General features: G+C 43.0%; 44 protein-coding genes and 5 pseudogenes. 22 read left to right on the top strand and 27 right to left on the bottom strand.

Features of this window, described 5'->3' with window-relative positions; genetic code table 11:
* Positions 1-95 precede the first annotated feature (95 nt).
* From V7K97_RS19985 to V7K97_RS19965, 5 genes and pseudogenes are all read left to right on the top strand, one after another.
* Positions 96-746 (top strand): annotated as a pseudogene (locus V7K97_RS19985) (class II glutamine amidotransferase); the annotation flags it as partial.
* Between the two features lie 522 nt (positions 747-1,268).
* Positions 1,269-2,459, top strand: coding sequence for a sulfate ABC transporter substrate-binding protein (locus tag V7K97_RS19980; RefSeq protein ID WP_334802738.1), 1,191 nt, complete (start codon positions 1,269-1,271; stop codon positions 2,457-2,459).
* Between the two features lie 142 nt (positions 2,460-2,601).
* Positions 2,602-3,459, top strand: a complete 858-nt coding sequence (gene cysT, locus V7K97_RS19975; RefSeq protein ID WP_442936886.1) for a sulfate ABC transporter permease subunit CysT — start codon at positions 2,602-2,604, stop codon at positions 3,457-3,459.
* On the top strand, positions 3,446-4,321 hold the full coding sequence (cysW, locus tag V7K97_RS19970; RefSeq protein WP_334802737.1) for a sulfate ABC transporter permease subunit CysW: 876 nt from the start codon (positions 3,446-3,448) through the stop codon (positions 4,319-4,321). Before cysT ends, cysW begins: the two co-directional genes overlap by 14 nt.
* A 208-nt stretch (positions 4,322-4,529) precedes the next feature.
* Complete coding sequence (locus tag V7K97_RS19965; RefSeq protein WP_334802736.1) at positions 4,530-4,796, top strand: NIL domain-containing protein; 267 nt, start codon at positions 4,530-4,532, stop codon at positions 4,794-4,796.
* A gap of 360 nt (positions 4,797-5,156) precedes the next feature.
* Here the strand turns inward: V7K97_RS19965 and V7K97_RS19960 are convergent, their stop codons facing one another.
* Positions 5,157-5,336 carry a hypothetical protein gene (locus tag V7K97_RS19960; RefSeq protein ID WP_334802735.1) on the bottom strand — a complete coding sequence of 60 codons (180 nt, stop codon included), beginning with the start codon at positions 5,334-5,336 and terminating at the stop codon, positions 5,157-5,159.
* Positions 5,337-5,773: 437 nt separating this feature from the next.
* On the opposite strand from V7K97_RS19960, the gene V7K97_RS19955 reads away from it, so the two are divergent.
* Entirely contained in the window at positions 5,774-6,439 is a 666-nt protein-coding gene (locus V7K97_RS19955; protein ID WP_334802734.1) for an NIL domain-containing protein, read from the top strand.
* A 22-nt stretch (positions 6,440-6,461) separates the two neighbouring features.
* Positions 6,462-6,800, top strand: a complete 339-nt coding sequence (locus V7K97_RS19950; RefSeq protein WP_334802733.1) for an NIL domain-containing protein — start codon at positions 6,462-6,464, stop codon at positions 6,798-6,800.
* Between the two features lie 6 nt (positions 6,801-6,806).
* Here the strand turns inward: V7K97_RS19950 and V7K97_RS19945 are convergent, their stop codons facing one another.
* On the bottom strand, positions 6,807-7,397 hold the full coding sequence (locus tag V7K97_RS19945) for a Crp/Fnr family transcriptional regulator (RefSeq protein WP_334802732.1): 591 nt from the start codon (positions 7,395-7,397) through the stop codon (positions 6,807-6,809).
* A gap of 294 nt (positions 7,398-7,691) precedes the next feature.
* Positions 7,692-8,420, bottom strand: a complete 729-nt coding sequence (cysE, locus tag V7K97_RS19940) for a serine O-acetyltransferase (RefSeq protein WP_334802731.1) — start codon at positions 8,418-8,420, stop codon at positions 7,692-7,694.
* Positions 8,421-8,633: 213 nt separating this feature from the next.
* Here cysE and V7K97_RS19935 point away from each other — a divergent pair, with 213 nt between their 5' ends.
* The 3 genes from V7K97_RS19935 to V7K97_RS19925 all read left to right on the top strand — a co-directional run bounded on the left by V7K97_RS19935 (position 8,634) and on the right by V7K97_RS19925 (position 11,680).
* Complete coding sequence (locus V7K97_RS19935) at positions 8,634-9,116, top strand: RrF2 family transcriptional regulator (RefSeq protein WP_334802740.1); 483 nt, start codon at positions 8,634-8,636, stop codon at positions 9,114-9,116.
* An 18-nt stretch (positions 9,117-9,134) separates the two neighbouring features.
* Positions 9,135-10,097, top strand: coding sequence for a cysteine synthase A (gene cysK, locus V7K97_RS19930; protein WP_334802730.1), 963 nt, complete (start codon positions 9,135-9,137; stop codon positions 10,095-10,097).
* 1,001 nt (positions 10,098-11,098) lie between these two features.
* Positions 11,099-11,680 (top strand): hypothetical protein, encoded by a 582-nt coding sequence (locus V7K97_RS19925; protein WP_334802729.1) that lies wholly within the window; start codon positions 11,099-11,101, stop codon positions 11,678-11,680.
* Positions 11,681-11,931: 251 nt separating this feature from the next.
* Here the strand turns inward: V7K97_RS19925 and V7K97_RS19920 are convergent, their stop codons facing one another.
* The 3 genes and pseudogenes from V7K97_RS19920 to V7K97_RS19905 all read right to left on the bottom strand — a co-directional run bounded on the left by V7K97_RS19920 (position 11,932) and on the right by V7K97_RS19905 (position 15,284).
* On the bottom strand, positions 11,932-13,551 hold the full coding sequence (locus V7K97_RS19920; protein WP_334802728.1) for an ArnT family glycosyltransferase: 1,620 nt from the start codon (positions 13,549-13,551) through the stop codon (positions 11,932-11,934).
* Between the two features lie 566 nt (positions 13,552-14,117).
* Positions 14,118-14,507, bottom strand: a pseudogene (locus V7K97_RS19910) (phosphatase PAP2 family protein); the annotation flags it as partial.
* Positions 14,508-14,528: 21 nt separating this feature from the next.
* Positions 14,529-15,284, bottom strand: coding sequence for a COG4705 family protein (locus V7K97_RS19905; RefSeq protein ID WP_334802727.1), 756 nt, complete (start codon positions 15,282-15,284; stop codon positions 14,529-14,531).
* Between the two features lie 247 nt (positions 15,285-15,531).
* On the opposite strand from V7K97_RS19905, the gene V7K97_RS19900 reads away from it, so the two are divergent.
* Positions 15,532-16,017 carry a PepSY domain-containing protein gene (locus V7K97_RS19900; protein ID WP_334802726.1) on the top strand — a complete coding sequence of 162 codons (486 nt, stop codon included), beginning with the start codon at positions 15,532-15,534 and terminating at the stop codon, positions 16,015-16,017.
* 23 nt (positions 16,018-16,040) lie between these two features.
* Here V7K97_RS19900 and V7K97_RS19895 read toward each other — a convergent pair whose 3' ends face one another.
* From V7K97_RS19895 to V7K97_RS19875, 5 genes are all read right to left on the bottom strand, one after another.
* The gene (locus V7K97_RS19895; RefSeq protein ID WP_334802725.1) at positions 16,041-17,273 is read right to left on the bottom strand and encodes a sensor histidine kinase; all 1,233 of its coding nucleotides are present in this window, start codon (positions 17,271-17,273) and stop codon (positions 16,041-16,043) included.
* A gap of 258 nt (positions 17,274-17,531) precedes the next feature.
* Complete coding sequence (locus V7K97_RS19890; protein ID WP_334802739.1) at positions 17,532-18,206, bottom strand: response regulator transcription factor; 675 nt, start codon at positions 18,204-18,206, stop codon at positions 17,532-17,534.
* Between the two features lie 215 nt (positions 18,207-18,421).
* Positions 18,422-19,564: a 7,8-didemethyl-8-hydroxy-5-deazariboflavin synthase subunit CofH gene (gene cofH, locus V7K97_RS19885; protein ID WP_334802724.1), complete on the bottom strand. Its 1,143-nt coding sequence runs from the start codon at positions 19,562-19,564 to the stop codon at positions 18,422-18,424.
* 55 nt (positions 19,565-19,619) lie between these two features.
* Positions 19,620-21,221: a glycosyltransferase family 39 protein gene (locus tag V7K97_RS19880; protein WP_334802723.1), complete on the bottom strand. Its 1,602-nt coding sequence runs from the start codon at positions 21,219-21,221 to the stop codon at positions 19,620-19,622.
* A gap of 203 nt (positions 21,222-21,424) precedes the next feature.
* Positions 21,425-21,562, bottom strand: a complete 138-nt coding sequence (locus V7K97_RS19875; RefSeq protein WP_334802722.1) for a hypothetical protein — start codon at positions 21,560-21,562, stop codon at positions 21,425-21,427.
* Between the two features lie 307 nt (positions 21,563-21,869).
* On the opposite strand from V7K97_RS19875, the gene V7K97_RS19870 reads away from it, so the two are divergent.
* The 7 genes and pseudogenes from V7K97_RS19870 (at position 21,870) to V7K97_RS19840 (ending at position 28,518) form a co-directional block, all read left to right on the top strand.
* Positions 21,870-22,061, top strand: a complete 192-nt coding sequence (locus V7K97_RS19870) for a CbtB-domain containing protein (RefSeq protein WP_334802721.1) — start codon at positions 21,870-21,872, stop codon at positions 22,059-22,061.
* A gap of 38 nt (positions 22,062-22,099) precedes the next feature.
* Positions 22,100-23,317, top strand: coding sequence for a hypothetical protein (locus V7K97_RS19865; RefSeq protein ID WP_334802720.1), 1,218 nt, complete (start codon positions 22,100-22,102; stop codon positions 23,315-23,317).
* Between the two features lie 660 nt (positions 23,318-23,977).
* Positions 23,978-24,358 (top strand): annotated as a pseudogene (locus V7K97_RS19860) (RNA-guided endonuclease TnpB family protein); the annotation flags it as partial.
* 279 nt (positions 24,359-24,637) lie between these two features.
* Entirely contained in the window at positions 24,638-25,663 is a 1,026-nt protein-coding gene (locus V7K97_RS19855; RefSeq protein WP_334802719.1) for a multicopper oxidase domain-containing protein, read from the top strand.
* Between the two features lie 170 nt (positions 25,664-25,833).
* Positions 25,834-26,859, top strand: a complete 1,026-nt coding sequence (locus V7K97_RS19850; protein ID WP_334802718.1) for a ComEA family DNA-binding protein — start codon at positions 25,834-25,836, stop codon at positions 26,857-26,859.
* A 142-nt stretch (positions 26,860-27,001) separates the two neighbouring features.
* Positions 27,002-27,436: a ferritin-like domain-containing protein gene (locus V7K97_RS19845; RefSeq protein WP_100901802.1), complete on the top strand. Its 435-nt coding sequence runs from the start codon at positions 27,002-27,004 to the stop codon at positions 27,434-27,436.
* A gap of 113 nt (positions 27,437-27,549) precedes the next feature.
* Complete coding sequence (locus tag V7K97_RS19840) at positions 27,550-28,518, top strand: FTR1 family iron permease (RefSeq protein ID WP_334802717.1); 969 nt, start codon at positions 27,550-27,552, stop codon at positions 28,516-28,518.
* 40 nt (positions 28,519-28,558) lie between these two features.
* Here V7K97_RS19840 and V7K97_RS19835 read toward each other — a convergent pair whose 3' ends face one another.
* Together V7K97_RS19835 and polA are read right to left on the bottom strand one after the other, a co-directional pair.
* On the bottom strand, positions 28,559-29,518 hold the full coding sequence (locus V7K97_RS19835) for an ABC transporter substrate-binding protein (protein ID WP_334802716.1): 960 nt from the start codon (positions 29,516-29,518) through the stop codon (positions 28,559-28,561).
* 282 nt (positions 29,519-29,800) lie between these two features.
* Positions 29,801-32,746, bottom strand: a complete 2,946-nt coding sequence (gene polA / locus V7K97_RS19830; RefSeq protein ID WP_334802715.1) for a DNA polymerase I — start codon at positions 32,744-32,746, stop codon at positions 29,801-29,803.
* A 474-nt stretch (positions 32,747-33,220) separates the two neighbouring features.
* Between polA and V7K97_RS19825 the strand changes: the two genes are divergently transcribed.
* The gene (locus tag V7K97_RS19825) at positions 33,221-34,072 is read left to right on the top strand and encodes a Cof-type HAD-IIB family hydrolase (protein ID WP_334802714.1); all 852 of its coding nucleotides are present in this window, start codon (positions 33,221-33,223) and stop codon (positions 34,070-34,072) included.
* A gap of 306 nt (positions 34,073-34,378) precedes the next feature.
* Here V7K97_RS19825 and V7K97_RS19820 read toward each other — a convergent pair whose 3' ends face one another.
* Entirely contained in the window at positions 34,379-35,113 is a 735-nt protein-coding gene (locus V7K97_RS19820; RefSeq protein ID WP_334802713.1) for a DALR anticodon-binding domain-containing protein, read from the bottom strand.
* 524 nt (positions 35,114-35,637) lie between these two features.
* Between V7K97_RS19820 and V7K97_RS19815 the strand changes: the two genes are divergently transcribed.
* A complete protein-coding gene (locus V7K97_RS19815; RefSeq protein WP_012412419.1) occupies positions 35,638-36,357 on the top strand; it encodes a Crp/Fnr family transcriptional regulator in 720 nt (239 codons plus the stop codon).
* A 79-nt stretch (positions 36,358-36,436) separates the two neighbouring features.
* On the opposite strand, the gene V7K97_RS19810 is transcribed toward V7K97_RS19815, so the two are convergent.
* The 13 genes and pseudogenes from V7K97_RS19810 to V7K97_RS19750 form a co-directional block, all read right to left on the bottom strand.
* Positions 36,437-37,483: a PstS family phosphate ABC transporter substrate-binding protein gene (locus V7K97_RS19810; protein WP_334802712.1), complete on the bottom strand. Its 1,047-nt coding sequence runs from the start codon at positions 37,481-37,483 to the stop codon at positions 36,437-36,439.
* 89 nt (positions 37,484-37,572) lie between these two features.
* Positions 37,573-37,788 (bottom strand): annotated as a pseudogene (locus V7K97_RS19805) (zinc ribbon domain-containing protein); the annotation flags it as partial.
* Between the two features lie 13 nt (positions 37,789-37,801).
* The gene (locus V7K97_RS19800) at positions 37,802-38,779 is read right to left on the bottom strand and encodes a hypothetical protein (protein ID WP_334802711.1); all 978 of its coding nucleotides are present in this window, start codon (positions 38,777-38,779) and stop codon (positions 37,802-37,804) included.
* Positions 38,780-39,062: 283 nt separating this feature from the next.
* On the bottom strand, positions 39,063-41,102 hold the full coding sequence (locus V7K97_RS19795; protein ID WP_334802710.1) for a phospholipase C: 2,040 nt from the start codon (positions 41,100-41,102) through the stop codon (positions 39,063-39,065).
* Between the two features lie 181 nt (positions 41,103-41,283).
* Positions 41,284-41,904 carry a PEP-CTERM sorting domain-containing protein gene (locus tag V7K97_RS19790; protein ID WP_334802709.1) on the bottom strand — a complete coding sequence of 207 codons (621 nt, stop codon included), beginning with the start codon at positions 41,902-41,904 and terminating at the stop codon, positions 41,284-41,286.
* Between the two features lie 35 nt (positions 41,905-41,939).
* Entirely contained in the window at positions 41,940-42,125 is a 186-nt protein-coding gene (locus tag V7K97_RS19785) for a hypothetical protein (protein WP_334802708.1), read from the bottom strand.
* A gap of 258 nt (positions 42,126-42,383) precedes the next feature.
* A pseudogene (locus tag V7K97_RS19780) lies at positions 42,384-42,476 on the bottom strand (transposase); the annotation flags it as partial.
* Entirely contained in the window at positions 42,463-42,696 is a 234-nt protein-coding gene (locus V7K97_RS19775) for a type II toxin-antitoxin system RelE/ParE family toxin (RefSeq protein ID WP_334802707.1), read from the bottom strand. The gene V7K97_RS19775 and the pseudogene V7K97_RS19780, both read right to left, overlap by 14 nt.
* A 3-nt stretch (positions 42,697-42,699) precedes the next feature.
* Positions 42,700-42,984 carry a type II toxin-antitoxin system ParD family antitoxin gene (locus V7K97_RS19770; protein ID WP_334802706.1) on the bottom strand — a complete coding sequence of 95 codons (285 nt, stop codon included), beginning with the start codon at positions 42,982-42,984 and terminating at the stop codon, positions 42,700-42,702.
* Between the two features lie 96 nt (positions 42,985-43,080).
* Entirely contained in the window at positions 43,081-44,475 is a 1,395-nt protein-coding gene (locus tag V7K97_RS19765) for an ABC transporter substrate-binding protein (RefSeq protein WP_334802705.1), read from the bottom strand.
* A 60-nt stretch (positions 44,476-44,535) separates the two neighbouring features.
* The gene (locus V7K97_RS19760) at positions 44,536-45,585 is read right to left on the bottom strand and encodes a substrate-binding domain-containing protein (RefSeq protein WP_334802704.1); all 1,050 of its coding nucleotides are present in this window, start codon (positions 45,583-45,585) and stop codon (positions 44,536-44,538) included.
* 32 nt (positions 45,586-45,617) lie between these two features.
* A complete protein-coding gene (locus tag V7K97_RS19755; RefSeq protein ID WP_334802703.1) occupies positions 45,618-47,018 on the bottom strand; it encodes a serine/threonine-protein kinase in 1,401 nt (466 codons plus the stop codon).
* A gap of 158 nt (positions 47,019-47,176) precedes the next feature.
* Positions 47,177-48,190 carry a LysR family transcriptional regulator gene (locus V7K97_RS19750; RefSeq protein ID WP_334802702.1) on the bottom strand — a complete coding sequence of 338 codons (1,014 nt, stop codon included), beginning with the start codon at positions 48,188-48,190 and terminating at the stop codon, positions 47,177-47,179.
* Positions 48,191-48,402: 212 nt separating this feature from the next.
* Between V7K97_RS19750 and V7K97_RS19745 the strand changes: the two genes are divergently transcribed.
* Positions 48,403-49,119, top strand: coding sequence for an NnrU family protein (locus tag V7K97_RS19745; protein WP_334802701.1), 717 nt, complete (start codon positions 48,403-48,405; stop codon positions 49,117-49,119).
* Positions 49,120-49,629: 510 nt separating this feature from the next.
* Positions 49,630-50,016 (top strand): thioredoxin family protein, encoded by a 387-nt coding sequence (locus V7K97_RS19740; RefSeq protein ID WP_334802700.1) that lies wholly within the window; start codon positions 49,630-49,632, stop codon positions 50,014-50,016.
* Positions 50,017-50,193 lie beyond the last annotated feature (177 nt).

Genomic DNA, 50,193 nt, shown 5'->3' with positions numbered 1-50,193 from the left:
CAAGCCAAGAACATCGGGAGCCGTGTGCGGTGAAAGTCGCACGCACGGATCTAACTGAGAGGTGCGGGAGATAATACTCCCCATCGACTCAACCAAAGGGATGTCGAATGTTTTTAGATGCCCAACCTTCTGTTGCTTCTCCGGTAGCGGAGTTTGTGCGGAGTTATCCCATCCACTCAACCCATGTCATAGCCCATATCCGCAAAGCTACTCAGGGTGAAATTGCCCTACACAACTGTCATCCTTTCCGCAGAGAATTGTGGGGTCAATATTGGGTGTTTGCCCACAACGGTAATTTGCCAGATTTTGAACCAGAAAATTTGGGCTTTTATCAAGCCGTTGGTGACACCGACAGCGAAAAAGCATTCTGTACGATCCTAGAAACATTGCGATCGCGCTTTCCTGGGAGTAAGCCTGAAATCGAGGAATTGTACCCTGTACTGCAAGAAATTACTGCTGTAATTGCAAAATTGGGTATATTTAATTACTTATTATCAGATGGAGTACACTTTTTTGCTTATTGCTCAACTAAACTCAGCTACATTGTCCGCCAAGCGCCCTTTGCGGCAGCCCATTTAATTGACCAAGATATGACCGTAGATTTTCGGGAAGTGACTACAGAACGCGATCGCGTCGCTGTCATTGCTACCACACCACTCACTGACAACGAAGTTTGGACACACATTCAACCGGGAGAATTACTAGTTTTTCAGGATGGGTTGCCCCGGAAATATGCGTTCAGTTAAGAATTAAGTATTTGCCCGATTTTTCCCATTTAGATAATTTCTAGATGGGTTTTATTTTTCATGCTTTTCATGTATCTAAAAAACCTCTCTAAATCAATACGGTTCAGTTAAGGCTAGTACTCTTTGTCAAAGTCATTGTAAAAATATGTAAAATATCTCACTACTGCTTCAGTTGATAAATTTTGTTCGCACTTATGCATTAGTAAGAAATAATTGAGGGTTTAGGCTTTAGAGATTAGGGAACAGAGAATATGCAGTAAGTATTTTCCCTCCGCCCCTGGAGCCTCTTATGCCTAGCTTTCAGTTACCTAGCAAGTTGCTTGATATACTAAGTAGCTCAATTCAAGATTTGAAATAAAAGTATTTGTAATTCCTCACAAAACTGCTAAAATCACCATGTTCTTGATAAAGAACATGGGGTATTTTGGTGTTTGTAACTAGATACATATAGTCATCCAGTATGATAAATACTATATAACTGTATTCCCATCAATTATTTGTAGATTTAGTGGAGGAAATGGAATGAGTTTGTGGCAACGCCCACTGAAAAGATTACAAGCGATGTCTGACGACAAGCTGCTTCTCTGCGAGACGCTCCGCGAACGCATCTACGCGTTCAATAGAACGTATCGGTTCAGACTAAATTCGCTCAAAGGCTTTGTATCACTCTTTTTGGTAGGTACCGTATTGAGTGTGGCGCTTGCCGCCTGCTCTGGTGGAACTGGGAGTAATTCTTCCACGGAAACCCCTGCTGCTAGTCCCGTTGCTGCAAAAAAAGATAATATTGAACTAACTCTTGTGTCGTTTGCAGTTACCAAAGCGGCTCACGAAGCCATCATTCCTAAGTTTGTCGAACAGTGGAAGAAAGATCATAATCAAACTGTTGTTTTCAAGCAAAGCTATGGCGGATCTGGTTCCCAAACTCGCGCCGTTATTGATGGTTTGGAAGCAGATGTTGTTCACTTAGCCCTAGCTGGAGACACCTCAAAGATTGAGAAGGCTGGATTGATTCAACCAGGATGGGAGAAAGAAGTTCCCAACAATGGTATTGTTTCTAAATCGGTGGCAGCATTAGTCACACGTCCAGGAAATCCGAAAAACATCAAGACCTGGGAAGATTTATCTAAAGACGGTATAAAACTAATTACCGCCGATCCGAAAACATCAGGAGTTGCTCGCTGGAATTTCTTAGCTCTTTGGAATTCGGTGATTAAAACTGGTGGAGATGATGCTAAAGCCACTGAGTTTGTTAGCAAAGTGTACAAAAATGTACCCTTGCTGACCAAAGATGCCCGTGAAGCTACTGATGCCTTTTTCAAGCAGGGTCAAGGTGATGCCCTGATTAACTATGAAAATGAGATTATCTTGGCAGAACAAAAGGGTGAAAAGTTGACTGCGATCATCCCTGATGTCAATATCTCCATCGACAATCCCATCGCAGTGGTAGACAAAAACGTTGATAAGCACGGTAATCGTGAAGTTGCCGAAGGTTTTGTCAAGTATCTATATACTCCAGAAGCACAGCAGGAGTTTGCCAAATTCGGATTCCGACCGGTGGATGAGACTTTGACCCTAAGTAAAGAAGTTGCAGATAAATTTCCCAAGGTGAAAACTTTGGGTACAGTTGCAGACTTCGGTGGTTGGGATGGAATCAATAAGAAGTTCTTCGCAGATGGAGCGATTTTTGACCAGATTCAAGCCAAGAAAAAGTAATTCGTCAAAATAATTCGTAATTGAAGGACAGACCAACTAACTTGTTTACGGCAAGCTGCGCGAATAGTTGCGAGGTAATAATTATGAATTACGAATACTGACAAAAAAATTTTTTTGAATTTTGAATTCGGAGCGAGGCGACGTGACTGTATCTCCTTCTGTGGAAGTTGAACGCAAAACACCATTCTGGAAAAAATTAGGGCGGGTTCCTTGGACTTGGCGAATCACCATTGCATACTTGACGGTGATGTTGTTTATCCCCATCGCTGCCATGTTCTTGAAAGCAAGTACAGAAACTCCGGCGAAATTTTGGGCGATCGCAACTAGTGATATCGCATTATCCACTTACAACGTCACTTTTTTTACAGCAATCTTTGCTGCCTTACTCAATGGCGTATTTGGGACTCTGATTGCTTGGGTTCTGGTTCGCTACGACTTTCCCTTAAAACGCTTGATTGATGCCACAGTAGATTTACCCTTTGCACTACCAACTTCCGTAGCAGGGCTAACCCTGGCAACAGTTTACAGCGATAATGGCTGGATCGGTTCCCTACTAGCACCACTGGGAATTAAAGTATCTTTTACCCGCACCGGAGTAGCGGTGGCAATGATATTTATCTCACTACCTTTTATTGTGAGAACTGTGCAACCCGTACTTCAGGAAATGGAACATGAAATTGAAGAAGCCTCTTGGTGTCTGGGTGCTTCTCAATGGCAGACTTTTTGGAAAGTAATTTTGCCGCCTTTATTCCCCACGATTTTGACTGGTGTTGCCTTGGGTTTCTCCCGTGCAGTTGGCGAGTATGGTTCGACTGTAATTATCTCTTCCAATACGCCCTATAAAGATTTGATCGCACCTGTGCTGATTTTCCAACGGTTAGAACAGTATGACTATTCTGGTGCAACAGTAATTGGCATAGTTTTACTATCCATTTCGTTGGTATTGCTATTGGCAATTAATTTCTTACAAGGATGGGCAAGGCGATATGACACTAGATAAGCCAAGTTTTAACTCATCTGTATCTGTATCAGATGCAAGCAAGCCGAAAGAGCAGAAGAGTTGGGTACCAATAGTTTTAATTGGGATAGCGATCGCCTATTTAGCCCTAGTTCAATACATCCCGGCAATTAACGTTTTTGTGCAAGCCTTCAGCAAAGGAGTTGGGCCATTTCTGTCCAACCTAACGCGTCCAGCTTTTCTCCATGCAGCTTGGCTGACACTGTTGTTGGCTTTGATTTCCCTACCTGTGAATACAGTATTTGGACTATGTGCAGCTTGGGCGATCGCTCGTCACAAGTTCCCTGGACGCGCCGTAGTTTTGAGCATTATTGACTTGCCCTTTTCGATTTCGCCCGTAGTCGCCGGATTGATGATTGTGCTACTTTACGGGCGCAATGGGTGGTTTGGCCCTTGGCTACAGGCACATGATATCAAAATTGTCTTTGCCTTCCCCGGTATGGTGCTGGCTACAGCGTTTGTGAGTATGCCCTTTGTGGCGCGGGAAGTGATTCCTGTTTTAGAAGAGTTTGGTAAGGATCAAGAAGAAGCTGCTAGAACTCTAGGTGCGAAAGATTGGCAGATATTTTGGCGCGTCACCCTACCTAGTATCCGTTGGGGCTTACTTTACGGTTTAATTTTGACCAATGCCAGAGCAATGGGTGAATTCGGAGCAGTTTCGGTAGTATCTGGCAACATTGCTGACCAAACCCAGAGTTTACCACTGTTTGTAGAAGAGGCTTACAAACAATACGAAACTGAAGCTGCTTTTTCTGCGGCTGTACTGTTAGGGTTGCTAGCAGTAGTAACCTTAGTACTAAAGGAGATTCTGGAACGGAAAACCCGCATTAAAGATGTTGAATAAGTAAGTAGGCACAATAAAACCAAACTGTGTGAAGAAAAGTAAACAAGGCTCAAACTCTTTTTCCCCCTGCTCCCTGCCTTATCCCAACGATAATTATTTACGCCGACCTACTTAATTAGATATGGGGCATTGGTTATTTATTTCTCCCTCATCTCCCTCATCTCCCCCACTCCCCACTCCCCACTCCCTTCTACTGCTAGTAACAATTATGACTAGTGATAATACGCTAAACCACAAACGAATTCGACTCAGAATTCCCAAAGACTATCATCAGGAACCTGTCATTTCTCGCCTGGTGTCTGACTATGGATTGACTGTGAATATCACGGCAGCGATTTTGGGAGCCAATGCTGTCGGTGATGGTTGGTTTGATCTGGAATTACAAGGAACAGATGCACAAATTCAGAGCGGGTTAACCTATCTCCATGACTTGGAGTTGGAAGTCTGGGATGAAACTAAAGCAACTGATTGGTAAGGGACTTCCAACAAATAAATTACCCAATATTGTGGGGTGGGCAACATGAGCGCCTTAGCTTAGGGGCGGGCGAGACACCTGCGGTTTAAAAGTAATTTATCTAACCTTATTAGGCGCAGAGAACACAGAGTAAAGAAGGATTCTTTGACCAAAATTTTTACCCGCCTTCAAAGGGCTAGTCCTGGAATCAAACCGGATTCGTATAGTAAGCACTTCAGTAGTTAAGATCAGGACTAAAGTCCTTACTACGAACTTATTTATTCAGCAAAGTTACCTTAATTTAAACAACGCTAATTCACTACCTCTATCTAATAAAAAATTATTGGATAGAGGTAATTGTAAATTTAGCTAAACTCATTACTAACGTTGATAGTGACCGCGAATCCATACCTTGTGGTGATGTACTCTCTGCCAATGTCCAGGAATCCACCTTTGATGATGATGCCCACCAAGATCGATGACTAATGCTGATGCCTGTTTTGGCATAGCAGTAATAAATAGTGGTAAAGCAACTAATACACCTGCAAGCATCCGTTTCATAACTACTTTTCCTTTGTTCAACTATCTGGGATTAAGTCAGTTAAATTCTTTGTGAGTTCATTTTCAGTAATTTAACTGATTTATAAATTTAGACTGCTGGTTTTTCCAAAAGGTTTAATTTAGTTGATGTCAAGTTTGTGTTGCTGATATGTCAAATTTATGTATTACAGCTTTAACCTCAAGTTAGTTTACGTAAAGTGAGGATAATTTACGTGAATTTACCAATTGTGTTTTTGCGGTCTTTGTGCGAATCTCCTTTAGATAACAATTAAATGCATTAAATCGATAGATTTACCGTATTTTAATAAAAGCTAAAAATATGAAAATCTCTATGAGGCTGAAATCCAACCAGGCACGGCATCAGCAAGATTTTCTGCCTAACCCAAAGATTGCGTAGGCGCAGCCCACTGTAGGTATCGCTATTGGGAATTAATCTGATGTCTCAGAGTAAATCTGTAGAACCTGCTTCAGTCCACAGTCGAATTCTCGTGCCTCAGAGTTATCAGAGGCAACCTGTAATTTCCCGACTGATATCTCGTTATGGTTTAACCGTCAATATCAAAGCTGCATCCCTGACATCAGACAGTGACAGCGATGGCTGGTTTGATTTGGAACTTTCAGGAAATCCCCAAAAACTGACAAATAGCCTATCTTACTTGCAGGGATTGGGAGTGAATTTACTGGAATTAGCGATCGCTAACCAGATTCAATCCAAGCACCACCCTCTAACTTTCCCTAATCCAGCTAGCAAACTGGGTCCCCAAGACTCTGCATGGCTGACAAATCAATGGCAAGAACAATTCCAGCAGTGGATTTCTCTCGGTCAAACCAATCGATTGCGCTTGCAACTGTGCATCTTAAAATCCTATTACCAAGAACCGGTGATTTCCGAGTTAGTTTCTGGTTATGGGTTAACAGTCAATATCACCAGTGCTAGACTTCAACCCGATACGGAAGATGACGGCTGGTTTGACTTGGATTTGTGGGGGAGAACAAAGCAACTCTACTCCAGCCTGAGTTATTTAGAAAAACTGGGGCTACCAATTTGGCTGGATTTGTCTGGCGTTTATAGCGATGTCTACGACGGGCTACGCCTACGCTAATTAATAAAATTGTTCCTACCCAATGGCAGCACTAAATAACCAAAAAAACAATTCCCAAACCAGATTATCACTGCTTTCTTCAGTCTCTGAAAAAAGCCAAGTCACTCAGATTCGTGTGCGGATACATATTCCCAAATGCTATCTACAAGCGCCTGTGATTTCGCAGTTAATTTCTGCTTACGGTTTGGTAGTTAATATTACTAAGGCTATGCTACAACCAAATACAGATGGCGAAGGATGCTTTGACATTGAACTGTGGGGAACAGTGTCACAAATTTCTAGCGGTTTAGCTTACCTAGAATCGCTGAATCTGAGAATTGTGGGCAAGCCGAATGCTGACGGCGATAGCTGGTTTTACTGAAATCATCTAAATTTCGTAGTACCAAATTTCTTCTTCTCGCAGCACAATTCGATGCAGGGAAAGACGATTAATCAAACCCTCTTGCTCAAACTGCCCAAGAACACGAGTGATGGTTACACGAGTTGAACCGACCATTTCCGCCAAGTCTTCATGAGTCAGACGCATATCGATTAAACGTCCTTTCTCAACTTCCGAACCAAACTTTTTGGATAACCATGCCAACAGCTTGATGAGCATAGTATCCACTTTTTTATGGCTACGAATCACCATCAATTCTTGAGCCTGTTGGATATGGGCAAGTAGAGTTTCTGTTAGTTGAGTCCACTCCTCTAGAGGTAAGACTGTCGCCTCCACTTTAGTTAGGCATTCCATCTGATAAGGTTCTAATTTTGACAAAGCCTTCCCAACGACATCTCCAGGTCCCCACAATCCTAGGGCGACGGTTGTACCATCTTCCAGATAGGTAAAAGTCCTAACAAAACCCTTTTCAATCTTCCAAAGTCCGTTTTTATGCTCTGGCAGAAATGACCTACGGGCAAAAATTTGATTAGTATTGTTACTGTTTAAGCTGGGTAAGCTTGTGTACAAAGACACCATATTTTATAAGGCTCTTATCCGATAAATTAACCGTAGTATTATATTTATATCAGTTTCTAAGAGCATCTGAATATTTTAAATAGAGGAGTTAGGAGTTAGGGGTTAGGAGTGGGGAGTTAGGAGTTAGGAGTTAGGAGTTAGGAGTTATTATTTCTCCCCTGCCAATGCCCAATACTTCTCTTCTTAGGCTGCGCCAACGGCAACTCTTGGAGACGCTACGCGTAGCAAGATCCCCGGAGGGTTACGCTCAGTACAAGTGCCCCATGCCCCATGCCCCATGCCCCATGCCCAAAATTAAATTCCCGCACCATCCAGAAAATCTTCAATCATCCCATCAGAATTTTTGCTCTTAGGTTTGTTGGTTCGTTCGTCGCCAAGCTCAGTTGGAGACAAACTTGATTGCTCTTGCAACTGCTCGAACTGTTTCTCTAGAGCTTTGACGCGTTCAAATAACGCGCGGATGACTTCAGCTTCTACGTCGCGTACTTTATCATGATCTAGAACGTTGGTAGACAAGTTGTTCTGACGAGTCACGCGCCCTGGAATCCCAACTACAGTAGTGTTACTAGGTACATCTCGCAGCACTACAGAACCGGCTCCAATACGGACGCGATCGCCAATTTGAATATTTCCCAATACCTTTGCACCCGCTCCCACAACTACATGAGAGCCTAAAGTGGGATGGCGTTTGCCGCTTTCTTTCCCAGTGCCACCAAGGGTGACACCTTGATAAATCAGGGCATAATCGCCCACGATCGCAGTTTCACCAATCACTACTCCCATACCGTGATCAATAAACACTCCCTGACCAATTAATGCCCCAGGATGAATTTCAATTCCGGTTAAAAACCTACTAATATGAGAGATGAATCTGGGTATAAAGGGAATTCCAATTTTATACAGCCAGTGCGCCAATCGATGAGACACTAGAGCTTGGAGTCCAGGGTAACAGAACAATACTTCTAGCCAGTTACGGGCTGCTGGGTCACGCTCAAAAATGGTTCGCAAATCAGTTAGTAGCATACTCTGTTAAGATTTTTGTTGGTAAGCGAGGCTCTGAAAACAGAAACTCAGGATAATTCCCACCAAAAGATCAGGCCATTTATGGGAATTTTATCAGACAGTAATCTACGGTAAGTCGATCGAGTATAGTGTTTTTGTGGGTAGTAAGTGGGATGCTATCACATTCCACTATTGGAAAAAATTAATTTCGCATAAACTGCGATAAGTCCCTCAATTCACCGTAGTATATTGAGTACTGTCTTGAATAGCCAAAACTACGCTCTCTTGGATCTGTCTTCCAAAGTGGAATACGCGCTGCTGGCACTCTTAGAACTGGCAATGCACCACGGAAAAAAACTTCCTCTAACTATGAGCGAGATCACTGCCAAGCAACCCATACCTGAACGCTATCTGGAACAAATTTTGACCAACCTCCGGCGTGCTGGTGTGGTGCAGAGTCAACGCGGCTCTAAAGGAGGTTTCGTTTTAGTTCGTGAACCTTGGCAGATTACAATACTTGAAATTGTCACTTTGGTAGAAGGTGAGCGGAAAGAGAAAGATACCTCTGACTCTCCGACTCTGGAAAAAACTCTGGTTTATGAAGTTTGGGATCAAGCTAACGCTGCCTCAGTTGAAATTTTGGCTCGTTATACACTCCAAGACTTGTGCCAGGAAAGAGAAACTCGCGCCCAGCAGAGTCCGATGTATTATATTTAGTTACGAGGAAGCACTCACATGCGAATAGCGAAAGATATCACAGAGTTAATCGGAAGGACTCCTTTAGTTCAATTAAACAAGATTCCCCAAGCTTCAGGAGCGGTTGCTCGGATTGTGGTGAAGCTAGAAAGCATGAATCCATCATCTTCGGTGAAAGATCGGATTGGCGCGAGTATGGTGGAAGCGGCGGAAGAAGCAGGTTTGATTCACCCAGGGAAAACCGTTTTAGTAGAGCCGACTTCAGGAAATACAGGAATTGCGCTGGCGATGGTGGCAGCCGCCAAGGGTTATCATCTCATTCTAACGATGCCTGACACAATGAGCCAGGAAAGACGATCCATGCTCAAAGCTTATGGCGCTCAATTAGAGTTAACGCCAGGGGTAGAAGGGATGCGAGGAGCGATCGCTCATGCAGAGCAGATTGTAGCTCAAACACCCAATGCTTATATGTTGCAGCAGTTCAAAAACCCCGCAAACCCGAAAGTTCACGCCGAAACCACGGCAGAAGAAATCTGGAATGATACTGATGGAGAGGTGGATATTCTGGTGGCGGGAGTGGGTACTGGTGGGACGATTACAGGGGTTTCAGAAGTTATTAAAGGACGGAAGCCGAGTTTTCAAGCGATCGCAGTTGAACCCAGCAGCAGCCCAGTATTGACAGGCGGTAAATCAGGGCCTCATAAAATTCAGGGTATTGGCGCGGGATTTGTCCCAGCAATTTACCGTGCGGATCTGGTAGATGAAGTGATTCAGGTAGCAGATGAGCAAGCGATCGCTTACAGCCGTCGTCTCGCAAAAGAAGAAGGATTGCTATCGGGGATTTCTACTGGCGCGGCTTTATACGCGGCTATTCAAGTAGCACAACGGCCAGAAAATGCAGGTCGCCTAATCGTGATGATACAGCCTAGCTTCGGCGAACGCTACCTCAGCACCTCACTGTTCAAAGACCCAGAGGAAAATGAGTGGTTGAGTAAAGTTTGATTCCCCATACCAATTTTAATTCAGAAGGCAGAAGGCAGGAGGCAGGAGGCAGGAGGCAGAAGGCAGAAGGGAACCCACGTTTAAAAACGTGGGATTGAAGTAAGGACGACGCCAGATGCTCCACTTGGGATGCATCCCAAGACCGCACTGGCTCCCTTGTGTCTCGTGCTACGCGTCTCGACACCAATCTTTTTATACTAGTGCGGCTCTAGACCCACAACTAAAGTTTTTATTAATACTTCTTTCCTTCTGCCCTCTGCCTTTCTTTGTAAGTATGCAAGAATAAATCAAACTATGTTATACCAATTCTCTTTAAGAAGTAAAAAGTAAAAAGATAATCCCCATAAATAAATTGAGGGGATTTAATAATGACACCTTATTTCTCTCTACGAGACGCAATCATGCGAACGCGCTGCGCCACGAGGCTCGATGACTCGCTAACGCTACGCTATCGTTATAAATGTTTTTATTTCAAAGTCTTAGATCCCCCCCAATCCCCCTTAAAAAAGGGGGGGCTAAAAATCTCTTAAAGTCCCCCCAAACTGTTATTCATTATTCGGAATTAGGAACACTCAAAATCTGAATTTTGGTGTCATCTAAAGGACTTGTGTAACGGGAGCATCCCAAATGTCCAAAAGATAGCCCTCATCCCCTAACCCCTTCTCCTAAAGATGGGAGAAGGGGAACTAGAATTATGTCTCCCCTCTCCCATCTTTGGGAGAGGGGCTGGGGGTGAGGGAAAAGATTTAAGCAAAATTAGGATGCTCTCTGTGTAACAGTCATAGTCGGGATAAAACTGCATTTACCTATTTTAGAAATAAAACAAAAATGTCACATAATTCACCAAACAAATGACTAGTTTTAGTAGTTAAATATAGAAATATTAATTTTGATAAAAATAAAATCACTGATAAATTACTTGCTTTATTGTTAAACATAAGATACAGATGGTGAAAAAATACCATCAGCAATGCCACTTTAATATAAGTTAAAAAAAGACTATGTTTAACAAAAACTTAGCAACAACTGTCGCAACAGTTGGATTAATGATGACTGTTTCAATTTCTGCGGCTCAAGCCAACCCTAATGCAATGACCTGGACAGTGTTAGGAAGCCCTTTACAGCTTGGTGGCAAAACCTATGTTTTGTTCGGTGCAGATTATAGTCCATCTGGCATCACTAATCCTTATGTAGGCGACACTAGTATTAACGAATATCGCTCACTGCTCTGCATTAAAAAGAACCCTCTGCTACCAGCACCAGTAGGTCTTCCTCCATCCTACTTAACACCTGGTGGTGCCACTGCTGGGTCTTGGTCTGGCGGTACAGTGTTGGTGATTCCCAATATTCAAGGAACCCAATTAACATCTTTAGCAGTTGCAAACAGGATATGCAACCAGGTAGGACAAATTGTTCGTGGTACTCCTGGATATCGGATGGCAGAATTCCATGATGGTACTGGTATTTACTCTGGATGGAGTTTCTGGACCGAAGCCTATGACTACATAAACGGTTTAGCGCAGTCTCCGCCTACGCGCTATTGGGTTTACATTAATGACCAACCTGCTGCCAATCCTTGGTAGGATATATAGTCTTAAAAGGGGGTAGGGAAACTAGGGGAAGATGAGGTAACGGGAGAAAGCAATGCCCAATACTTCTCTTCTTAGGCTGCGCCAACGGCAACTCTTGGAGACGCTACGCGTAGCAAGATCCCCGGAGGGGTATGCTCAGTACAAGTGCCCAATGCCCACTTGCCCTGAGCGGAGCCGTACCACTTCGTGGAAGCAAGCTACGCGTAGCGTCTCGTAGAGAAGGGATGCCCCATACCCCACGGTTATAATCGACTAATATCTTTTGTCACTAACTTCCAACCTTCAGCTTCGTCAACTAGCATCATCGACTCTAGTTCAAGATTGTTGAAAGCAGATGCATGAAGCAGGAAGTATGGTTGGCCGTTGTAGTGCCAATAATATTCCAGTTCACCAACAGAAGCGGGAATGATGGTGCGATCGCTATAATAATCCAACGAGGGACGATGGTAGGGAAAAGATGTGTAAATCTTCCTCGTAGCTGGATTTGCCCGCACAATCATGGCGGCCACTGGTTTAACTGGATAGGCTTCAGATAATTCCCAAACCCAATAGTTAGATTTCATTAACAGCAGCAGCGAAATATAGCTTCCCCAAAACAAAATCTTCAGAAATTGCCCGTCGCCTCGTTCTGCCAAAATAGCTGCTAAGGTCATAGTTAAAGCGACTGCGGCGAAAATCAGTTGTAAGTCTGTTTTGGGTATTGCACCCCAACTGAAATAAATGCTACCAGCAGAAGCAACTATCGCAAGTATCGCCAAACCAGCAACCCAAGCACGGGGATAAGATGAGAGTAAAGGCGAATTTTCCGTTTCTGATAACTGGATACCAAAAGCTAAGGCTAAACTAGGGTAAATCGGGAATAGATACCAGGGGACTTTGGTAATCATGAAAGAAATTACCAGTAGATAAACACCACTCCACGCCAGTACTAGTTTTGCCCAACTAAGATTACGATTTTCCCAGGTTAAGCGGACAGTTTGCGGTAAGAATAATAACCACGGCCATGTGTACTTCAGAAGTTCAAGCACATAGTACCAAGGTGGTTCAGGATTCCCGTCTACAATAGAGCCAATTCGACCTAGTGATGGGTTTGCAAGGCCAATTTGGGCGAAAGTATAACCATAGTGAATTAGTTGGGCACTATACCAACCAGCTACAGGCAGAATGCCAATTAAGATTGCGATCCAGAGATAGTAACAGGTGAGTAGTCGTGGCGTATCCCAGAATAAAAATACAAGTGCGATCGCACCTAGTAATACGCCTAGCAGTCCTTGAGTTAGGCAAATCAACCCAAAACTAATGCCAACACCAAGACAATAACGTAAATCCCGGCGCGATCGCAACACGCACAACATCATCACCATCAAAAAACTTACCATCGCCCCATCCAACATTGCCAACCGCCCATGACGCACCACGGGTAACATTGTGAGGTAAATCAAGGCGCTATAAATCGCTGCCCAACGCTGGCGAAATATCTCTCGAGCAATGCAATACAGTAAAGGTACAGATGTCGCTGTTAAAATTGCTCCGGGTAGACGTGTTGTGCATTCATTTTCACCTCCTAGAGAATAAGCCCAAGCAATTAACAAATGCATCAAAGGCGGCTTGTCATGATATGGTTCGCCTCCTAGTGTTGGGTAAAGCCAAGGCATTGAACCTGCTGGTGCGTGCCAAATTTCACGAGCAACCTGTGCCACAGTACCTTCATCCCAATCTCGCAACGGCAATCCTCCCAGATTGATGCTAAACAGTAACACTGCTGCCAACAGCAACACTATTAGCCATACCCAATCAACCCATTTGCCAACCGTGCGATGCTGTTTTTCCAGATGACTCCAAATAAAGCTTCCTTCTTGCATATTCTCTGGTAATCATTTTACTTGCTGGTTTGATTACATAGAGACATCTAGCGAATCTCCAATGTTGCCACCCAGTAACAACGTATGTTATTAACAATTGCTAGTTTCCAAGATTAACTCAACTTTTTATAATTAGCGCTATTTTTGGAAAAATTTATCTTAGTTAGTTAAAGAACATTTAAACCGATAAATGATAAAAATAATACAGCCAATACATTATTTATTACCTACTGAGTAGTCCGTAAATTAACTTGTATTTTATTTTGAATGTGACCCTTAGTTTAATCGCTACGAGAAAAATAAAGCAGCCCTTTTTATCTTATTTATGAAACATTAATAAAGCACCATAGAACCTAATGCATGACCACTAGGAAAACTAAAAGATTTTTCAGAAATCAACTGATGCCACAGTTCAGGGTCTGACTTTTCACGGTATCTGGAAAACCTCACTTCTATTTCTCTCTTCCTTTAAGGAGAGAGACTTTGAATTTTCCCCCTTCCCTTGTAGGGAAGGGGGTTAGGGGGTTAGGTCAATCGTTAGCTTTTCCACATAACGTGAAAAGTCAGAGTTTAGGGCGAGGTTTAGAAAAAAACAACTTTAGCCCTGTATTTAACATTAACCCTCCCAAGCAAGCAAGTACAAAAACTTTCGCTTCTTCTCGGTAACGTTGCCACCAAAGTAACAAGACATTAACGCCTGCAACTATAACCACTGTACTAGGATTGCCCAGATTTGTAATAAACAGCATTAAATAATCTAAATTTGGATTGGCGAACTGATGTATCCATAACAAAAAATTAGTATCAAATGCAAAAGCTTCTCGCTCCAAAACCTCTTCAGCTAGTTTTGCTAAAACAAAAAGGATGAGCAGACAACTAGCAAGTCCAAGAATACCAATTGTGGCAATTAAGGGAGTCAAATGAGGATGTATATAACGCAACCATAAATTAGAAATTTATCGGAGCATACTTTAATATCATTCATCATTAGAAGGTCTAGCTACGGCTAGTTTTTTATGCTTTAGAGTTGTGAACAAGATACAAACTCCAAGTATTGACACAAGGACTATCGATGAGCCAATAGTACCAAAATCGAGGCCACCTTTAGCGTGTGGTTTTGTCAGAATATCCCCCAGTGTGGCACCAAATGGTCTGGTTAGGACAAAGGCAATCCAAAACAACATAACTTGGGAAATTTTGGTATAGTAATGCGCTGCCAATACTAGGGCAAGCAAACCAGCAATTAGCAGCGCTCCTCCTGCAAATCCGAGGCCGGAACTATCAGCTAAGAAATCGCCCAAGGCAGTACCCAAAGTATTTGAAAATAGAATTGCAGTCCAATAAAGCAGTTCAACTTTAAGCGTTTTGATATTGTTAACAGATAGAGACCCAACACTGAATCGCCAGAATGCCAAAATAGCGAAGAGAATGGTAACTAAAATTGTACTCCCCGCAGCGTAGCCCAGCCCTAAAGTACGATCCATGAAATCTGACATTGTGGTGCCAGCCGTGCTAGTTGAAAGGATAACTGTCCAATAAAGTAATGGGTTATAGCTTTTTGAGATCAATTGAGTCGTAAGAGTTGCTAAAAACACTGCAATCAATATCAGAGAACTAACCGCATAGCCCACATTTAGCGTCATCGATAAAAGGTCTCCTGCCGTTTCTCCCAGAGTAGTTGCACATATCTTCATGATCCAAAAGAACGCGGTGATTTGTGGAAGTTTATTCATGATTGCTCATAGTTGATCTGAATTTGTGATTTGATCGTAGAGATAAAAAGTCAAGAAATAGTCAAGATTTGATTTAAAGCGAAATTTACTCCTGATAAATAGACGAAAAATAGCTGAAGTTTTTAATTAAAAGTTAATTTCACTATTTGATATTTAATTTATTGAACTCAAACTAATCTTGACTATTTCTTGACTTTTATTGCCTACTATGAAAATACAAACCCAGACTTTAAGGGATTTTACAAGTATGCAAACTTCAACAAAAATCATTTTGGCAGCAGCTTTTGTTGGTACTTTAGGACTGGCTGGATTGTCAAGAGTTGTATCTGCAAAACAACCACAATCTTTTGTAGTAATTGCACGTCAGCATCATAGCGCTACCCAAGTTACTGAAGCCAGTGATGGCGACGGTGAAACAAACGATGATTCACAAGAAGCGGCAAAACTGCAACCGCTAGCTAAAATTACAGCACAACAAGCACAGCAAGCAGTTGAAACATCTGTGGGAGGTAAGGCGAAAAGTGTCAAGCTCGAAAATGAAGATGGCAACTTAATTTATGCTGTAGAAATTGGTCAGCAAGAAGTTACAGTAGATGCTGGTAATGGCAAAGTTCTCTATGCGGAGAATGCCAATCAACAAGATGAGAAGAATGAAGCCACTCGCCCCAAGAGTAGTATTCAGGTTCACGAAACTAGTGATAGCGATCGCAAAACCAATGATGATGCTAAGTAAGTAGGGAACTTAAAATCATATTGTCAAGAAGTTGGTAAACGCACAGTAAAACAACTACCAACACCTAATTGACTGGTAAGACTAATTAATCCACCGTGATTTTGGGCGATCGCTTGAGCGATCGCTAGCCCTAAACCAGAACCACCTGACCAATAGGAACGAGACTGATCTGCTCGCCAAAAACGCTCAAAAGCCTTGTGAATATGCTCTGGTGCAATTCCCACACCTGTATCTTGGACGTTGACATAAAGCTGGGAACCAACACGACTGGTTTTAATTTCAACTACACCTCCTGATGGTGTATAATGGAGCGCGTTTTCAACTAAATTAGTAAACAGTCGCGTTAATTGAACTGAATCACCTATTAGCTGAAGATTAGCAATTAGTTGAATTTTCAAGTTAATTTGTTTGGCTTCAGCTTGAGGCTTATAGAGTTGTATTAGGTTCTCTAATATTGACGTTAAATTGAGAGTATCTCTATTTTGATTGTCAACTCTATCAGTGCGTGCCAACAACAGTAAGTCTTCTGTGAGGCGAGTCATCTGGTTAGTAGCGCTGGCGATCGCCTGAAACTTTTCTGCATCTTTTGACCCGATTTCATCTGGATATTCTAGCGCTAACTCAGCATTAATTTTGATCGCCATCAATGGACTACGTAGTTCGTGGGAAGCATCAGCAGTAAACTGTTTGAGTCTTTGAAAACTCTCTTCAATGGGTTGCATTGCTTGGCGAGTTAGGAAAATTCCGCCAATACTACTCAGAACCAAAGTTATAATAATCCCACCGCCTAATCCCCAGTCCAGTTTTTGCAGGGTTTCATCAAATTCTTCTAAAGATTGACTCACCCTCACATACCCAACTACCTCACCATTATCGCTAGCAATAATTGGTACAGTCACTCCTTGGATAGGAACTTTATCTTTCTGAATTTGGACTATTTTATTTGGTAAAAAAGGTAAAGTTAAAACAGTTTTGCCTTGTTGGGTAATTAAATTTCCCTGAGTATCAAACCACTGTAATGCTTGATGATAAGCAATTAAGTCTTGGGGACGAAAGTCACTTTCAATAGTCAGGCGACCTTTTTCAAACTCCACATTTGCAGCCGCACCTTTCCCTATGGCCGTGAGTTTATCTGTGATTTGTTCAGTTAAGCTGCGAGTGAAAGCAAATCGGACTGCGATCGCAAATATTCCCAGCAGCGATGCGAACACCACTAAATAAGACAACAATAAACGATATCTGATTCTTTGAAACACATTATCTAATCTTGTAGGGTGGGCATCTTGCCATTGGTGTCAAGTTAACGTGAAAGCCAGCCTAGAACAAGCTTTTAGAGATGATCTCGTTCCCAGTCAGAGACTGGGAATGCCCGTCGTTGGGGCTGCCGCCTCAAGACTGGCCGCAGAGCCGCAATGAGCAGCATTTCCAGCCTCTGGCTGGAAACGAGATTTTCAAATGGTTTTGGCTTAACTTGACACCAATGGCGATATGAGCGCCTCTAACTACGAATTATTTTACTTCTGTCCTAGACGATAACCAATGCCATAGATATTCTCAATCAAGTCTTCTGAACTTCCAGATGCTCTAAGTTTATTCCGCAAATTTGTAATATGAGTTTTAATACTTCCTTCTCCCGAAGATTTATCAAAATTCCACAGTTTATCAAGAATCGCCGAACGAGTGACAACTTGATTTGGATTGCTCAAAAAATATTCTAATATCATATATTCTTTAGGAGTTAATGATATGATATTTCCTGCATAAGTAACCTGTTGAGTTGCTGGGTCTAGTTGCAAATCACCGTAGATTAAAATCTGGGGACGAATCTCTGGAGTTCTTCGAGCTAAAGCCCTGATGCGTGCTGCTAACTCTTTTAAGTCAAATGGCTTAATCAAGTAATCATCAGCACCAGCATCGAGTCCGATAATTTTATCGCCTGTTGTATCTCGTGCCGTCAGCATTAAAATCAGAACATTAGATGAAGCAGCGCGTAAACGCTTACATAGAGTAATTCCATCTAATTTAGGAAGCATTAAATCTAATAGAATTAGTTCATACAATGCTGATTGCGACCATTCCCAAGCTGCCAATCCATCGGTTGTGATATCGACGATATGGTGTTGTCGTCTTAAAAACTCGGCTAATGGCTTCGCAATGCGATCGTCATCTTCAACTATCAAAATTCTCATCATGCTCTACCTCTAAATTATTAAAGCAACTAAGAGGATGTTTTAAAAGTATTGGGCGAATAGAATTCGCCAGGGCTTTTCAAACATTCTCTAAGTTAAGCGTTGAAGACTAGCTCGTAAAATCTGTTTTTTTCTCTGTTATCTCTGCGACTCTGCGGTTTAAAAGTAATTTATTTAACCACTGAAACGCCGAGAAGACAGAGAGAAATCTTCCTTTAACTCCTAACTTGATGATAAAGAGTATCCCGTTGTTGGTAAGGTCTTTCTAAAGAAGCGATCGCAGTTTCCAAAGTTTCCACTTCCATACAGGTACCGCCCAAGGCACCCGCCATTGTGGTAATATGCTCTTCCATCAAGGTGCCGCCGATATCGTTGCAACCCCAAACTAAGGCTTCTGTCGCCCCTGCAAGCCCCAGTTTTACCCAACTCTGCTGATGGTTGGGAATCCAATTACCTAAGAAAATCCGCGCTACAGCCCCTAACAGCAGCGCATCACTCAAAACTGGTTGATCGCGTCCGACACGGCGACGTAAGGATTTGGGTGCTTCTTGCCCAACGAAGGGTAATAAAATAAACTCTGTGATTCGTGCTGGATATCCCTGGTTGATGGCAGTTTTTTGGAGCGATCGCAATTTTTCTAAATGCCCAATTTGCTGTTCGTGGGTTTCAATATGCCCAGATAACATCGTGCTGGTGGTATGCAAGCCTAATTTATGAGCTGTGCTGACAATTTCTAGCCAAGTGGCTGTGTTAATCTTCTCTGGACAGAGTATCCGTCTAACTTCATCATCTAACACTTCGGCTGCTGTTCCCGGCATTGAACCAACACCAGCATCGCGCAAAGCAGTAATCACATCAGTATATTCAAGTCCATCAAGTCTGGCGATAAATTCCACTTCTTGGGGTGAGAAAGCGTGTAAATGTATCTGGGGAAATTCCTGTTTGATGGTTTCCACTACCTTGAGATAGTAGGGCAAAGATTTACCATTTATCTGCGCCTGTGGATTTAATCCCCCCTGCATGCAGATTTCCGTCGCCCCCCGTCGCACTGCATCTGTCGCTTTTTCCAAAATTTGCGCCGAATCTAACCAGTATGCATCGGCATCACCATCATCTCGGCGGAAAGCACAAAAACTACAGTGTTGCTCACAAATATTAGTAAAGTTGATATTACGGTTAATTATGTAGGTGACAGTATCGCCTACTTGAGTGTGGCGGAGTGTATCGGATGTAGCACGTATTGCGGCGATCGCTTCCGGCTCAGTTTGTTGTAACAACACCACTCCCTCTTCGAGAGATAAATCGTACCCCATCAAGGCACGTTCCAGAATTTTTTCAACAGCGATTTTTGTCTGCATTATTTTCTTAATTTTTAAGTAAATTTTAATTTTATAATCTGGGAAATAGTAAGATTTAGCTGCTTTTATGTTCTAGCCGCCACAGCCTACTATACTCGAAAACATCGACCAATTTGTATTTCTTCTCAAGCTCATATCTAAATATTTTAGAAGGATTATACAAAAATACATCACTGAAACTATCAGGAATATTTGGTATAGTTGGTTCAATTACCAATTGCATCTGCACTTTCTCATCTAAAACATGAATTAGAGACATTAGATCGCCAATATTGAAAGAATAATTACTACTAATTAATAGCGGGTGATTAGCCTGATTGATGATGCGAACTATTATAGGGTTAAAATGGCTGCCTTTATTCCACCATGTCTCGGCTTGAGAACTGACGGCACATGATATAACTCCACTGGAAATTACTACTATCATTACTAATTGCCAAAATTTTCGGGCTATTAACTTAGAAGAAATAATTTGAGTCGCCAGCAAGTAAGCAACAGATAGCTGAATGCCGACATAACATGGAATGACATATCTAGGTCGCAGACTGAGCTTACCTCCAATAATTAAATCAGACAATATGATAGCTAAAGCAGGTAATCCACTTAAAATAAAAATAAATAACCAAACTCGTTTTCCCCCTTGACGATAAAGAAATAAGAAGGAATATACTACCAAGATTAGTATTAAGGGAATTAAAAATCGACCCCAGCGCAAAACTGGCAAATTCAAATCTGGAAAAAATGGTTCGTAGCGCCAAAAATCAGCAAATAAATAGCTAATATTACTAATCCAACCAGAAACCAAAACTGACACAGATTGTCTGCTTTGAGCAGTGGTTGTTGTGCTTTCAATTTCAGATAAGCTATGAATAACAGTTAAAATCCAAGGAACGAAAGCTAAAAAACCGGCACTAGTTGCTATTAGATAAGCTTTAACGCTTTTGGTAAATCGAAAGCGTTCAATTGTAAATACATAAATACCGTAGGCGATCGCAAGAAATCCAGAAAACAAAAAGGTGTACAATGATAATGCCACTGTTACTGCATAAACCCCCCAAAGCTGCTTGCTACCCAGCCTTATTGCTCGCAGCAGTGCAGCACTCCCTAGCAAAATAGTCACCATCCACAAACCGAACTCCCTTGCCTCTTGAGCGTACAGGACATAGAAGGGTGAAATACTTAGAAGAGCTACACTTATCCATGCCGTTATGGATGACTGAAATAATTCTAAGCACAGCCAATAAATGCCAGGAAAGGCTAGGAGGCTAATTATGGCTGATAAGCTTCTCGTAGTCGCTACTGAATTGCCAAAACATTGCATCCAGAATCTAACCATCACGTAATAAAGTGGAGGATGTTGAGCATCCTCCACCGCCAAAGAATTGATTGTATCGATTAAACCTTTTTCAGAATTAGGCTGTTGATATTTTTGTATATCTCTAGCAGCAACCACGCACCCATTAAACACTTTTTGAACAAATTCTGTTTTAGTGTAACCAGAAATTCGTAATGAGGTATAAGCTTCATCGTGGGAGTAGAGTTTTCGATCCAGATAGGCGAAGCGAAAAAATATCCCTAATATTAACAAAATAATGATTAAAAATCGTAGCCAAATCGGAGGAAAATATTTTGCAAGTACTGATTGTCTATTGATCATAAATATCGAACTATAGATAAAATTATTGTACAAAAAACCATATTCTAAGATACATTTTTGAGAAATTTGTTGAGAAATTCAAGATAAGTAAAACTAATAAAAAACTCCACGCCACTTGCGGGTTGGAGTTTTTAGTCATTAGTCAAAAGTCATTAGTACCAATGACCAATGACTTTTGACTAATGACTAAAGCGGCGGGGCGGCTATCCCTCTACAGACACCTGGGGTGGAGTTTCCCGCCGCTTTTTATAAATTAGCGAAAAAGGTAAGGGTAACTCTCCCACCATCCGTGAGGAGCAAGTGACACGACTAGTACAGTTCGGCGGAAATAGAGCAACCATTTAAAATTCCTAAAGAGCTTATTCCATAATACTTTTGACTTTTGACTTCCGCCTTGCGGTACTAGTCACACTTAGGATATGAGATTGCAATGCCTCTGTCATTTAGATAGGTTTTACTAAACCTTACGTCAGTGTTAATATAGGTAATCTTCATGAATGAAAACGAAATAGCTGGCTCAGTATGCTAGTACGGCTCATACAGAGTCTTATTCATCTGTTTTCAGTGATTTACTGCTGACTGCTCCCTGTAGAAGTCAGAATACCTGCCGAATCAATCATTAATATCGTTTTATCTACGAGGTACAAAATGACAGTTCAATCTTCCAGTTCGATTCAGCAACAAGTCGCCCGTCGCGTTCTATCAGTGCCTGTACAATCAGCGCTCTATGTCGCACTGTGTTCTTTGACTCTGTGGACAATTTATTTCACTACATACCCCGCTATCCATGACACGACTCATACTCTGCGTCACCACACACTGATGGTGAGTTGCCATTAGTTGATTGAGTCGATGATTAGCAGGAGGAGAGAAATCAAATGACTTTACTTAAGTGGTCTAAGCTGATCGGTGCGATTTGCATGATCGGAATTATCCTGTATGCTTCGATCGGACTTGGACAATCCCCTCAACCATCGGTGCGGCTAACAACCAATCCACCGATTAATCAGGTTCAACCCCTTGAGGCTGAAGCCACCACAGTTTTGGGATCAGGGCACTACAATCCGCCAGTGCAGCTGATGCTGCAAGCCTTCGATGCTCAAGGGCAATCTTTAAAGGATGCCAAAATCCACTTGCAATTGTTCACCCGTCCTAAAAACCCGTGGTTCACAACAGATTTTCCGATCGTCGAGGGGACAAAGTTGCTGGATATTGAGGGCAATGCACCAACAGGTCTGTTGCAGGTTCAACAAACCTTGCCGATCCGGGGAACGTATCAACTCCAGGTAGCAGTTACTCCGCTCATTGCCAATGCCTTTGAGCCGATAAAGCAAACGCTGACGCTGACGCTGCCTGAAAATCCCTTAAAGTTCCGCTACTTTGGCATCCTGGTTGTGATTTTGCTGGCGGTTGGGCTACTAGGAGGTTGGGTGATTGGGGGCAGACAACCAATTCAACCGGGAGAAATTGCCCCGCAACAGGTGCGATTGTTGTTGAGTGGATTGATTGTAGTAGCGATCGCCGCGCTCCTCTGGGTGAATATCAGCGCTGAACTTGCCGAATCGCACCATACTATGTCGATGCCAGGTATGGGAGAAGAAGTTCCGCCCTCTGGTAAGCCCGCTAAATTGCAGTCTCAAGGACTTTATATGCAACTATCGGGTGACCAGAGTGCAACGGTGGGTCAACCTGCCAGATTGCAGGTTAGCGTCAGTGATCCCAAAACCAGCCAACCCGTGACAGATGTAGTGTTGAAGGTAACAACCACCCAACTCGAAAATAATTGGGTGGCGTTTGCTTATGAAGGTACTCCAGATAGCAACGGAAAATTGGTGTGGGAGCAGGAATTCTTTGACGGTGCCCCCCATAGCGTTGTTGTCGAGGTTGCGCCGCAAGCAAACGCAACCCGGCAATTTCAGCCATTCCAAGTTGCAGAGAATATTCCAGTCGAAGGTGTCGCTCCGCCGATGCATGTGCGGTTGATTTCGTTGACTTACTTCACTGGAGTTGTGGTAATTGGTTTGCTGCTGGGACTGTGGCTGCGACAACGACAGACTCCGCGTAGTGGGATGACTTGGAAGCGTAGTGTTTCATAAGTCAGTGTCAACTAGCGTTATTGCTATGTCATTCGGTTGTAAATATAGGAATCCTGCTTGAATCTTACTTAGTATACTGAGAAGTCAAGCTTTGTATGTCAAGCTTCTAGGCAGCTTGATTGTTCAAAAATCAAATAGGAGTCCTATACATTTGCCCTTAGTTTGTTCGCCCAATGACTGGACAGGCTGATTGCCTAAAATCCATGTCGGATACCATTGAGTGTTCGATATGGATTTTTATAGACACAGCATGAGAAATTGAACCCTGCAATTTATAAGGGAAATGCTGAAAACCCCTGAGAAACAGCAACGCAGTTGCGTATTTCGTACTTCAGACTCTTGATGAAAGCTAGTTGAGTCCTTTAGGACTCCGTGAAGTTTTGTTTTGCCTTGATTGTCAGTTTATGCCAAGCATGATAACAGAAATATGTAGTTGGTTAGGTCGAACCGATGATAATTTACGAGTTCAAAGTCCTGACAATTCAGCAGCATCTGGAAAACCTCACTTCTATTTCTCTCTTCCTTTAAGGAGAGAGACTTTGAATTTTCCCCCTTCCCTAGGAGGGAAGGGGGTTAGGGGGTTAGGTTTTTGGTGGACTTTTCCACATAACGTGAAAAGTCAGGTTCAAAGTCAAGGGAAAAGACAGGCAATATCGTGCAATAGATGATGCTATTCGTACTAGTCAGTTCATCCAGAATAAATCTTTGAGATATTGGATGGAAAACAAAAATGTCACTAAGTACGATCTTAATAAATATTGCGCTGTGCTTGCTGCTGAGTTTCCCTTTGCCGATGAACTCAACTCAATGGCTAGACAGTCTGCTGCTGAACGTGCATGGTCAGCGATATCACGGTTTTACGACAACTGTAAAAAGAAATTTATTGGTAAAAAGGGGTTCCCTAAGTTTAAAAAGCATTGTCGCTCAGTTGAATATAAAACTACTGGGTTCAAACTTTCCACTAATCGGAAAGCGATTACTTTCTCTGACAAGAAAGGCATTGGAACTTTGAAACTAAAGGGAACCTACGATCTCAACTTTATACTTTTTATTTAAGTAAAAATACTATTGAAAGGAGAAAAATTGCCTAGAGTTTTGCAAGACAGCTAATCACGGTAAAATCCCACAACCAAGAACGAAGAAGGAATACCCTACTCCCTATTTTCAAGACAGATTATAGCTCGACCTGAATCTAATAACTTCAGTAGCAGTTTTCAAGCACTATAAAATTATTGACAATAATTATTAATTCCTCTAATATTTAAAAGCAATTGCAAATCTTTTGCAATTCTTTTTTGACGCTAACTGTAACTAAATGTCATGCCCAACAACTTCGCTCTGGGTAACGAAAAACCGTGGAGCCGCCGTCAATTACTGAAGCTGGGCCTAGTAGGTGCTGGAGTGACTGGCGCAGCTGGACTATGGCAGATGTTAAATCTACAAGGTAAGTCAATCGTCAAAGTGCCACCACTCGATAGGTCAGCACCAGACGACGTTAGTAACCCAATGAAGATGGTAAGGGATTTTGATTATGGGACGGTGAAGCAAGAAAATGGGCGGACTATCCGGGAATTTCAGTTAACTGCGGGTACTTCCATCATCAAGCTCAATAGTGCTGTCTCTTACAACATCTGGGATTTAAACGGTCGCATACCAGGGCCAACGCTACGGGCAAAACAGGGCGATCGCATCCGGGTATTATTTCTCAATAATGCGGGACATTCTCACTCTTTGCATTTTCATGGCGTTCATCCGGCGGAAATGGACGGTGTTCGCCCAATCAGCAATGGAAATGCCACAATTTATGAATTTGATGCTGAACCCTATGGTGTTCACTTATACCACTGTCATATTGAACCAGTCACCCGTCACATCGCCAAGGGACTGTACGGGATGTTCATCATCGATCCACCTACCCCCCGTCCCCCGGCTGATGAAATCGTACTAGTGATGGGTGGGTATGACGTGAATGATGATAGCCATAACGATTATTACGCCTTTAACGGTCTGCCCCACTATTATATGCATCATCCGATTCGCATTTACAAAGATCAGTTGATTCGGCTGTATGTTCTTAACATCATTGAATACGATCCGGCAGTAACGTTTCATCTCCACGCCAACTTTTTTGATGTCTATCGCTATGGCATGAGTATGACTCCTAGCGAGAAAGCAGATGTGATTACGATGGGTGTCGCAGAAAGACATATCTTAGAATTTGCTTTTGGCTATCCAGGTAAGTATATGTTCCATCCCCATCAGGATGCGATCGCCGAAAACGGTTGCATGGGTCAATTTGAAGTACTTGCTGAAAGCAACTCTCAAAGTACCGTTAAAAATTCCTGACAATATTATTAGTAATTTGTAATTAATTCATTAAAGTTTAGATAAATAGTTGATAAAAAATGTCATTATGTGCGACAGTAAAATCTATGACAATGTGTAAAACAAACTAGTTTTTAGTAATAGTTTGAAATGTTTCAATGAATACCTTTTAAGTTGTGTGAGGAGCAAAGATGATAAAACTTCGTTATATCTGTTTAGCAGCAGCAACAGCCATAATAGTTACTTTGAGTTCTTGTAGTAGTACGCCAACCGCAGAAAATCCATCAGCACCAGTTGCTAGTCCTCCGGCTACAGAGGCAGTAAGTAATAACAGTCATAGTGGTCACGCTAGCAAAGAAAAAATTAACATTAACACTGCTATATTGTCAGAATTAGATAAGTTTGAAGGCAAGCTAGGTGTCCCAGCTTTATCCAACAAAATCCAGGCAAATCGTCCCTATGGTAGCCCAGAAGATTTAGTTACTAAAAAAGTAATTACTCAAGAGCAGTTCGACCAAATTAAAGACCAGGTTGGTGTTCAAGAAGTGGTACTCACAGGTGAGGCAAAAGATGTTGATTATATGTCTAAATTAGGCTTAATGAAAGGGCATCTTTTGGTAGCACGAGAACTTCTGGATCAGAATCAGTCAAAACAGGCAGAACCTCATATTGGACATCCAGTTGAGGAAATTTATATTGATGTAGAAGATCAATTGAATGAGCGGAAAGTTAAAGAATTTAAGACAACATTGGTAAGTTTACAAGATTTAGTGAAATCTAGTCCAAAAGATAGCAAAGTTAAAACTAATTTTGCCTCATCAGTGCAAGCAGTTGATGGAGCGATCGCCGCTTTACCAGCAGATCAGCGCTCAAAACCAGGATTTGCGCTACAGGTAATTAATGAATTGCTAGATTCAGCCAACTCAGAATATAGCGCTGCGATCGCAAATGGTAAAATAACCGCGCCAATTGAGTATCAAGACTCCCGTGGTTTTGTCTTTTACGCCAATGAATTATACAAAGGAATTTCTAGCCAAGTAGCTCAAGCAGATCCCGAAGCACACAAAGCGATCGATACTAGTTTCGCTGAACTAATAAAAGTTTGGCCTGCCGCCATCCCACCAGCAAAAGCAGTCAAAATACCTAATGATGTTACCAAGTTGGTAAAAACCATTGAGGAAAACTCTCAAAAAGTGGTTGACAAATCTAATGCCTAAGCACAGCAATCACACTTTGATTTAATGGAAAGCATAGAATAAGGAGTTTAAAATAGTTAGGAGTTATGAATTATGAGTTATGAATCCCGAACTCCTAACTCCTAACTAATTACACTCCATTCGTTACTTTAACTAACAACTGATGCAAGAACTTGACCATAAAAAGACCATTGACCTGTTGAACGCCATCATGGAATTTGAACTAGCAGGAGTAGTGCGCTACACACATTATTCTTTGATGGTAACAGGCCCTAACCGCATTCCAATTGTGGCTTTTTTCAAAGCACAGGCAAGTGAGTCTTTACTTCATGCCGAACAAGTGGGAGAAATTCTCACCGGTTTAGATGGGCATCCCTCCCTGAAAATTGCCCCAATGGAAGAAACCTACCAGCATAAAGTCAAGGATATCTTGGAAGAAAGTTTATCCCATGAAAAGAAGGCATTGGATCTGTACAAAAATTTGCTCGATACTGTCACCAATGCCAGCATTTACCTTGAAGAATTCGCTCGCGGTATGATTGGACAAGAAGAGATGCATAATCTCGAACTGAAAAAGATGCTGCGTGATTTTAGTTAATAGTCATTAGTGCTGTAGGGGCAATTCATGAATTGCCCCTACGTGAATAAAGAGCAGCTTCACGTAGAATTGGTATTAGTCATTAGACATCTGGTGAAAATGAAGGACAAAAAATGAATTTTAGTACTGCTCTACCTACTTTTGTAATAACACTCCGAGAAGGAGTGGAAGCTGCCCTTGTTGTTGGCATTGTGCTAGCTTTGCTGAAAAAAGCTAAACAATCCCGACTCAACTCTTGGGTATATGCTGGTGTCGGCGTTGGTATTGTCGTCAGTGCCTTAATAGGTGTGCTATTCAGTTCGGTAATTCAAATACTGGGAGCCGCAAATCCTCAATACACCACCGTAGTTGAGCCAGCGCTGGAGGGTGTGTTTAGTGTATTAGCGATCGCAATGCTCAGTTGGATGCTAATCTGGATGACGAAACAAGCCAGATTCATGAAAGCTACAGTTGAGGGAGCAGTAACAGAAGCGCTGACACAAAACTCAAATGCTGGTTGGGGTGTTTTTACCTTAATTTTAGTTGCCGTTGTGCGCGAAGGCTTTGAAACTGTTCTGTTTGTCGCAGCTAATTTTCAACAGGGATTAATGCCAGCCTTGGGTGCTATTGCTGGTTTAGTAGCCGCATCTGCTATTGGGGTATTGCTATTTAAATGGGGTGTCAAAATTAACATCCGCCAGTTTTTCCAGGTAATGGGCGTTTTCTTAGTGTTAATTGTCGCTGGGTTAGTAGTTTCAGGCTTGAAGCATTTTGACGAAGCTGTAGCTAACCTTGCCCTTAGCAGTCGCGCCACAGAAAGCCTTTGTTTCTATTACGAACGTTTTACAAAAATCCACTCCTGTATTTTGGGGCCAATGGTTTCAAATACTTCCACAATCTTGCCTGATGAACAATTTCCTGGCATTATTCTCAAATCTTTATTTGGTTATAGAGACAATCTCTATCTTGTGCAAGCAGTGGGATATGTGACGTTTTTGCTCACCATTGGAGGACTGTATTTCCGCAGCCTTGGAGGTGCTTCTCCTGAAGTTAAAAAGAATATCCCCTTTGGTCAAAAACCAATTAGTTCTGCAAAAGATTAAGATTTTTGTCTCATTCCCAGTCTGAGACTGGGAATGGCTCTTAGGAGGCTCTGCCTCCCCTATTCATCAATGATACTGGTGCAAACAACGCTTTCTTAAGCTGCTGACAAGCCTTTTCAATTGCATCTATACTACCTGGATTCACGAGACCAAAATAATCAAAAACATAGACTCGGTTATTTTTAGTTGCTTGTAGTTGCTGCCAAAAAGCTTCCTTTTTCAAAGAATCTAAAAGCGCTGCTTCCGAATTTCCTTGTGGAGGATTAACTAAAATTATCACCTCTGGATTTGCTTCTAAAACTTTCTCAGCCGAAAGTGTTACATAGCCACCAATTGGGCTTTTTCCTTGTAAATCTGCTGCTATATTTTTCGCCTGGAATTTCGCCAGCAAATCCCCCGCCCAACTGTTTTTATTCGGCGCTAAAATTGGTTGACGACTAACCAGCACTAGAGTAGAAGGACTCTGAGTTAGCTTATCTGGCAAGAAAGTTTTATAACGGTTTAACAAAGACTGAGGATCAGCATTAATTAACCCAGCCAGTTTTTTAGTAAGTTCTTCTAGAGATTCCCAGCTATTTATCTTAGTGAGCAAAGTCGGAATTCCTAGCTGCTGAAGTTTTTGAATTGGAATGTTAGAAAAGCCTTCAGCACCAATAACTAAATCTGGTTTTAGTGCTACCACTTTCTCTAAATTTGGCGGATTTTGACCTTCACTAACGCGGGGAATATCCTTAAATCTTGAGTCATTCTTAAATAGTTTACTCCCAGTGATACCAACAATTTTTGTTTGATCGAGTCGAGAGATAATATCAGCAGAAAGAGAAGAAAGAGCAACAACTCTTTTTGCTGATCCTTTTGGTAATTGTTGAGAGTTTGTGTTAGTCGTCTCAGTGGTATTTTCCACTTTCGTTTGTGGTTGCTGAGTATTTGCAGTGGTGCAAGCGGCTAAAACTATACTCAACAAAATTGCTAAAGCAGATAAGAGCCAACGACGATGCATATTAAAATTCCTTCTGAGGTAAGAATGGTATAAGAGGGTGTTTGAAAAGTCCTCTTGTTAGTAGCAAACATTATAGATCCCCCTAAATCCCCCTTAAAAAGGGGGACTTTGATTCCGGTTCCCCCCTTTTTTAAGGGGGGTTAGGGGGGATCTATAAGTGCCTAAAATTACAGCCAACCACTTTTCAAACAACCTCTAAGATTGATATGGAGTAGGGCTGTTGTAACTGCTAAAACAGATGTACGCCCATCCCAATGTAATTGTTCCAATCTCCAGTTAAACTTACTTCGTCTCCATCCAATTTTCACCGACACGCGCCTCTACCAGCAACGGCACACTCAACTGGACTGCATTTTCCATCACCGACTTAATTTGCACTCGTAATTCTTCCCACTCATGAGGAGGGATTTCAAAGACTAATTCATCGTGAACTTGCAACAACAAACGCGCCTGATAGCTCTTTAAAACCTCATGCAATCTCACCATTGCAATTTTGATAATATCAGCGTTAGAACCTTGAATTGGTGCATTAGCCGCAGAGCGTAGTAAACCCGCATCGTAAGCACCCAAATTCTTCAATTTACTCAGATCAATATCTTCTGGGTTACTGCCTTTTAATTTACGTAAACTATTATTAGTAAAGTCAAAATAACGACGACGACCGAAAATAGTTTCTACATAACCAAGAGCGATCGCTTCTTTTTTAACTCGCTCCAAATATGCAAAAACTTTCGGATATCGTTCATTAAACCGCTTAATGAACTCGTTGGCAATAGTCTTATCTATCCCAGTTGAGCGCGAAAACCTGAGAGAACCCATTCCATAAATCACGCCAAAATTGATAGTTTTTGCCATCCCTCGTTCTTCTGAGGTGATATTTTCTTTTTCAAAAACTAACCGCGCCGTAACAGTATGAACATCTTCATTTTGCTGATATGCTTGCACCAATATCGGCTCTTGACTCAAATGAGCCAAAATCCGCAATTCAATTTGTGAGTAATCAGCAGCCACCATTAACCAACCAGATTCTGGTAAAAACGCCTTCCGAATTTGGCGACTAAATGCTGTGCGAATGGGGATATTTTGCAAATTCGGATTAGAAGAAGATAACCTACCTGTTGATGTTGCTGCTTGATTAAAATCAGTATGCACCCTTTGGGTATCTGGACGCACCAATGCAGGTAATGCATCAACATAAGTAGACTTTAATTTAGATAGGGTGCGATATTCAATAATCGCCTCAACAAACCCAGTTTTATCATCTTCTTGGAGTCTTTCTAGTGTTGCTGCATCTGTAGAGAATCCTGTTTGAATTTTACGAGAATGTCTAGTACTTAACCCCAACTTTTCAAACAATATTTGGCTCAACTGTTTAGGAGAACCCAAGTTAAAATTTTCTCCAGCTATTTCAGTTGCTTCCTCTTTTAACCTAGCTAACTCTGTTTCTAAATGCTGCGAAAGTTCTTGTAAATAAGCTGAATTAATCCGAACACCTGTGTATTCCATTTGGGCTAAAACTGCTTCTAGTGGCTGTTCGACTTCCGCTAACAGCTTAGACAAAGATGGAAATTTATCCAGTTCCTCACGCAATTTCGACACTAAACCAAAGGTAGAATAAGCATCCATCCCACAGTAATCTGCGACGGCGGGAATATCTATATCAGCGATAGTTTTGCCTTTAGGAACTAAATCTAAGTAACTTTTAGCTATCAATCCCAAATATCGCTGCGACAAATCCATCAAATTATGACTTGAATCGGGATTTAAAATGTAACTTGCCAGCATGGGATCAAACACTACTCCCGCCAAGTTAATTCCTTGACATCTTAGAACTAAGCGGTCAAATTTGGCATTTTGTAAAGCTTTGGGATAATCAGCACTTTCGAGAATTGGACGTAATGCTTCTAGCACCAAATCTTTATGCAAATTTTCCCCAGTTTTGTGCCCCACAGGAATATAGGCTACTTCATCTGCTTTCGTTCCCCAACAGCAACCAATTCCTACTAATTCAGCATCTCTCGGTTCTAAATCGGTGGTTTCAGTGTCCCAAGCAACGGGTGTTTCTGGATTAGTAAATTTTTGCAAAAGTTCCACTAACTCAGTTAATTTCGCTTCGGTATTGATGGTGCGTGGTGTAATTGGTGAAGTAGATTTTTGTGGAACTGCTGCTGTATCACTAGCACTGAAAAACCACAAATCATTATCTTCATCAGCGTTGAATTCTGAGTTAGTAGAGTTGGAATTACTTACATCTTTTTTGGCTTCTTGATTTTCTTCAATTTGTCCACCAAAACGTTGCTGTAGGTCGTTGATTCTGCCTAAAAAAGACTTGAATTCTAATTTTTCTAAAATTGGTGATAAGACGCTTGTATCAAACCCTTTTAATTTGCAATCTTCTAAATCAAATTCTATAGGAACATCCAAAACTATGGTTGCCAAATAGCGAGACTTTTCAGCATCTTCTTTACCTGCTGCCAGTCTTTTCTGAGTTGCGCCTTTAATTTCATCTAACGCAGCATAAACATGATCAAGTGAACCATAGGTATTGAGCAGTTGCACTGCTGTTTTTTCCCCAATTCCCTTGACACCAGGAATATTATCTGATTTATCACCACAAAGAGCTTTGAAATCAACAATTTGTGAAGGTAAAACGCCCATCTTCTCTTTGACTTCTTCTGCTTCAAATTCCGTGATGCTATTTGTAGAGCGCTTTAGGGCATCTGGACTAAAATTTAAAACAGTGATTTCTTTGTCAGAGTCGATTAGTTGAAATAAATCGCGATCGCCAGTGAGAATCTTCACCCTATACCCAGCAGCAGTTACTCGTTGTGCTAAGGTTCCCAAAACATCATCAGCCTCATAACCAGGGGCAGTAAAAAATGGCAGATTGAAGCCATTCAGCAACTCATGGAGGTTTGCTAAATCGGGAATGAAGTCTTCTGGCGTTTCCGGGCGATCGGCTTTATAAGTTTCGTCAGCTTCGTGGCGAAAAGTTGCCTCAGCCAAATCAAAAGCGATCGCCATTGCTTGAGGCTGTTGTGTTGCCATTACCTCCAACAGGCACTTCACAAAACCAAAACATATACTGGTCGGAATTCCCGTTTTGGTACGCAGTCCTCCATCTCGCCCTTTGGCGAAAGCAAAATATGAACGATAAGCCAGGGAGTGCCCATCTACAAGGATGAACGTGGGGCGTGTTGCAGTTGCAGAAGTGAAAGTTTCAGACATAGCCCTATTTTAGCCAGAAGCTTTGTCACATAGTTAGGGACTGACAAATAAAAAATGTCCCAAAACTGACCCAAAAACCCTCTATATTTCTCCTTTCTCTGTGTCGCGCCAGTTGCTTCTCCCAGGGGGAGACGCTACGCGTAGCAAGTCTCTTAACCGCAAGGGCGCACTGGCAACTCTATTGTCTCTGTGGTAGCCTGCGGCAAGCCGCTTTGCGTCTACGTTTATTTGAATAATTTATTTCTTGTCAGTCCCTTAGCAATTTCTGATGCTCGCTCAGGTTTGCTTTAGCGACAATAGAAATTCATTCCCCCAGAAGTCACTAGTACGACACGGCGGAAATAAAGCAACCATTTTAAATAGCCAGAAAGCCTACAAAATAAGCATTCTTTCTTTTTACTTTTGCCTTTTTACTTTTGCCTTCTTGTACTAGAGCCTGTTAACCTCTTACTGGAAGTTAAAATCTAGGAAATTATGCAGAAGGCATCTACCGATCATCAGGCTGCTGCAAAAGACATTAAACTACTAGTTTTGGATATAGATGGCACCATCGCCGGACAGTCTAACACCCTCAACCCAGCTGTAAAGCAAGCAATCTTTGCAGCGCAAGCACGAGGAATTCAAGTAGCGATCGCAACAGGTCGAATGTATAGTTCAGCCTTGCGCTTTCACCAAGATATCGGCTCTACCCTACCATTAATGGCTTATCAAGGAGCCTGGATTCAAGACCCAATCACCCAAAAAATTCATCGCCATTGGGTTGTTTCCAGGGAAATCGCCCACCAACTAATCGACTATTTTGAACAACCTGAGTTGCGATCGCTCCTATCTGTCCACTTTTATATCAATGATCAGCTATACGTCCGTGAATTAACTAAAGAAACCCAAATTTATGCAGAACGTTCTGGTGTTATCGCGATTCCCGTGGGTGATTTGCGTCAAGTTTTAATGAATGAACCGACAAAAATTCTTGCTTTGTGTGATGACACTGATGTAATCGACAAGCTATTGGGAAATTTGCGCCGCCAATACACACCGGCTGAACTTTATCTAACAAAATCCGTTGCTACCTTTTTTGAAGCAACTAACGCCTCTGTGAATAAGGGGACTGCTGTCCGTTACCTAGCCGAAGAATTGTTGGGATTACAATTAGCCAACGTTATGGCCATTGGCGATAATTTCAATGATGTGGAAATGCTGGAGTATGTTGGACTTGGTGTAGCTATGGGCAACGCACCAACAGCAGTACAAGCGATCGCACAGTGGGTGGCTCCTAGTGTAGAAGAAGACGGAGCAGCAGTAGCAATTGAAAAGTTTTTGCTGTAATTAGGGACTTCCAAATAAAAAAATATCCGAAAACTGAGGCAAAAACCCTCTCTATTTCTCCTCTCTCTGTGTTCTCTGTGTCTCTGTGGTTCGTTTCTTTGGATAATTTATTTCTTGGAAGTCCCTTAGAGCGTTTTTTCAACATTTAACCCATACAAATCAGAAAGGACACCGACGACTGGCCGTGTTTCGTCTCGGTGCCCTAGCTGGTTCGCTCCTCACACACCTGCTAATGTATCCGAGGTGGTGCATTGAGTCAATAGCTATATAAAAAGTTTTTATTTTTGCCTAAGCGACATTACCCATTTATAACTCCAAGGGCGCAAAAACCCGCAAGTTTTCTTCTAGGAAAAATCTTAATACTGATTGAGTAGCCATCAGCAATCCCAGTCTAGCTTGGGCTAGCTCTGGTGATGTAATTTTCACCTCACCCCAAATCCGGCAATTACACCAAAACTTTTCAAAAGCTTGGCTCAAATTCAGCGCTACTTTTTCCCATTTCACAGAACCGCCAACATCAGGGCACTGTATATTGTCTACCACTTGTATTAACTCGCCAATTAGACGGCGCTCATCTGGGTGATTTAGCCGCAGTGTTCCGTCACAATTAAGCCAAGGTACAGGGTTGGGAGAGATCACATCCCAAAAAGCTGGACTAGTATTTGGAACTGGTTCTCTAAGTTTAATCAATCCCTCTCGATGAGCCAGAAGTACTAGCGAACAGCAGCGTGCATGAGCATATTGAACAGTAAACAGCGAATTGGGCATTGGGCATTGGGCATTGGGCACAAAAGGCAGAGGGGCAGGGGGCAGGGGGCAAGGGTGAGAATTAAAAATTACCTCTTTTCCCCCTGCTCCCTGCTCCCTGCTCCCCTCCTCCACTGCTTCCCCCAAACTCCCAACTGCAATACCTTGTAACCAAGTCGCTAAGGTTGAGTGAGTTAATTCAAAATGTATCCAACCAGGAGGAACTACTTGGATGCTAAAAACGTCCTCACCAATCCCTGATAAATCAGAGGCGATCGCCCTGGCAAGCTCCATCGCTTTTCGATTCTGAGATTTTGATAGTCCCAGGCACACACTTGATATATATAAAACTTTATTGTCATCTCTATCTTTATATAGAGGTATTTTTTCATCCCCTATGCATACATTTTCTGCTTTACAAGTATCAATGCTTAGTGATTTTATTAAATAACTGTATAATAGCTGTTTTATTGACGTATATTTGCTAACTGGTAATCTATAATGCACGTAATATTATTTATATAATCATGTAAGATATATTTGTTACTTTTCTGTCATCTCTCTTGCGGTATAAATTTAATTTAGATGAAGAAAAATGAGAAGAGGATAAAATTTGATGAATAATTGATGAATAGTAAGTAAACTTTACTACCATCATTGTACAGTAGGAAGTATAACAAAGATTAGAGAGTAATTTACTTTCTATTCTTTGGATTGGCTGGCGCTGTTAGGCGTTAAGCCTGCCTTGCCAACACAAAGACACTCCTTGCACCTTTTTATTTACGTCTTTGTCTTCAGCCGAACGCTCTTTGTTACCTATGCAATCTCCATCCTCCTTTTCTGAGGCATCACGGCCTTTTTTGACTTGGCAACGAATTCTTGACTGGGCTCAAGAACACTACCGCTGCCGTACCTTTAGCAAAGATGAGCGCATTCCAGCTAGACCTGGATTGCTGTATTTGGTGCAAAGGGGTGCGATCCGCATGGTAGGAACCGCACAGGTTAGTGCTACTGCTAGTCAGCTAACGTCTCGACGAATCAATAGAACTCCAGAAGAAGCGTTCTTGGGTTTTGTGGGAGCGGGGCAGCCATTTGAAATTGTTGCTCAATCACCATTCACACTCCAGGCTTACGCCCATGTTGACCAAACTGCGGTGCTGTGGATGTACTGGCACGATTTAGACAATTGGCCTCATTTCCGGCGCGAAGTTATGGATGCCTTTAGGTATCAGCACCAGCGTAAGCTGCTGTGGCTGAGTGCCTTGGGACAACGCCGCACAATTGACCGACTCTTAGGATTTCTCACATTGTTAATTGAGGAATATGGAGAGCCAGCAATGAGCGACACTGATCCTGATGTGATTCGCGGTTATTGTCTGCCCTTCCCCCTCACCCATGCCCAAATTGGTAGCGCGATCGGTTCCACTCGTGTCACCGTCACCCGCTTAATGGGTAAGCTACGTCAACGTGGCTTAATTCTGACTCAAGGCGATAATCTCATTTGCTTGCCAGCAGAGTCGATTAATAGAGCTGGTTAAAGCACAGTTCAGAGCGGCGATTTGGGCCACTCTGTCTTGAGCGCGAGTGGCTCTGCCCCAACTGAGGCGATCGCAATTGTCAGCGAATTTTCACAAATCCAGCTTGGCTAATCAATTCCTGTCCCTGTTCAGTCAGCAGTAAGTTGGCGTAAGCGACACCTGCTTGCTGCTCAGTCTGACCATTCTGTTTGACCACCACAAACAGATTCCGGGTAATTGGGTATTTTCCAGATTGGAAAGCCTCAATGTTCAACTTGTTCCGTTTACCAGGACATTCAGACGGGAGGACAGAAGGTTCTTGGTATGGAGCAATGTATTGTCCTTGCGTCCGCCCCAACGGTAAGGCTTTGATTGAGCATTGAGGTATCACCTCTGGGGCAGAAGCGTAGTAGATGCTACCAGCACTACCAGCCAATTTTTTCAAGGCTTGGGTGGTTGTGGAGATATATTCCACATTGGGGCTGAAAGCTTGGCCACCCAAAATGTCTTGGACAAAAAGTTCAACCGTACCGCCATCAGCAATGCGGCGCGAATAGGGCTGAATCGGGATATTGGGGCCACCCACCTGGCTCCAATTATTAATTTTGCCTGTGTAAATTAACTTTAACTGGTCTATCGTTAGTCCTGGGATATTGAGGTTGGGGTTAACTGCGATCGCTAAACCATCAATTGCCACAGGAATTTGTTTTAAAGTGAACCCACGCTGCTGGGCATGACTTAATTCCTGATCTAGAACTGGTCGGGAGGACTGGGCAACGGCTAGTTGACCGTCTATCAGGGATTGGATACCAGTACCAGAACCAGGAGAGGCATTACTGGGTTCTACATAGCGCAGCCGAAACTCTGGTCGCGCGGTTTGAATTACTGGATCAACTACTAGTCGAATCGGTGCCCAAGATGTACTGCCCCCGTAATTAAATAATCCTTTAGGAACATCCTGTACTGAGGTAAAAGTCTTACCACTAGGCTGTTCTGATGCCGATTGGGGCGTTTTGGTGTTACCAGAATTAATTGTATTTAGGTTAAGACCAGACTTTCTGCTGAACCACCAAAAACCACCAGCTATTAGCCCGACGGTGATTAGGATGGATAAGACAAGAATAGGTATTTCATTTTTTTGGGACATATTAAATTAACCGCGCGTCCATTCAAAATAAGTGCTTGCTACTTGAGATTGTATTTGGAGGACGGGTGTTTATGTGACATCTCCCACCACTAAATCGGAGTACCGATTATAGTGGGGGCTTCCAAGACAATCCGGCTACTGCTTAGGAGGCTCTTGGCTTTAAAGACGGAATGACCTGCCGCCTTATTTAATATGTTCAATGCTGCATTATGATCGCGATCCAAATTACATCCACAACTGCAAATATGTTGGCGGATATGCAACGCTTTTGGAACTTTCACCCCACATCTAGAACAATCTTGTGATGCTTGGTTGAAATTACTCGAGGAATGGACTCAGAAAAAGTCCTCCCCGGAAATGGTTCGCATTTAATCCGCGATCGAGCTTGAGTGGGGAGCCTTTCCCTAAATGGCGATCAAAGATGTCGCCGTAGTTACCTACAGATCCAAGAACGCGGCGCTGCCAATCCTTGTCGAGACCAAGTTCTGGTGCGGATATCGGCATCACCCCAGCACCGCCTGCATACCAGCTTGTTTCCGGTCTATCTGCGTTGATCAATGTATGGATTGTCCACCCGACGATCGCCGACCACTCGCCGTCCTGGGTTCCAGTGGCGGCGATCACCGGAAAGGTAGTCAACGACTCCGGGAGAATGCGGCTTGATAATCGGTTCACCCCAGGGTCAAGGCGAATATTTGCAAGGGTTGTGATCTCACCGGCGATGGCGTGGCAATTTTGCACGTTGTATGTATCGATCATCTCCCCATCCTCAGAGAAAGGCCGCCGGAACCAGTTTTTGTGGAGCGCACCGAAGTAAGCTGTGAGGCTCCGCTCAACCGAACTGCCAATCATGAAACAGATGCTTTCTCCGGCCAGGTCGCTGACGTGTTGTGCGGCTGAGTTGGACGCTACCATCACCGCATTGGATTCTACGAAGACAGTCGGACCAGGCAGCACCTTACCAGCCAACTTCTGCTCCTCAATCTCCGATCCGGTGAGAAAGTATACGTCGTCCTGCTGGTTACGCACGGCATCGAAGGACTTCGATGTTTCATACTCATGATATTCAATGCGGTCAGAAGATCCCAACACGGCGGCGGCGATCGCACGGCAAATATCGACGTTAACACCACTCCAGCCACCTGGCTCGGCTTGAGTTGCCAGACCTGTCCGCTCGACGCTGCCACAGCGAACCAGATTGTGTTCCTTCACCCGTTTAATAACCGAACCTGCCTGAGCTTCGGAAATCGAGCAGCAAACACCAAACAGAGTCAGGAAGACTAACACAAAACGCATGAATTCTCCTCAGGAATGTCGAAAAACGGGGGTATAAAGATTGCTGAGTGGGGAATCTCACTTCTTTACTGACAATAAATAAATTATCCATCTTGTGGGGTGGGCATCCTGCCCGCCCTGAATATGGGACGGGTGTTCGCATAGCGGCAGGTAGTGCGGACACCCATCCCACAAGAAAATTTGGGATGTTTTTTATTTGTCAGTCCCTCACTCAGCACTCAGTGCAATCAAAAGGTGTCTTAGGCTGAAGAATAGATGGGGTGTGCCCCATCCATCTATCTCTTTAAGGGTTAGCGGCTGGATAAGTGCTTGGTAGCGAGTTGAAGCCCTTGGGGATGTTGTTGACAATTCCCTGGCGCTTGTCCTCCGGTGTGATTCCGATCGCTCGGCAGCCTTCACCGCCGTAGTGCGGTAGTGTATTCACAACACTATCTGGAATTTTCGCAAAGGAGGCTGGCAGTGGTGCCGAGACTCCGAGCAGGCGCTTGGGATCGAAGCCGGATAGCAAGCTGTCGGTGATCGGCGAATTGATGTCCCGTGGGCCGAGATACCTCTGCTGGAATCCTGGCGGTCCGAACTTGTTGAACTCTGGGGAGTTGCCAGCAGCGAGTGCCTGTGCTTCATCGGGCAAGCTGGCAAGGGCGGGCAAACCAAAGATCGTATTAATTGTTTCGATCACCGAGTTGTGATCGCCCTCGACGTGGGAGACGGCGTGCGTCCGGGCGTAGGGTGAGATCAGGATCAGGGGTACACGGACACCACGGGAGAGCGGTAGCCCATCCGGGCCATAGGACAAAATCCTGGGTGGTACATGGTCGTAGAACCCATCGGACTCGTCGTAGGTAATGATGATGGCACTCTGCTGCCAGATTTTCGGATTTGAGGCGATCGCATTAATTGCCCTGGCCGCCATCCCCTCGCTGAGTTGGCGATCGCTGTAGGCTGGATGGTCGTCATCACCTGACTTCGCGGCATTAATGGCGGCGATCTCATCTGCCGGCGTGTTGGGGTTGGTGATCGGCGGCTTTAGACCCTGCTGGTTCGTATAGCCACCACGAATGTAGAACACCCCGCTTTTCGGTAGGGTATTGTTGGCTATGTCGCTAAAAAAGTCATTCAGTCCCCGAAGATTTTTGCTCACCTGTGGCGTGTTGGCAATATAGCCGAAATACTGTGCGCCGTTGTGATGGCTGACATAGGCATTGTGGGAAGCGATGCCATTGGTATCGGTTGGTTCGAGATCGTAGCCTTCTTGATACCAGCGCCAATTGACCGGCTCAGTCTGGAGTTGGTGGATATAGGGGATATCCTTTTGGATGTCGGCTAGATCGAATAAAGGATTCCTGTTGCTAGCCAAGACCGATCGAATATCGCGCCCCTGAAAGGTGAGTGGCAGACTGGCGAAGGTCAGGTTCGAGGAGATGTTGCCATCAGCGTAGCTCTCTTTCGCACCAGCAGGTTGCTTGTTATTCGTGGTTGTGTCGAACTGGGAGCCATAGAAGGGCTGTGGATCGTTGACTAGGGGTACACCCTGGGTCGTACCAGTGTGGCTGCCTACAGTGTAGGATTGGCCACTCGCACCGTGCTTGACCCACTGCGTTTCACCCCCCTGCCCCGCGATCATCGCCACTGCATTCGGGGTTGAGGGTGTATCTTCAGTTGCAAAGATGTTGTCGAAGACAGTGAAGCGACTAGCCCACTTCCAGAAGAACGGAATAGTGTCGCAATCGATGTGCGACATCACAAGACGCGCGAACTGCTTGCCCTCAGCAATGTTGGCGGCTCCACCCTTGGATGCGAAGCGCGTGTACTCGTCGTTGACGAACTGATCCATCTGTGGCTTGCCGTCCACAACGTGGATCTTGGTTGCTAGTCCGGTGTGCGAGTGGTCAACGCTGTCAACGGCGCTGGCGTTCTGTTCAGATCCGATTCGGAATGGCTGAACCGTCACGGTTGCGCCGTTAGCATCCGTGTAGGTCTGGGTGAAGCCCGGTGTTTTCTTTGGATCGCGAGGCTTTTGTCCATCTGAGTAGAGTCCGTTAACACCGGGTAATGTGCCATACTCGTTGTCAAAGGAGTGGTTCTCGTTAAAGATGACGAAGACGTACTTGATCCGCTCCTGAAGCAGTCTTTTGAGTACTTTCGGTGGTAGCTGGGGTTCCTTACCTGGATCAGTTAAGTATCGCGCCACGTCTGGCGTTGCATCTGGCTGAGTCGTAATGGTTGAGTTTTGTGGAGAAGAATCCTCTGCGATCGCTGGGACAATAGAGGAGGGAAGTAGCAAAAGTGCTAGAACAAAATAGAACTTTGTAAATCGTCTCAAAGCACATCTCCTTAGTAATTTCTATCCAGTTAATATCGCTACACGGAATTTAGAATTCGTATTCACATACCGCAAGCATTTCATCGATTTAGAATAGGTATTTTGGTTACGCCGTGCTTTATTGGTTCCGAAATTTAGAAAAAATTAACACCGTTGATTAGAAGCAAAGTTATGCCGCTATTTAAGCTTTTTGCTTTCTTTTCAGCGACAAACCGATAGTAGTGACAACTACTATTCCAGCAAAAGTTTGAGGTTCAGGAACAGGCTCACTTTTAACGAAAGTAACGGCAGTAAGTCCCGAACTTTTGACACTTCCAAGGTCGCTGTTGTCCAAAAGTTTCCCATCATTGCTACTACCCGTACCTGTGAAATTGCTGTCAAAATCCAGTTCCAAACTGTACAAGTTATTGTTTTGCTTTGTCAATAAACCTGCGTCGGAAAAAGCAAGTATGTTCTCTTGAATGTAAGCTGTATTGCCAGCCAAGCTGTTGGATAATGTTCGTAAAACAGTATTATTTTTGACTAAGTTGACTGTCCAACTTTTCAAATCTACAAAAGAACTAGAAGCAGGTAATTGATCTACATCTACTGTGTAAGTCCCATTAAAAAAAGCATTTGCTAAATTAACAGGTAGTCCTACTGAACCATCAAGAGCCGCAGGAGCAAAATCTCCTGAAATATTAAATGTTTTCAAATTGACAGCCTGGGCAGGATCTGTGCCAGTAGCTGCAAGCATAGCAAAACCAACTACTGCGGTAGCAGTTGCTGGCGATAACCTTTTTAAAGGTGTTGCACTCAGCATAAGTTTGGTCTTAATATTTTTGCCCATAGTTCTAGTTAAGTGCGCTTTTTGCACACCGAAAATAATGCCAAAGTGAAGAGACTGCGATCGCTAGGCTTGAAGGTATAAAGAAAAATCCAGAAGTCAGAAATGACTGCACCTATAACCTGATGCGATTTCCATCGCATCAAATTATTCTTAATTTTCCCCACAAGGAACAAGGTATTAAACCAGTTGTCCATTCGCCCTCTGGGTTTGGTAGTTACTTCTACCTCACCAGTTGCTAAAAATCTCTACTTCTGTATTTTGTTACCTGAAAATTAATGACAAGTTAAGAAAAAGCAAAGTTTATCGTAAATTGAAGGGTTTAAGCCACCTCTCTTGCCAGGGCTGTTTCATTCCCTAAAACAGGTAAACACGTACCTACTCAAAGAGATTTGGGATGTTTCTCGCTCCATGAATTACTCTGACCGAAAAAATGGGACTCAAGCCCCGTCCTTCTAGGACGGCTTTTCCTGGTTTCTAATATACTGCTTAAGAACTTCTAGCGGCGCTCCACCTACTGAAATCGCAAAATAACTAGGACTCCACAAAGCGATAAAATATTAAATAATTGCTTACCGGGAAACTGCGGACAAGAGGCGCAATATCTATACGTTCTCTGCCCATCCCTGGATTAGCTAGAAGTTCGTCAAATTTCCCTGTAATTTTGTTAATGAGGACATCTGCTGCGCTTTCATTGTTTTGGGAGACATATAACCAAATCTCAATCAGGTCGGCTTTGGCTTCATTGGTAACTCGTAACTGCCTCATTTTCTAGTGCTTGTGTTCTGTATTATTCTGCCGCAGCCGTCCCGTCGCCTTAATTTCATCCGCAAGTTGATTTGAAGAAGTGTAAGTAGTAAATTCTCCTTGCGATATCTGATCTATTCCTCGTTGAACTTCACGGCGCAACTCCTCAAGTCTGAGCTTACGTATATCTTCACGTTCCTTCAGAAGCCTTAATCCGTCACGGATGACCTCACTTTGCGATTGATATAGTCCGGCTTCTATGAGTTCAGCGACAAATTTATCAAATGTCTGACCCAGATGTACGTTCATAAGCAATCTCTAGAAACTGTTTTCTCTACAGCTATGCTGGCAATCTTAGCAACAATTGTCAATTTATGTTAATCAGGTTTGAATTGTTAATGGTGATTATCTTACTGGTTCAAAGTCATAACCAGTGCGCGAGCGAGAACCAGGAACAATTTTTACAAGTTGGACTGGCGCATTGCGATCGCCTGATGCTAAAAACCGAATTGTGCCAGAAGCGCCAGTGGCAGAAAAGTCAGAGGAGGTTAATGCTTCTTGGACTCCAAATCGCGTGGGATTGCGTTCTAATGCCGCAATTAGAGCGACAGTGGCATCATAGCTGAGGGCGGTTCGCCAACTCACATCACCCCCCCATAGCTGCCGCGATTTCTGACGAAAATCTGACTGGCGATCGCCATCAATATGCCAGGGAACTGCCAATACCATCCCCACAGCTTGCTCTCTGCCAATTTCTAAAGTTTTAACGGTGTAAACATCATCTCCCCCTAGCAGAGTTAACCGCTTCTGGTTAATTTGAATTACTTGCAGCGCTTTATCCAGAGTTTCAGTATTAGCAGCTAACATCAACACTTCTGCACCTTGCTTTGTTGCTTGTTCGAGACTTTTAGCCGCACTAAAATCTGCCTTGGATAAGTCAAATTCGCTGGATACTTGTCCACCCTCTAGGGAAACAGATGAAACAAACTCCGACTTTAAAGACTGGCTATAGTTACTCTGAGAATTAAAAAAAACCACTGCATTTTTTTTCTGCAAGGTTCTCGCCATATAGTTGGCTAAACTTCTAGCAGCCATAAAATCACTGGGAACCGTGCGAAAAACGTAGCGGCTAAAGTTAGAAATTTTTACAGATGTGCTGGTAGGAGAAATTGCTACAAGTTGTCCAGAAGTATAGATAGTACCTGCGGCTAAGGTGGAATCGCTAGTAATCGGCCCAACTACACCTAATACTTCGGAATTGCTGACTAGGCTAGAAGCGATTTGCTTGGCTATTTCTGGATTGTCGTCGTCACTAGCTATCCCTACTTTTAAAGGTACTCCCTTGACTCCTCCAGAGCGATTAACTTGATTTTGGGCTTGAGCTATGCCACGTAAAACTTCTAAAGAAGCATTGGGATCAGTGCCGAATGGTACAGAAGCGACAATGGTGTAGCTCTTGGAAGAACCGATACGGGCATTGTTAAGAAAAATTAATGTTTCTGGATCGTTAGGGTTGAGTTTTAGGGCGGCTGTGAAATTAGCGATCGCTTTATCATAACTTTTAGCTGCGATCGCCTGTACTCCTTCTTGTTTAACTGGAGACACGTCACCCGGAGTCAAGGATTTTTCGCCAAAACTAATGCGATCTTGTAAGGATGGATTGCTAACTGCTCCCTGATTTCCAGTATTACCAATTTTGACTCCAGAGTTGTTAGTAAACCACCAAAAACCACCGCAAACTATGCCAACTGTCAGCAACAGAGCCAAGGCTAAAATTTTGGTTTCATTCTTTTGGGACATGAATTCAATAAAGAAAAAATGTTTATTATTTGATTATTTTGTGAAATCTAAGTACTTTGATCATTTAATTCTGACAAATCCAGCTTTTTGGATCAGTTCTTGAGCTTGAGGTGTCAGCAGCCAATTTGCATAAGCTTCCCCCGCTTGCTGATCTGTCTGACCATTCTGTTTAACAATTACAAATAAGTTGCGGGTAATTGCGTAGTCACCACTACGAAAAACCTTACTATTCAACTGATTACGCTTGTTAGGACATTGAGATTGAGGTATAACTGGTTCCTGGTAAGGAGGCAGAAATTGACCACTTATCCGCCCTATTGGTAGGGACTTAATCGTACATTGGGGTACAACTTCTGAGGCAGAAGCATAGTAAATTGCGCCAGTGTTCATTGCTACTTTTCGTACTGCTTCTGTGGTGGTGTCAACATAACTAACATTGGCAGCAAAATTCTCTTTATTTAGAACATTTTCCACAAAGAAGTCCACTGTCCCCCCAGCTTCTTTGGTGCGAGAGTAGACTGTAATTGGTAAATTGGGACCACCCACCTGTTGCCAATTAGTCATCTTGCCCGTGTAGATATTTTTGAGTTGGGCGATAGTTAAACCAGGGATATTGAGATTGTGGTTAACTGCGATTGCAATACCATCAATCGCCACCGGAATTTCTTTCAAACTAAATCCTTTTTGTTTAGCTTCTGTATTTTCTTCAGCTTTAACTGAGCGAGAAGATTGAGAAAAAGCTAGTTGATTATCTATCAACATCCGAATCCCAGTTCCAGATCCTGGTTCAGCCGAAGGGGATTGAGTGTAGCGTAAAATAAATTGAGGGCACTGGTTTTGCAGTACCGAGTCTGCCTCTTTACGGATGGGTGCCCAAGTTGTACTACCACCATAGTTAAATGTCCCTTCTGGGAGATTTGGCACGTTACATCTATTGTTGTTGACAAACTGGTTTATGGGATTATCTGTGTTGCTACTCTCCGAAGCTTTAGGAACAGTTCCACTTAATTGCGCCCACCTTTCCATAAGGAACCATAAACCACCAAAGATTAAACCAATGGTGATAACGACGGCTAAGAAAAGACTAAGTGTTTCGTTTTTTTGAGACATTATATATAGTAGCTGTTAGCACCAGGAGTTTTTTAAAGTATCAGAGATAATAATTTATAAATAAGTCGAAATACGGCTGTTAGTGAAATAGCTACTAAGCCTGCTGCAACTGCTAAAATAACCACTGTCTGAATGTCAAGTCCCCCTCGTAAAAAGGGGAGAAAAAAAATAATGGCAAAAGTAATTGTGGGAATAATTAATAAATCGAACTTTTCAATCCACCGCCTGGTTTGAGTGAAAATTAGTATACCTAAAATTACAGATGCAATAATGAAAGTAACTATTGGAGATTTTACTAGATTGAAGAGCGCGATCGCGATTAATGCACCTTCAAATCCACTAAATCCCGCCCCACCCAATAATTCCAATGTAGAAAACGCTGGTTGAGTCGGTGAATGGCGGGGGACGACGGGACTAGAACTATTTGGTTGTGGGGGGAGGGTTAAAGAGGGTGAATTAAGTTGTGTAGCGGCTTGAGCCGCTTGTGAGTTAAGCGCGCGTAGAACCTCCTGGGCTGACTGAAAGCGTTGATTAGCAGCAGGTAGCAGCATCTTATCCAAAATATCAGCAAGGTGAGGGGTGACACTTACTTGGTTTCGCCATTTCCACTGGTTGCTATAGGCATCAAATAGTTGAATTGCCTCCTGATTTGTTAACAAGGTAATAAGAGTTACAGCCAAGGCGTATAAATCTGTAGATGGAAATACTTGCCCCCCAGCCATTTGCTCAGGCGGTGCAAATCCCATAGAATAAATTCCTGTGGAAGAAGCCGCAGAACCAGATGCAGCGTTTGTTACTTGCTTGACTGCACCAAAATCTAGTAAGAAGAGTTTACCATCACGCCGACGCATGATGTTAGAAGGTTTGATGTCTCTGTGGATAATGCCTCTGTCATGGACAAACTCTAGTACCCTCAGGATTGCTTGCAATATCTCTAAGACTTGCTGTTCAGAAAATTTGCCTTGTTGAACTAATTCTTCTTCTAAGTTTTTTCCGTCAATGTATTCTTGCACCAAGTAAAAAAATTGGTCTTGCTGTCCTGGTTGCAAACTATTAACTATGACTGGAAAGAAGGCAAACAAGTCAGGAATTTGCTCGTGATCGTTACCAAGTTGTGCTAGAACTTCTGCTTCTCTCTCAAACATTAACTGCGCTTGTTGCAATTGAGTTAAGCTTAAATTCCCGGCTGGTTGAAACTGCTTCACCACGCATTGACGCATTCCTGGTATTCGGCGATCGCGTGCTAAAAAAGCGGCTCCAAACCCGCCTCTTCCCAGCAGTTTTGTTGTCACGTATCGACCATCTAGCATCAGTGGCATACCACAGGTGGTACAGTACTTTTGCTGCATTGTTTTCAGCGTCGTAATATCATCTAAATCGGCAAAATAGTTTTGTGGGCGTGGGCAATGTGGACGGGTACAGTAAACTTCCATTTTCGTGATTAGTCAAAATAATTCGTGATGACGCTCTTTACGAGACGCTAAAAGCGAATGCGGACTCGCTACGCAAACGAGCGTTATTACGAATTACGAATTATTTGGTTATTTACAAAAAAACAAAGGACAAATTACAAGGCACTAATAACCTGATTTTAGTCTTCGCCGGATGAGGTGGGTGTTGCTACCTCCAATGTAGTTAACACTATGTTTTTTTGTGCTAATTTTAACACATTTTGATTCCATCCTGGGTTAGCAAACTCGGGCAAAATTTCTTGACTAAAGGCTTCTGCGGCCTTGGATCTATAACGATTGGGATTACAAATCAGCCACAGCGTCCGTTTGACAACGACACCTTCAATGGGAGTACGGTGTAGAACGCCCATTTGTAACTCTTTAGCGATCGCACTAGTTGAAACAAAGGCAGCCCCTAAACCAGATTGCACAGCATTCTTAATCGCCTCAATGGAATTCAATTCCATTTCAACTTTAAAACGTCTGGTATCAATTTCACAGCGTCCTAGCACTTGGTCAATTACTTTGCGGATAGTCGATTGGGAATCTAGGGCAATGAATTGTAATTTATATAGGTCGTCTTTCTGGATTTTTTCAAGTTTGGCAAAGGGATGAAAGACAGGTAGAATCAGCGCTAGTTCGTCCTCAGCATAAGGAATAACTTCTAAAGATTCTGAGAGTTCACCGGGAATTTCACCACCGATAATCGCCAGATCAACTTGTCCATTAGCGACACTCCAAGCAGTCCGGCGGGTAGAGTGGACGTGCAATTGCACAGCCACATCTGGATATTTTTGTCGGAACATCCCGATCATTCTGGGCAAAAGATAAGTGCCGGTGGTTTGAGAAGCACCAACAATTAAAGTCCCGCCTTGGAGATTTTGTAAATCCTCGATGGCGCGGCAGGTTTCCTGACACAGACTGAGGATTTTTTCACCGTAGCTTAAAAGTAGATGCCCGGCTTCGGTTAATTGGGCGCGTCGTCCTCCACGATCGAATAAGGGGACATCGAGCTGTCGTTCGAGATTTTGGACTTGCAAGCTGACGGCGGGCTGGGAGACGTAAAGACTATCAGCCGCACGCTTGAAGCTTCCTTCTTGAGCGATCGCTTTCAGGATACGTAACTGATCTAAAGTGAAAGGAAGGTCAGACATAAGGCTCAACCCACAAACTTTGAAAGGAGCGGATGCACACAACAAATCAGCTTTGGCAGCAATCAGCTAGGCGTGATTTGTTGCATATTAAACTTGAAGGCTTGACTCGAAAAAGATAGCGGCACAACATCTTGACTAAAGTCTCCTTTTGAATACTTTGTGGTATTGGTTGTACTGAATTCAATTTTCTTTAAATTACTTCACCCGTTTATATGTTGCTGATTTCTTGGTTTACATCCAGTCATTTTGTCATACTGGGGTTACAAATAGTTTTTGCGATCGCTCACAGTGGAGGCGCTGCTTTACGCCCAAGGGCCGAAAAATACATTGGCCCAAGGCTTTATCGCATTTTCTTTGCATTAGTCAGCCTACCGTTGGCTGTGATCTTAATTATTTACTTTTTTGGACACCGCTATGATGGTTTGCAACTTTGGCAGGTACAAGGAGTGCCAGGAGTACAAGAAGTTGTTTGGCTGTTGTCAGCGATTTCGTTTTTGTTTTTATATCCTGCTACCTTCAATCTACTAGAAATTGCTGCCATTCAAAAGCCCCAAGTTCATCTCTACGAAACAGGAATTATGCGGATTACGCGTCATCCCCAGATGGTAGGACAAATAATTTGGTGTGTTGCTCATACTCTCTGGCTGGGCACTACCTTTACCCTTGTGACTTCCATTGGATTGGTGTTGCATCATTTGTTTGGGGTTTGGCACGGGGATCGCCGTCTCTTGCATCGCTACGGAGAAGCCTTTGAAATTGCCAAACAGAGGACTTCAATTATTCCCTTCAAAGCGATCGTTGACGGACGTCAATCTATCTTATGGCAGGAATTTATTCGCCCCGCCTATTTGGGAGTTGCCATTTTTATAGCTTTGCTTTGGTGGTCACACCCTCTCTTGCTAGAAGCAACTAGTAGGATAACATGGTAAATTTAGGTGATCCCCAGTGTCAGGAAAAATCCCGAATAGATGAAAATTTCCGCTGATCAATTGACCCAAATCAATGTAGGATAAATTCAAACATCTATCAGCGAGGGTGCGTTCAGTCAACTTGAGATTTTATATTGCTAGTCATTGGTCAGTTGCCTTTCCTTGCGAGAAAATGGCAGGTTCAGTCAAATCCCAGGCGGCCACAGCAATCAGGAGTTTAATATCCAAAAAAGCCAGCGCGAATTCCACAGTGGCTTTTTGGTTAGAGACAGATTATCGCATGGCAATTAGTCCCAAGCCCGGGCTTGACTCTCAAAGCAAAAGAGACGAGTTGCTTCTCATTCAATGCCCTAACATTTAGTTATTGACTTTTACTCAGCACTGGCTCAACGCGCCGCTAGCGCTAACAGGACTGGCTCAACGCCCCGCTACCGCTAACGGAACTCAGCACTACTGAATTCAGTGCTGATAGCTAGTTTGATATAAAAACCTTATAATCCAAGAGGCATCATGGTGTTTTTGGTTAGTGAGCGGACATTTACTCAAGAAGTTTTAGAATCTCCTATTCCTGTTTTAGTTAATTTTGAAGCCCCTTGGTGTGGCTTGTGTCGGATTATCCACCCACTGTTGTTGCAATTTCAAGCCCAATGCGGGGAAGAAATTAAATTAGTTGGGGTTAACGCCGATCAAAATTTTAAATTGTCTACTACTTATAAGCTAAAATCACTACCCACTTTACTATTGATTGAAAATGGCACTGTTCGCCATCGCTTGGAATGCTTTCGCGGCAGAGAAGATTTACGTCTAGCTTTAGAAGAGATTAAAGCCAACTACAGCAGTTGCCCCAAAATCTACAAAAGTTCAAAAACAGTGGACTTAGAATATCGGTCAGCTTGATGGGTATTGGCATTGGGTATGGTGTATGTGGCATTGGACTAATGGCAAATGACCAATGACTAATGACAAATGACCAATGACCAATGACCAATGATCAATGACAAATGACCAGTGACCAAATCTAAAACCATGCTTAACACCCCACCCAAAGACCTTTGGGTGGGTTATTTTATCCTA

It is taken from the genome of Nostoc sp. (assembly GCF_036917815.1).
Taxonomy (GTDB): Bacteria; Cyanobacteriota; Cyanobacteriia; order Cyanobacteriales; family Nostocaceae; genus Nostoc.
This window is presented reverse-complemented; position numbering and strand designations above follow the sequence as displayed.

What these genes read in the sequence shown, in the direction of transcription:
- V7K97_RS19980 (WP_334802738.1), top strand. Translation starts at nt 1,269, where the DNA reads ATGAGTTTGTGGCAACGCCCACTGAAAAGATTACAAGCGATGTCTGAC.
- cysW (WP_334802737.1), top strand. Translation starts at nt 3,446, where the DNA reads ATGACACTAGATAAGCCAAGTTTTAACTCATCTGTATCTGTATCAGAT.
- V7K97_RS19965 (WP_334802736.1), top strand. Translation starts at nt 4,530, where the DNA reads ATGACTAGTGATAATACGCTAAACCACAAACGAATTCGACTCAGAATT.
- V7K97_RS19960 (WP_334802735.1), bottom strand. Translation starts at nt 5,336, where the DNA reads ATGAAACGGATGCTTGCAGGTGTATTAGTTGCTTTACCACTATTTATT.
- V7K97_RS19955 (WP_334802734.1), top strand. Translation starts at nt 5,774, where the DNA reads ATGTCTCAGAGTAAATCTGTAGAACCTGCTTCAGTCCACAGTCGAATT.
- V7K97_RS19950 (WP_334802733.1), top strand. Translation starts at nt 6,462, where the DNA reads ATGGCAGCACTAAATAACCAAAAAAACAATTCCCAAACCAGATTATCA.
- V7K97_RS19945 (WP_334802732.1), bottom strand. Translation starts at nt 7,397, where the DNA reads ATGGTGTCTTTGTACACAAGCTTACCCAGCTTAAACAGTAACAATACT.
- cysE (WP_334802731.1), bottom strand. Translation starts at nt 8,420, where the DNA reads ATGCTACTAACTGATTTGCGAACCATTTTTGAGCGTGACCCAGCAGCC.
- cysK (WP_334802730.1), top strand. Translation starts at nt 9,135, where the DNA reads ATGCGAATAGCGAAAGATATCACAGAGTTAATCGGAAGGACTCCTTTA.
- V7K97_RS19925 (WP_334802729.1), top strand. Translation starts at nt 11,099, where the DNA reads ATGTTTAACAAAAACTTAGCAACAACTGTCGCAACAGTTGGATTAATG.
- V7K97_RS19920 (WP_334802728.1), bottom strand. Translation starts at nt 13,551, where the DNA reads ATGCAAGAAGGAAGCTTTATTTGGAGTCATCTGGAAAAACAGCATCGC.
- V7K97_RS19905 (WP_334802727.1), bottom strand. Translation starts at nt 15,284, where the DNA reads ATGAATAAACTTCCACAAATCACCGCGTTCTTTTGGATCATGAAGATA.
- V7K97_RS19900 (WP_334802726.1), top strand. Translation starts at nt 15,532, where the DNA reads ATGCAAACTTCAACAAAAATCATTTTGGCAGCAGCTTTTGTTGGTACT.
- V7K97_RS19890 (WP_334802739.1), bottom strand. Translation starts at nt 18,206, where the DNA reads ATGAGAATTTTGATAGTTGAAGATGACGATCGCATTGCGAAGCCATTA.
- cofH (WP_334802724.1), bottom strand. Translation starts at nt 19,564, where the DNA reads ATGCAGACAAAAATCGCTGTTGAAAAAATTCTGGAACGTGCCTTGATG.
- V7K97_RS19880 (WP_334802723.1), bottom strand. Translation starts at nt 21,221, where the DNA reads ATGATCAATAGACAATCAGTACTTGCAAAATATTTTCCTCCGATTTGG.
- V7K97_RS19875 (WP_334802722.1), bottom strand. Translation starts at nt 21,562, where the DNA reads ATGGTTGCTCTATTTCCGCCGAACTGTACTAGTCGTGTCACTTGCTCC.
- V7K97_RS19870 (WP_334802721.1), top strand. Translation starts at nt 21,870, where the DNA reads ATGACAGTTCAATCTTCCAGTTCGATTCAGCAACAAGTCGCCCGTCGC.
- V7K97_RS19865 (WP_334802720.1), top strand. Translation starts at nt 22,100, where the DNA reads ATGACTTTACTTAAGTGGTCTAAGCTGATCGGTGCGATTTGCATGATC.
- V7K97_RS19855 (WP_334802719.1), top strand. Translation starts at nt 24,638, where the DNA reads ATGCCCAACAACTTCGCTCTGGGTAACGAAAAACCGTGGAGCCGCCGT.
- V7K97_RS19850 (WP_334802718.1), top strand. Translation starts at nt 25,834, where the DNA reads ATGATAAAACTTCGTTATATCTGTTTAGCAGCAGCAACAGCCATAATA.
- V7K97_RS19845 (WP_100901802.1), top strand. Translation starts at nt 27,002, where the DNA reads ATGCAAGAACTTGACCATAAAAAGACCATTGACCTGTTGAACGCCATC.
- V7K97_RS19840 (WP_334802717.1), top strand. Translation starts at nt 27,550, where the DNA reads ATGAATTTTAGTACTGCTCTACCTACTTTTGTAATAACACTCCGAGAA.
- V7K97_RS19835 (WP_334802716.1), bottom strand. Translation starts at nt 29,518, where the DNA reads ATGCATCGTCGTTGGCTCTTATCTGCTTTAGCAATTTTGTTGAGTATA.
- polA (WP_334802715.1), bottom strand. Translation starts at nt 32,746, where the DNA reads ATGTCTGAAACTTTCACTTCTGCAACTGCAACACGCCCCACGTTCATC.
- V7K97_RS19825 (WP_334802714.1), top strand. Translation starts at nt 33,221, where the DNA reads ATGCAGAAGGCATCTACCGATCATCAGGCTGCTGCAAAAGACATTAAA.
- V7K97_RS19820 (WP_334802713.1), bottom strand. Translation starts at nt 35,113, where the DNA reads ATGGAGCTTGCCAGGGCGATCGCCTCTGATTTATCAGGGATTGGTGAG.
- V7K97_RS19815 (WP_012412419.1), top strand. Translation starts at nt 35,638, where the DNA reads ATGCAATCTCCATCCTCCTTTTCTGAGGCATCACGGCCTTTTTTGACT.
- V7K97_RS19810 (WP_334802712.1), bottom strand. Translation starts at nt 37,483, where the DNA reads ATGTCCCAAAAAAATGAAATACCTATTCTTGTCTTATCCATCCTAATC.
- V7K97_RS19800 (WP_334802711.1), bottom strand. Translation starts at nt 38,779, where the DNA reads ATGCGTTTTGTGTTAGTCTTCCTGACTCTGTTTGGTGTTTGCTGCTCG.
- V7K97_RS19790 (WP_334802709.1), bottom strand. Translation starts at nt 41,904, where the DNA reads ATGCTGAGTGCAACACCTTTAAAAAGGTTATCGCCAGCAACTGCTACC.
- V7K97_RS19785 (WP_334802708.1), bottom strand. Translation starts at nt 42,125, where the DNA reads ATGGACAACTGGTTTAATACCTTGTTCCTTGTGGGGAAAATTAAGAAT.
- V7K97_RS19775 (WP_334802707.1), bottom strand. Translation starts at nt 42,696, where the DNA reads ATGAGGCAGTTACGAGTTACCAATGAAGCCAAAGCCGACCTGATTGAG.
- V7K97_RS19770 (WP_334802706.1), bottom strand. Translation starts at nt 42,984, where the DNA reads ATGAACGTACATCTGGGTCAGACATTTGATAAATTTGTCGCTGAACTC.
- V7K97_RS19765 (WP_334802705.1), bottom strand. Translation starts at nt 44,475, where the DNA reads ATGTCCCAAAAGAATGAAACCAAAATTTTAGCCTTGGCTCTGTTGCTG.
- V7K97_RS19760 (WP_334802704.1), bottom strand. Translation starts at nt 45,585, where the DNA reads ATGTCTCAAAAAAACGAAACACTTAGTCTTTTCTTAGCCGTCGTTATC.
- V7K97_RS19755 (WP_334802703.1), bottom strand. Translation starts at nt 47,018, where the DNA reads ATGGAAGTTTACTGTACCCGTCCACATTGCCCACGCCCACAAAACTAT.
- V7K97_RS19750 (WP_334802702.1), bottom strand. Translation starts at nt 48,190, where the DNA reads ATGTCTGACCTTCCTTTCACTTTAGATCAGTTACGTATCCTGAAAGCG.
- V7K97_RS19745 (WP_334802701.1), top strand. Translation starts at nt 48,403, where the DNA reads ATGTTGCTGATTTCTTGGTTTACATCCAGTCATTTTGTCATACTGGGG.
- V7K97_RS19740 (WP_334802700.1), top strand. Translation starts at nt 49,630, where the DNA reads ATGGTGTTTTTGGTTAGTGAGCGGACATTTACTCAAGAAGTTTTAGAA.